The sequence below is a fragment of the Cellulosimicrobium sp. NPDC057127 genome (genome assembly GCF_042670945.1).
GTDB lineage: Bacteria > Actinomycetota > Actinomycetes > Actinomycetales > Cellulomonadaceae > Cellulosimicrobium.
In genome coordinates, this window is the sequence record NZ_JBHUUP010000003.1 from 1 (window position 1) to 56,910 (window position 56,910).

The window sequence follows — 56,910 nt, forward strand, 5'->3', positions numbered from 1 at the left end:
GCCCGGGACCGTGGAGGTCCCGGGCCGTCGTCGAAGGCTGGGCCGCGTCACACCGTGCGCGGCCGGTCGACCGGAGATCAGAGCGCGCCGGCTCCGTGCTCGGCGAGCAGACGGTCGGTCTCGTCCTGGACGTGGGTCGCGAGGTCCGCGTACGCGTCGGCGTGGGCCCGTGCGTGGTGGCCGCAGAACAGCAGCTCGCCGGTCGGCAGGACCACGCGGACGTACGCCTGTGCGCCGCAGCGGTCGCAGCGGTCGGCCGCGGTCAGGGGTTCGGTGGTGGTCGTCGTAGCAGTCACCCGACCATGAAACCATCTTGTCGGGTGCTTGCGAGCGCGAACGGCCCCCGGTTCGCTCCCCGCGTACCCCGCCGCTGCGGGGAACACGGCACGGGCCGACGTTCCCGCGGCGGGGCGGCGCCGGGCATGTGGGTCGCCTCGTCTAGGCTGTCGCCGTGACGACCACCTCCGCTGAGTCCAGCTACACCGCTCGGCACCTGTCCGTCCTCGAGGGCCTCGAGGCGGTGCGGAAGCGACCGGGCATGTACATCGGCTCGACCGACTCGCGCGGCCTCATGCACTGCCTCTGGGAGATCATCGACAACTCGGTCGACGAGGCCCTGGCGGGCAACTGCTCCCAGATCCGGATCGTGCTGCACGCGGACTCGTCGGTGACGGTCGAGGACGACGGCCGCGGCATCCCCGTCGACATCGAGCCCAAGACGGGCCTGTCCGGCGTCGAGGTCGTCTTCACGAAGCTGCACGCGGGCGGCAAGTTCGGCGGCGGGTCGTACACCGCGTCGGGCGGGCTGCACGGGGTCGGCGCCTCGGTGGTCAACGCGCTGTCGTCGCGGCTCGACGTCGAGGTGGACCGCGGCGGAAAGACGCACCGCATGACGTTCCACCGCGGCGAGCCGGGGACGTTCGCGGACCCGAAGACCGGGCCCGTGCCGGACGCGCCGTTCGAACCGTTCGTCAGCCGCTCCGAGCTCGCGGTGGTGGGCAGGACCAAGCGGGGCGTGACGGGGACCCGTGTGCGGTACTGGGCGGACCGGCAGATCTTCCCCAAGAACGCGGTCTTCTCCTACGACGAGCTGGTCACGCGCGTGCGCCAGACGACGTTCCTCGTCCCGGGCCTGCAGATCACGGTCCGCGACGAGCGTGGCCTGCCGGGCACGCCGGCCGAAGACGGCCCGCACGAGGAGACGTTCGTCCACCACGGCGGCTCCGTCGACTTCGTCGAGTTCCTCGCTCCGGACTCGCCGGTGACGGCGACGTGGCACCTCACGGGGAGCGGCACGTTCACCGAGACCGTCCCCGTCCTGGACGACCGCGGTCACATGACGCCGCAGGCCGTGCAGCGCGAGTGCGAGGTCGACGTGGCGCTGCGCTGGGGCGCGGGCTACGAGACCGAGGTGCGCAGCTTCGTCAACATCATCGCGACCCCGAAGGGCGGCTCCCACCTCGGCGGGTTCGAGCAGGGCCTGCTCAAGGTGCTGCGCAAGGCCGTCGAGACGAACGCCCGCCGCCTGAAGGTCTCCACGAAGGACGCCTCGGAGCGCATCGAGAAGGACGACGTCCTCGCGGGCCTGACGGCGGTCGTGACCGTCCGGCTCGCCGAGCCGCAGTTCGAGGGGCAGACGAAGGAGGTCCTCGGCACCGCGCCGGTGCGGGGGATCGTCACGCGCGTCGTGGAGAAGGAGCTGAACGCGCTCCTGACGTCGTCCAAGCGCGACGACAAGACGCAGGCGGCGCTGCTGCTCGACAAGGTCGTCGCGGAGATGCGGGCCCGCATCACGGCGCGCAAGCAGAAGGAGATCTCGCGCCGCAAGAACGCGCTCGAGACGTCCTCGCTGCCGGCGAAGCTCGTGGACTGCCGCAGCGACGACGTCGAGCGCAGCGAGCTCTTCATCGTCGAGGGGGACAGCGCGCTCGGCACGGCGCGCCTCGCGCGCAGCTCGGACTTCCAGGCGCTCCTGCCGATCCGCGGGAAGATCCTCAACGTGCAGAAGGCGTCGGTCAGCGACATGCTGCGCAACGCCGAGTGCACGGCGATCATCCAGGTGATCGGCGCCGGTTCCGGGCGGTCGTTCGAGCTCGAGGCCGCGCGCTACGGCAAGATCGTGCTGATGACCGACGCGGACGTCGACGGCGCGCACATCCGCACGCTGCTGCTCACGCTCTTCTACCGGTACATGAAGCCGCTCGTGGAGGCCGGTCGCGTCTTCGCCGCCGTCCCGCCGCTGCACCGCGTCGAGGTCATCGGGGCCGGGCGGCGCAAGAACGAGTACATCTACACGTACTCCGAGGCCGAGCTCGCCGCGACCCTCAAGAAGCTCGACAAGGCGGGCCGCCGGTACAAGGAGGACATCCAGCGGTACAAGGGCCTGGGGGAGATGGACGCCGACCAGCTGGCCGAGACGACCATGGACCCGCGCCACCGCACGCTGCGTCGTGTCACGGCCGAGCACGCCGAGGCGGCCGAGCGCGTGTTCGAGCTGCTCATGGGCAGCGACGTCGCGCCGCGCAAGGACTTCATCGTCCAGGGTGCGGCGGAGCTGGACCGCGTGCGCATCGACGTCTGATCGGTCCGTCCGCGGCACGACGTGGGCTGCCTCGTCCGTCCGCCAGTCGGGCGACCCTGCGCGGGGTCGCGCGCGCTCCGTACGCTGTGGCGGTGACCCTCCAGACCTTCCGCGAGGCGCCGACGCGCCCGCTCACCGCCCTGACGTCCTTCCTGCTCGCCGTCGGCCTGCTCGCGGGCTGCGGCGCCTCGGCCGACGACGCCGACGCGTCCTCCTCGCCCACCGTCGCCGAGTCCTCGGCGGGCGACGAGACGTCGGACGCCTCTGCGGACGGCGACGACCCGACGGAGGACCAGGGCTCGGACGACGCCGAGGGCCAGGACGAGGTGCCGGAGCTCTCCTACGAGGGCGAGGACGGGCGCACGGCGCTGGACCTCCTGCTCGAGGCCGACCCGTCCGCCCAGGTGAGCGGTGAGGGCGAGAACGCGTTCGTCACCGCGATCGACGGTGTCGCCGCCGACCCGGACGGCGAGTTCTGGGCGCTGTACGTGAACGGCGAGATGGCGAGCGTGGGAGCCGGCTCGCTCGAGACCGAGGACGGGGACGAGATCACGTGGAAGCTCGAGGCCTTCACCTCATGACGCACGACGCGGGGCAGCCGGGGCTCGCCCTCCTGAGGCGGTGGTGGCGTCCTGCGCTCGTCGTCGGCCTCGTGCTCCTCGCGGTCGTGTGGCGGCTGGTGCGCGCCGACCTGGGTGCGCCGCCGAACCTCGAGCTCGTCACCGCCGCGACGTTCGCGGCGACGCTCCTGCTGCGCTCGCGCTGGGCGTTCGTCGTGCCGCTCGCCGTGACGGTCGTGTCCGACGTCGTGCTGGGCAACACCACGATCGCGCTGTTCACCTGGAGCGCGTGGCTCGTCGTGGGTCTGGGGTCGCTGCTCGCGCGGGACACGTCGGGGTGGCGGCGCGTGGGTGCGGGCGCGGCGTTCGGCGTCGCGGGGTCGCTGTGGTTCTTCCTCTGGACGAACTTCGGCGTGTGGCTCCAGAGCCGTGGCACCTGGTACGCCCCGGGGGTCGACGGTCTCGTCGCGAGCTACGTCGCGGGCCTGCCGTTCCTGCGGACGATGCTGCTCGGCAACCTCGTGCTCGTGCCGCTCGTCGCGGCGGGCACGCTGCTCGTCGACCGCCTGGAGACGTCGCGCGGCCTCGCGGGCGCCACGCCCCACCCTGCCTGACCCGCCGGCCCGTAGGGTCGGTACATGCGGATCTCGGCGGAGCTCGGGGACATCACTCGCGTGACGACGGACGTCGTGGTCAATGCCGCCAACTCCAGCCTGCTGGGCGGGGGAGGGGTCGACGGCGCGATCCACGCCGCCGCCGGCAGTGGGCTCCTCGCCGCGTGCTGGGAGCTGCGGCGAACCGTGCTCCCGGACGGGCTACCCGTGGGTGACGCCGTCGCCACGGACGCGTTCGAGCTGCCGGCCCGGTGGGTCGTGCACACCGTCGGGCCGAACCGTCACCGCGGCGAGACGGACCCCGCGCTGCTCGCGTCGTGCTTCACGCGGTCCCTCGAGGTGGCGGCCGGGCTCGGGGCGACGTCCGTCGCGTTCCCCGCCGTCGGTGCGGGGGTGTTCGGCTGGGACGCGCCGACGGCCGCGACCGTCTCCGTGGGGGCGGTGCGGTCGTGGCGGCCGGACGCCGGGACGAGCGTGCAAGAGGTTCGCTTCGTCCTGTTCGGCGCACCGCTCCTCGCCGCGTTCCATGAGGCGCTCGCGGGGAGCTGAGCGCACGTCCGCCCCGCCGTGCAGCGCGAGCCCCGGGTCCAGAGTCCGGAGTCTTCGGGGCGCCGGACCGGGTGGGAGACTGTGCGTCGCACGCACCGCGCACGGAGGAGGCCACGCATGACGCGACCGCGGATCTTCGGGATGAGCTTCGCCAGCATCTACCCGCTCTACGTCGCCAAGGTCGAGCGGAAGGGCCGCTCCCGGGACGACGTCGACCGCGTCGTCTCCTGGCTCACGGGTTACGACCGGGCCGGTCTGGAGCAGGCGATCGCGGACGAGGTGGACCTCGAGACGTTCTTCGACCAGGCGCCGGCGATGCACCCGAACACGTCGCTCATCACGGGGGTGATCTGCGGCCACCGGGTCGAGGACATCGAGGACCCGCTCATGCAGAAGATCCGCTACATGGACAAGCTCGTCGACGAGGTCGCGCGCGGCAAGAAGTTGACGTCGATCCTGCGGGGCGAACCCGTCAGCTGAGCTCCTCGGCGAGCGCGACGACGATCCCGCTCGGCCCGCGCAGGTAGCAGAGCAGGTAGGCGTCCTCGTACCGCACGATCTCACCGAGCAGCTCGCCGCCGTGGCCTCGGAGCCGCTCGACGGTCTCGCGGACGTCGTCGACGGCGAACATCACCCGGTGCAGACCCAGGGTGTTCGGCGGTGCGTGCTGGAGACCGGCGTCGACCGGCACGGGCGTGACGTAGCGCGTCAGCTCGAGCCGGCCGTGGCCTCCGGGGACGCGCATCATCGCGATCTCGGACCGCATCCCCTCGAGCCCGACGACGCGCCCCGCCCACTCGCTGTCGACCGGCATCCGGCCCTCGAGCTCCATCCCGAGCTCGGTGAAGAACGCCACTGCCTCGTCGAGGTCCTCGACGACGACGGCGACGTTGTCCAGGCGCTGGATCGCCATGGTGAGTCCTCTCTCAGGCGCCGTGCTCGACGCCGCGGTCGGGTGCGGCCATGTCTCCCGTGCCCGGGGTGCCCTCGGCGAGGGCGTACCGCAGGAGCACCGTGCCCCTCGGGCTGGCCGCGGGCGGTTCGAGGAGCACCAGGTTGGACGGTACCGCGCCACCGTCGAACACGGACTTGCCGGCGCCCAGCACGATCGGGTGCACCCACAGGTCGAGGCGGTCGAAGAGTTTCTCGCGCAGGAGGGTCTGCACGAGGTCGAGGCTGCCGACGACCTTCACGTGCTCGTGCCGGTCCCGGACCTCGCGCACGGCGGCGGCGAGGTCGGGGCCGAGCTGCGTCGACCCGGCCCACGACAGGTCGGGCGTGCCGCGTGAAGCGACGTACTTGGGGACGCGGTTGAACAGCGTGGCGATGTCGTCGTCCGCGCCGCCTTCCTGGTGCGGCCAGTACGCGGCGAAGATGTCGTACGTCCTGCGCCCGAGCAGCAGCGCGTCCGTGCTCTCGTAGGCCGCGGCGACCTGCGCCCCGGCGACGTCGTCGAGCAGCGGCGCCTGCCAGCCGCCGTACGCGAACCCGTTGTCCGGGTCCTCGTCCGGACCGCCGGGCGCCTGCCCGACGAGGTCCAGGGTCGTGAACAGCTCGATCTCGATGAGTCCCATGGTGTCTCCCGCTCCTCGCCGTCTCGGTGCCGGGTAGACCGCGCGGCGCCGGGGAAGTCATCGGGGCCGGGGCCCGCCGTGCCGACGTGGCACATCCCACAACGCCCGGTTGGAACGGCGGACTCGCCCCGAGCGTCCTACGCTCGAGAACGCGGGAGTGGACGGCACCGGCCGTCGCCCCCCGCCCGGCGCGGTCGCGCGGCCGCACCGGCGGTCACGCGCCCCCGGTCGACTCGTCGCTGAGCCGGGCGCCCGTGCGTCCGGCCGTCTGGAGCTCGTGTGTCAGGTAACGCCACCGCCAGGTTCACCAACGTCGCGCTGCTGTCCGTCACCAGCCGGCTTCCCGCCGGCGTGCGGACGTCTGCCGAGGTGCAGGAGCGTCTCGCTCCCGCGCTGCGGCGGCTGCGCCTGCCGTCCACACTGCTGGAACGGGTGGCGGGCGTGCGCGAGCGCCGCGCCTGGACCGCCCAGGAGGACGTCGACGACGCGACGGTCGCCGCAGGGCAGGAGGCGCTCCGCGCCGCCGGGGTGGACCCGAGCGACGTCGGGCTCCTGATCAACACGTCGGTCACGCGCAAGCACCTCGAGCCGTCGGTCGCGGTCCGGCTGCACCACGGGCTCGGCCTGCCGTCGTCCGCCACCAACTTCGACGTCGCCAACGCGTGCCTCGGCTTCATCAACGGCATGAGTCTCGCCGCGGGCATGATCGAGTCGGGTCAGATCCGCTACGCGGTCGTCGTGGACGGCGAGGACGCCGACGTCATCCACGACCGCACGATCGAGCGGCTGCTGCGCGAGGACCGGGACCGCGACGACTTCATGCAGGAGTTCGCGTCGCTCACGCTCGGCTCCGGCTCGGCCGCCGCCGTGCTGGGCCGCGCGGACGAGCACCCGCACGCCCACCGTGTGCTCGGCGGCGTCACCCGCGCCGCCACCCGGTTCCACGACCTGTGCGTGGGCAGCACCGACGGCATGTTCACCGACGCCAAGGCGCTGCTCGAGGGTGGCCTCGAGCTGGTCGTGGACGCCTGGAAGGACGCGGTCGCCGACTGGGACTGGTCCTCCATGGACCGGTACGTCACGCACCAGGTCTCGCGCGTGCACACGAACGCGATCGTCGAGGCGGTGGGCCTGGACCGCTCCCGCGTACCCACCACCTACGAGCGGCTCGGCAACGTGGGGCCGGCGTCCGTGCCGATCACGCTCGCCGAGGAGCAGGAGTCGCTCACCTCCGGCGACCGCGTGCTGCTCATGGGCGTGGGCTCCGGCATCAACACGGCGATGCTGGAGCTGGCCTGGTGACCGGGCCCGCCCTCTCGCCCGCGACCGATCCCCTCCCGCGCCCCGCCCGCACCGTCCCGCCCGGGCTGCCCGGCCTGGACCCGCGGTACAGCCACGTGCTGCGCGACGCCCGGGGCGCGACCTGGCACTACCTCGACACGGGCCCCGAGCTCGAGCGACACGGTCTCGCGCCCGTCGGCACCGTGCTCGCCGTGCACGGCAACCCGACGTGGTCGTACCTGTGGCGGGGGCTCGTGACCGACTCCGTCGCCGCCGCCCGGGGCGGCGGTCCGGCGTGGCGCGTCGTCGCCGTCGACCAGCTCGAGATGGGGTTCTCCGCCCGCACCGGCGAGCACCGCCCCCTCGCCCGCCGCGTCGCGGACCTGGGCGCCTTCACCGACGCCCTCGGCCTCGCCGGGCCTGTCGTCACCCTCGGCCACGACTGGGGCGGCGTCGTCTCCCTCGGCTGGGCCGTCGACCACCCCGACCTCCTCGCCGGCGTCGCGCTGCTCAACACGGCGGTGCACCAGCCTGACGGCGCCGCGGTGCCCGCGCCGCTGCGCCTCGCGCTCGCCGGGCCCGTGCACCGGCTGGGCACCCGCACGACGCGTGCCTTCCTCGACACGACGCTCGCCCTGGCGCGCCCGGGCCTGCCCGACGACGTCGCAGACGCCTACCGGCTGCCTTACCGCGCCGCGCCCGACCGCGAGGGGATCGAGGGCTTCGTCGCCGACATCCCCGTGGACGCCGCGCACCCCAGCGCGCCCGAGCTCGACCGTATCGCTGCCGGCGTCGCGCGGCTCCGCGTGCCCGCCGTGCTGCTGTGGGGGCCGCACGACCCGGTGTTCTCCGACCGCTACCTCGACGACCTCGTGCGCCGGCTGCCGCACGCGCACGTGCACCGGTTCTCCGGCGCCGGCCACCTCGTCGCCGAGGACGCGGACTGGACGCCCGCTGTCCTCGGGTGGCTCGGGAGCGAGGTGCTCGCACCAGCAGGCACCGACGGCTCCGCGACGGCCGGTGCCGGCACCACCGGTGCCGATGGGACTGCAGCCTCGCCGTTCGTGCCGCTGTGGGCGGGGCTGGACGCGCGGGCGGACGACGACGCGCCCGCCGTGCTGGACATGGCGGCGACCGGTGCCGACGGGTCTGCCCGGGCCGTGAGCTGGCGGGCGCTGGCCCGTCAGGTGCAGCGGGTGGCCGCGGGGCTGCACGCGATCGGGGTGCGCAAGGGCGACCGGGTGTCGCTGCTGGTGCAGCCGGGGCCCACGCTGACCGCGCTGGTGTACGCGTGCCTGCGGATCGGGGCCGTCGTGGTGGTCGCCGACGCCGGGCTGGGGGTCCGCGGGCTCACCCGCGCCCAGCGCGGGGCGTGGCCGCGGTTCGTCGTCGCGCAGAGAAAGGGCCTGGCCGCGGCGCGCGCGCTCGGCTGGCCGGGCGTGCGGATCTCGGCCGACCCGCTCGCGCCCGCGGTCCGACGGGCGCTGGGCGTGGCGCACGAGCTCGTCGACGTCGCGCGTGCCGGGGAGGGCGCGGCGCTGCCGGCCGAGCCCGGCCCCGAGGACGAGGCCGCCGTGCTGTTCACGTCCGGGTCCACGGGCCCGGCGAAGGGCGTCGTGTACTCGCACGCGCGCCTCTCCGCGCTGCGGGACACGCTCGCGGAGCACTTCGACGTCGGCCCCGACACCGGGCTGGTCACGGGCTTCGCCCCGTTCGCGCTGCTCGGGCCCGCGCTCGGCACCCGGTCGGTGACGCCGCGCATGGACGTCTCCTCGCCGCGCACGCTCACCGCCCGGGCCGTCGCCGACGCCGTGCGCGCGTCGGACGCGCGCATCGTGTTCCTCTCGCCCGCCGCGATCCTCAACGTGGTCGCGACCGCCGGCGCGCTCGACGACGCCGACCTCGCGGCGCTCGAGCGCGTGCGCACGTTCCTCTCCACGGGCGCGCCGATCTCGGCCGACCTGCTCGGCTCGGCCGCCGAGCTCATGCCCGCGGCCACGGCGCACACCCCGTACGGGATGACGGAGTGCCTGCTGGTCACGGACGTCACGCTCGACGGCATCCGCGACGCCGCCGCGGCCCCCGACGCGGGCGTGTGCGTGGGCCGCCCCGTGCCCGGGGCGGAGGTGCTCGTCAGCGCGCTCGACGACGACGGCGCCGCGACCGGCGCGCCGTCGGCGGCGCCCGGCGTGCTCGGCGAGGTCCTCGTGCGGGCGGGGCACCTCAAGGAGCGCTACGACCGGCTGTGGCTCACCGACCAGGCCGCCGAGCGCGACACCCCGCCCGGGCGCTGGCACCGCACCGGCGACGTCGGGCACCTCGACGCGCAGGGCCGCCTGTGGATCGAGGGGCGGCTCGGGCACGTGCTCCGCACCGCCGACGGCCCGCTGGCTCCCGTGGGGCCGGAGCAGCACGTGGAGCGGGTGGCGCAGGTCCGACGGGCCGCCGTCGTCGGCGTCGGGCCCGCGGGTCTGCAGCAGGCGGTCGCGGTGGTCGAGACCGTGCCCGGCGTCCGGCGCCCCGGGCTGGCGCCCGAGGCGCTGACCGCCGCCGTGCGCGCCGCGTCGCCCGTGGCGCTCGCGGCCGTGCTCGTGGTGCCGCGCATGCCCACCGACGTGCGGCACAACTCGAAGATCGACCGGGCGCGTCTCGCCGGCTGGGCGGACGGCGTCCTCGCCGGCGGGCGGGTGGGTCGGCCGTGACCGTGCTCGTGACCGGGGCGTCGGGTCTGCTCGGAGGCGCCGTCGCCCGCGCGCTCGTCGCGCGCGGCGACGACGTCCGCACGCTTCAGCGCCGCCCCTCCGGGGTGCCGGGCGTGGAGGACGTCCAGGGGTCGGTGACCGACCCGGCGACCGTCGCGCGCGCCGTCGAGGGCGTCGACGCGGTCGTGCACCTCGCGGCCAAGGTGTCGCTCGCGGGCGAGCCCGCGGAGTTCCACGCCGTGAACGTCGAGGGCACCCGCGCGCTCCTCGACGCGGCCGAGCGCGCCGGGGTCGAGCGGTTCGTGCAGGTGTCCTCGCCGTCCGTGGCCCACCTGGGCTCGTCCCTGGTCGGGGCGGGCACGACGCCGGCCGACCCCCGGCACGCGCGCGGCGAGTACGCGCGCACCAAGGCGGCGGCCGAGCTGCTCGCCCTGGGCCGCGACCGCCGTCGCCGGCCGGACGGGTCGGGGGAGACGGGACCGAGCGTCGTCGCCGTGCGCCCGCACATCGTGTGGGGGCCGGGCGACACCCAGCTCGTCGAGCGGGTGCTCGAGCGCGCCGCGGGCGGCCGCCTACCCCTGCTGGGGCACGGCGCAGCGCTCATCGACACGCTCTACGTGGACAACGCCGCCGACGGGATCCTCGCCGCGCTCGACCGCGCCCACGACGTGCACGGCCGCGCGTACGTGCTGACCAACGGCGAGCCGCGCACCGTCGCCGACCTGCTCACGGGCATCTGCCGCGCGGGCGGCGTCGAGCCGCCGCGGTGGCGCGTCCCGGCCGGGGTCGCGCGGGCCGCGGGCAGCCTGGTCGAGGCCGTCTGGCGCGTGCACCCGGGCGCCGACGAGCCGCCGATGACGCGCTTCCTCGCCGAGCAGCTGTCGACCGCGCACTGGTTCGACCAGCGGGCCACGCGCCGCGACCTGCGCTGGCGCCCCGCCGTGGGCGTCGACGAAGGGTTGCGGCGCCTGGCCGCGCACTACGGCGGCACGGCCGCCTGAGCCGGTCCGTGGCACCCGTGATCGGCACGTGACCGGTACGGAGATCCCGTACCGGGCACACGCCCACGAGGAGCTCACACCGAGTAGTACTTGGCCTCGGGGTGATGGAGGACGAACGCGTCGGTCGACTGCTCGGGGTGGAGCTGGAGCTCCGCGGAGAGCTCGACCCCGACGCGCTCGGGGCGCAGGAGCTCGACGACCTTCGTGCGGTCCTCCATGTCGGGGCACGCGGGGTAGCCGAGCGAGAACCGCGCGCCGCGGTACTCGAGCTTGAACATGCCCTCCGCGGAGTCCGGGTCCTCGTCGGCGAAGCCAAGCTCGGCGCGCACGCGCGCGTGCCACATCTCGGCGAGCGCCTCGGTGAGCTGCACCGAGAGCCCGTGGAGCTCCATGTACTCGCGGTAGTGGTTCCCCGCGAACAACGTCGCGGTGTGCTGGTCGACGCTCGCGCCCATGGTCACGAGCTGGACGGGCAGCACGTCGTACCGGCCGGTCTCCTCGACCCACGACCTCGGCCTGACGAAGTCGGCAAGGCACAGGTGCCGGTCGCGGCGCTGGCGCGGGAACGTGAAGCGCAGCCGCTCGGTCCCGGGCTCGCCGCCCGACCCGCCGTCGGGCGCCCCGATGCCGGCGAGCCCGGCGCCGTGGTGCGCGACGACGACGTCGTCGCCCTCCGACCACACGGGGAAGTATCCGTACACGACCGACGGGTCCACGACGCCCTCGGTGCGGATCCGGTCGAGCCACGCGTTGAGCCGCGGCCGCCCCTCGGTCTCGACGAGCTCCTCGTACGACGCCCCCTCGTCACCGCGCCCGGGCTTCAGCCCCCACTGGCCCATGAACGTCGCGCGCTCGTCGAGGAACGCCGCGTACTCGGCGAGCTGCAGGCCCTTGACGAGCCGCGTGCCCCAGAAGGGCGGCGTCGGCACAGGGTTGTCGGCGGCGACGTCGGACCGCGCGGGCAGGTCCTCGGGCGCGGTCTCCGTCACGGTGACCACCGCATGCCGGCGCTTCTTCAGCGCGGGCAGCCCGACGGCGTCGGGCGACTCGCCGCGTGCGACGCGCACGAGCGGCTCCATGAGCCGCAGCCCCTCGAACGCGTCGCGCGCGTACCGGACGACGCCCGGGAATTGCCCGGCCAGGTCGTCCTCGACGTACGTCCGGGTCAGCGCCGCGCCACCAAGAAGCACGGGCCAGCGGCCCGCGAGCCCTCGCGAGGCCAGCTCGGCGAGGTTCTCCTTCATGACGACCGTGGACTTCACGAGCAGGCCCGACATCCCGATGACGTCGGCGTCGTGCTCCTGCGCCGCCTCGATCATCGCCGACACCGGCTGCTTGATGCCGATGTTCACGACCGTGTAGCCGTTGTTCGTGAGGATGATGTCGACGAGGTTCTTGCCGATGTCGTGCACGTCGCCGCGCACGGTCGCGAGCACGATCGTGCCCTTGCTCCCGCTCTCGCCCTCGACCTTCTCCATGTGCGGCTCGAGGTGCGCGACGGCCGTCTTCATCACCTCGGCCGACTGGAGCACGAACGGGAGCTGCATCTCGCCGCGGCCGAACAGGTCGCCCACGACCTTCATGCCCTCGAGGAGGTGGTCGTTGACGATGTCGAGGGCCTTCATCCCGTCGGCGAGCGCGGCGTCGAGGTCGTCCTCGAGGCCCTTGCGCGCGCCGTCGACGATGCGTCGCTCGAGGCGCTCGCCGACCGGCAGCGCGGCGAGCTCCGCCGCCCGCGCGTCCTTGAGCGCGGCGGAGTCCACGCCCTCGAAGAGGTCGAGCAGGTGAGAGAGCGGGTCGTGCACGAGGTTGCCAGCGTCGTCGTACCCGCGCCGGTCCCGCACGAGGTCGAGCGCGGCCTCCCGCTGCTCGTCGGGGATCTGCGCGAGCGGCAGGATCTTCGCCGCGTGCACGATCGCCGAGTCCAGCCCGGCCTCGACCGCCTCGTGGAGGAACACCGAGTTGAGCACGGTCCGCGCCGCGGGGTTGAGCCCGAACGACACGTTGGACACCCCGAGCGTGGTGTGGATGCCGGGGTAGCGGTGCGTGATCTCGCGGATCGCCTCGATCGTCTCGATGGCGTCGCGCCGCGTCTCCTCCTGGCCCGTGGCGATGGGGAACGTCAGCGCGTCCACGATGATGTCGTCGACGCGCATGCCCCAGTCGCGCGTGAGCGTCTCGACGAGGCGGGTCGCGATCGCGACCTTCGTCTCCGCGGTGCGCGCCTGTCCCTCCTCGTCGATCGTCAGCGCGACGACCGCCGCGCCGTGCTCGACGACGTGCGGCATGATCCGCGCGAAGCGCGACGTCGGGCCGTCGCCGTCCTCGAAGTTCACCGAGTTCACCACGGCGCGCCCACCGACCAGCTGGAGCCCCGCCGCGATGACCTCGGGCTCGGTCGAGTCGATGACGAGCGGCAGCGTCGACGCGCTCGCGAGCCGCGAGACGACCTCGCGCACGTCCGCGACGCCGTCGCGGCCCACGTAGTCGACGCACACGTCGAGCAGGTGCGCGCCGTCGCGCGTCTGGGCGCGCGCGATCTCGACGCACTCGTCCCAGTTCTCCGCGAGCATCGCCTCGCGGAACGCCTTCGACCCGTTGGCGTTCGTCCGCTCGCCGATCGCGAGGAACGACGTGTCCTGGCGCAGGTCCGTGTGGGAGTACAGGCTCGCGACGCCGTTCTCGCGCTGCGGGTGGCGCTCCGCCACGGGGCGCGCGCGCACCGCCTCCACGACGCGCCGCAGGTGCTCGGGCGTCGTGCCGCAGCAGCCGCCCACGAGCCCGAGCCCGAACTCGGTGACGAACTGCGTGTGCGCGGCCGCGAGCTCGTCCGGCGTGAGCGGGTACGTCGCACCGTCCGGCCCCAGCACCGGCAGCCCCGCGTTGGGCATGCACGTCACGGGGATCTCCGCGTGGCGCGACAGGTGGCGCAGGTGCTCGCTCATCTCGGCGGGGCCGGTCGCGCAGTTGAGCCCGATCGCGTCGACGCCCAGCGCCTGCAGGGTCGTGAGCGCCGCGCCGATCTCGGAACCCATGAGCATCGTCCCGGTGGTCTCCACGGTCACCTGCGCGATCACCGGGACGGAGCGCCCCACCGTGCGCATCGCCGCGCGCGACCCGTTGACCGCCGCCTTCGTCTGGAGCAGGTCCTGGCTCGTCTCCACGAGGAGCGCGTCCGCGCCGCCGTCGAGCAGCCCGGCGGCCTGCTCGGCGAACGTGTCGCGCAGGTGGGCGTACGTCGTGTGGCCGAGGCTCGGCAGCTTCGTGCCGGGGCCCATCGAGCCGAGCACCCAGCGCGGGTGGTCGGGCGTCGCGAACGCGTCGGCCCGCTCGCGCGCGATGCGCGCGCCCGCGGCGGCGAGCTCGCGGATCCGGTCGTCGATCCCGTAGTCGGACAGGTTCGACCAGTTCGCGCCGAACGTGTTCGTCTCGATCGCGTCGACGCCGACCTCGAGGTAGGCGTCGTGCACGGAGCCGATGATGTCCGGGCGCGACACGTTGAGGATCTCGTTGCAGCCCTCCAGCCCCTCGTAGTCGTCGAGCGACGGGTCCTGGGCCTGAATCATCGTGCCCATCGCGCCGTCGGCGACGACCACGCGCGTGCGCAGCGCATGGGCGAAGGCCTCGGAGCGGACGTCGGCGGGGGAGGGGGCCATGTGGGGAAGGGTAGGACGTGCACCGCGCGTCGCGGTGCACCGTCTCTCGCAGTGGTCCCGGCACCGCAGCACCTGCGCGTCCGTGCGGTACCGGACGAAATGCGCGTGCCCGACGCCGGAGCGTCGCCTAGCGTTGTCTCCATGCCTTCGTCCCCTCCGGCCGACCCGGCCGCCCCCGCACCCGTCACCACGCTCGCCCCGATCGCCGAGCGTGCCGCCGCACCGGCGACGCTGCCGTCCGTGACCGCGGGCGACCTCACGTGGCGACCGGCCACGGCGGACGACGCCCACGCGCTGCTCACGCTGAAGAACGAGATCGCCGAGGCGGACGCCGAGCCCTACCGCGAGACCATCGCCGAGGTGCAGGACCTGTTCACCGCGAGCTGGCGCGACCTCGCGACCGACTCGCTCGTCGGCGCCGACGCGGACGGCACGCTGCGCGCGTGGGCCCTCGTCGACACCGCGCCCGGGGACGTCCGCACCGTCCGCACCTTCCTCCTCGGCGGCGTGCACCCGACGCACCGCGGGCGCGGTATCGGGCGCGAGCTGCTCGCCTGGGAGATCGCGCGCGGGCGCCAGCTCCTCGCCGCGAGCGGCAAGGAGATCCCCGCGCGCATCACGCTCTACGCCGAGGACACCGACCCCGAGGCCAAGACGCACCTGTACGAGCGGTTCGGCTTCGTGGCCCGTCGCTTCTACTCCGACCTGCGGCGCGACCTCGCCGAGCCCGTCCCCGAGGTCTCGCTCGAGGGGTCGCTGCGCGTCGTGCCCTGGTCCGCCGAGCTCGACGAGGCGACCCGGCTCGCGCACAACGACGCGTTCCGCGACCACTGGGGCAGCGAACCCCGCTCCGCCGAGTCGTGGACGCACGGACGCAGCGAGTTCGCCCCCCAGTGGTCGTTCCTCGTCGTGGACGACGCCCCGGACGCCGACACGCTGCTCGCCGACCCGCACACCGACCCGTCGACCGCAGCCGCGCTGCGTGCGGGCGAGCCGCTCGTGGTCGGCTACCAGCTGGCCGGGCGCTACGACGAGGACTTCCCCGTGCGGGGGTACACGTTCGGGTACACCGAGCTCCTCGGCGTGCGGCGCTCGTACCGCGGGCACCGCGTCGCGGTCGCGGCGCTCGCCGCCGGGATGCGCGCGTTCGCCGCCGACGGCATGCAGTACGCCGTCCTGGACGTCGACACGGAGAACCCCTCGGGCGCGCACGGGCTCTACGCGAGCCTGGGCTACACGAAGGTGTCGGGCTCGCGCATGTACTCGATCGAGCTCTGAGGGCGTCGTCCCCGTGGCATGCGCCCGGGGGCGACAGCGGGGGTGCACCCGGGAGGGTGCGGGGCCCTGCCCGGCCGAGCTGCCGTGCCCGGCCCGTAGAATCGTCCCGGCCCCCGCGCGGGCCGGTCCCGCCCGGGCGCCCGCCCGAGGCCGAGCCGACCGGCCGCCGTCGGGCACCTGAAGCCACCCGAGAGGACCCTCCCGTGATCACCGCCCACGGCGTCGAGCTGCGCGTCGGCGCCCGCGTCCTGCTGCACGAGGCCACGTTCCAGATCGCCTCGGGCGACCGGATCGGCCTCGTCGGGCGCAACGGCGCCGGCAAGACGACCCTGACGAAGACGCTCGCGGGGGAGACCCAGCCCACGGCGGGGAAGATCACGCGCGGCGGCGACATCGGCTACCTCCCGCAGGACCCGCGCACGGGAGACCTCGACGTCGTCGCGCTGGACCGCGTGCTCTCGGCGCGCGATCTCGACAAGATCGTGCGCCAGATGCGCGAGACCGAGGGCGCGATGGCGAGCGCGGACGCCGAGACGCACGAGGCCGCGATGGAGCGCTACCCGAAGCTCGAGGCGCGCTTCCTCGCCGCGGGCGGATACGCCGCCGAGAGCGAGGCGCACCGCATCACGAGCAACCTCGGCCTCGACGACCGCGTGCTCTCGCAGCCGCTCAACACGCTGTCCGGCGGGCAGCGCCGACGCGTCGAGCTCGCGCGCATCCTGTTCTCCGGCGTCGAGACCCTGCTCCTCGACGAGCCGACGAACCACCTCGACGCGGACTCGATCCTCTGGCTCCGGGACTACCTCAAGTCCTACTCGGGCGGCTTCGTGGTGATCTCCCACGACGTCGAGCTGCTGCGCGCCACGGTCAACAAGGTCTTCCACCTCGACGCGAACCGCGGCGAGCTCGACCAGTACAACCTCGGCTGGGACGCGTACCTGGCGCAGCGCGAGTCCGACGAGCGCCGCCGCCGGCGCGAGCGGCAGAACGCCGAGAAGAAGGCCAGCGTGCTGCAGGCCCAGGGCGAGAAGATGCGCGCGAAGGCCAGCAAGGCCGTCGCCGCGCAGAACATGATGCGTCGCGCCGAGAAGCTCATGGCGGGCATCGAGGGGGAGCGGCAGAGCGACAAGGTCGCGAAGCTGCGGTTCCCGAAGCCCGCCCCGTGCGGGCGCACGCCGCTCACCGCGTCGGGGCTGTCGAAGGCCTACGGGTCGCAGGAGGTCTTCGCGGGCGTCGACCTCGCGATCGACCGCGGCAGCCGTGTCGTCGTCCTGGGCCTCAACGGTGCGGGCAAGACGACGCTGCTGCGCATCCTCGGCGGCGTCGAGCAGCCCGACACGGGCGAGGTGCACCCCGGGCACGGGCTGAAGATCGGCTACTACGCCCAGGAGCACGACACGCTCGACATGGACGTCACCGTCGTGGAGAACCTGCGCCACGCCGCCCCGGACCTCACCGACACCGAGGTCCGCTCGACGCTCGGGTCGTTCCTGTTCTCCGGCGACGACGCGGACAAGCCGACCAACGTGCTGTCCGGCGGCGAGAAGACGCGCCTCGCCCTGGCGACGCTCGTCGTGTCGTCGGCGAACGTGCTCCTGCTGGACGAGCCGACGAACAACCTCGACCCCGCGTCGCGCGCGGAGATCCTCGGCGCGCTCAAGACGTACGAGGGCGCCGTCGTCATGGTCACCCACGACGACGGCGCGGTCGAGGCGCTCGAGCCCGAGCGCGTGCTCCTCCTCCCGGACGGCGACGAGGACCTGTGGAGCGACGACTACGCCGAGCTGGTGTCGCTCGCCTGAGGACGCCCGAGCTGGGCGTCGATCAGCGCGTCCTCCTCGTCCTCCGCGGTCGCGCGCCGCGCACGGGGCTCGCGGCGCGGCCGGACGACCTCCGGCTCGTGGGCGGCCAGCAGGTCCCCGGCCGTGAGCGTGCCGTCCTCACCGCGGGCGTCGCGCCGGTCCCGGCGCACGAGCAGCCAGAAGCCGGCGAGCGCGCCGAGCGCGAACACGCACCACTGGAACGCGTACGACAGGTGGGAGCCGGGGTCGGTGTCCGGTTTCGGCCGGGCCTGGAGCCGCTGCGCGGGCGCGGGGTCCTCCGTCCGCAGCTGGCCGTACGCGCCGACCGTGCGCCCGTCGGCCCAGTCGGCGCCGTCCGACCCGGCGGCGAGCACCTGGTCCGTCGAGATCGCCTGGACCTGACCGTCCGGCGCGCCGCGCGACGACGACGGCTCGTCGGCCCGCAGCGTGACCGTCGCCTGCACGACGCCCTCGGGCGCGGCCGGCACCTCGCCCGCCGTGACCGCGTCGGTGCCGAGCGGCACGAAGCCCCGGTCCACCACGACGACGAGGCCGTCCGGGGCCGTGGCCGTGGGCTCGGTGACGAACGGCACGAGGACGTGGAAGCCGGGGCTGCCGCCGACGGGCCGGTTGCGCAGCAGCACGGTCGCGTCCGTGGCGTACCGGCCCTCGAGCGTGACCGGGCGCCACACGTCGCCGGCCTCGAGGTCCGCACCGGGGCGCGGGAGCACGTCGGCGAGCGGGACCGGCGCCGCGGAGTAGTTCGCCTCGATGCGCTGGATCTCGGCCTCGCGGTCCACGTAGCGGTTCCACTGCCAGCGGCCGGCCACGAGGCACAGCGCGACGAGCACCACGACACCGACCGCGAGCGTGGCCCACTGGCGCGGCGTGCGCGGCTGGTGGGCGTCCGCGGTGGCGCGCTGCGTCGTCGGGACCCGCGGCGCGCCGTCGTGCGCTACGGGCGCGGGCGCACGCGTCACGGCGCCGCCCGGCGCTCGAGCTCGTCGACGGGGACCGTCGTGCGCCAGAACGAGCGCGCCCCGAGGAACGTCTCGAGGTGGTCGCGATGGGCGTCGCACGCGAGCCACACCTTGCGGCGCTCGGGCGTGTGGATCTTGGGGTTGTTCCACAGCAGGCCCCACGCCGCGGGCTCGCGGCAGCCCTTCGCGCTGCACACGAGCTCGTCGTCGCCGACGGGGTCGGCGATCCCCAGCACGTCCGTCACCGGTCCTCCTCGGGTGGGTCCCCGGGCCCGATGCCGTGGGCACCGGGAGCACCGCCGGGCGGCAGCTGCAGGTGCTCGACCGGGGACGTGTCGTAGTGGGCCTGGTCCCGTCCCGCGTTCGCGAACAGCACGGCGCTGTAGGGCAGGACGACGGCCGCCGCGGCGAGCACCACGGTGAGCCAGGGCAGCCGGTCCGCGACCGCGATCGCGGCGAGGAAGCACACGACGCGCACGCCCATCTGGACGAGGTACCGGCGCGTGCGGCGCGCCTGGTCGTCCGCCAGCGGCTCGGGCGCGGCGGTGATGCTCGGGACGGGGTCGGCCGCCCGTCCGCCCGCGCGTCGTCTGCTCACCTCAGCAGTCTACGTTTTGTGCGGACCCCACAAACGCCCCGCCGGAGGTGTGACGGTCCGAGCGCGCACCGCGCCGCGTGCAGACGGTAGGTTCGGCACGACCCCCCACCCGTCCTTCCCGAGGAGCCCTCGTGTCCGAAGCCACCGCAGCCGCCCCGCGCACCGTCGTCGTCACCGGCGCCGCCCGGGGGATCGGGCGGGCCGTCGCCGAGCGCTTCGTGGCGAACGGCGACCGCGTCGCCACGGTCTACCGCGGCGGGGACCTGCCCGACGGCGTCCTCGGCGCCGTGGCCGACATCACCGACTCCGCCGCCGTCGACGCCGCCTTCACCGAGATCGAGGACGCGCTCGGTCCCGTCGAGGTGCTCGTGGCGAACGCCGGCGTGACGCGCGACCAGCTGCTCCTGCGCATGACGGACGAGGACTTCGAGTCCGTGATCGACGTCAACCTGACGGGCACGTTCCGGTGCGTGCGCCGTGTGACGAAGGGCATGATCCGCCAGCGCCGCGGACGCATCGTGCTCGTCTCGTCCGTGATCGGCCTGTACGGCGGCGCGGGCCAGGTGAACTACGGCGCGTCCAAGGCCGGGCTGGTCGGCATGGCGCGCTCGATCACGCGCGAGCTGGGCTCGCGCGGCATCACCGCGAACGTGGTCGCCCCCGGGTTCATCGACACGGCCATGACGGCGGAGCTCCCCCAGGAGCGACAGGACGCGTACAAGGCGCAGATCCCCGCCGGGCGGTTCGCGCGGCCCGAGGAGGTCGCCGGGGTGGTGGAGTTCCTCGCGTCCGACGCCGCGGCGTACGTCTCCGGCGCCGTGATCCCGGTCGACGGCGGTCTCGGCATGGGCCACTGAGCGACTGCCGACCGACCTCGGACGGTCCCGCGGCCCGGCCGCCCGCCTCTCTCCCCGCACGTTCTTCAGTACGCTCGCCCCAGCGCGCCCGCCGACCGGGCGCACGACGGAAGGAAACCGATGGGTCTGCTCGACGGCAAGAAGCTCCTGGTGACGGGAGTCCTCACCGACTCCTCGATCGCGTTCCACGCGGCGCGGCTCGCCCAGGAGGAGGGGGCCGAGGTCGTGCTGTCCTCGTTCGGGCGCCAGATGAAGCTCACGCAGGCGTTCGCCAAGCGTCTGCCCGTCGAGGCGCCGGTGGTCCAGCTCGACGTGACCGACGACCAGGACCTCGCGAACCTGGCGGACACCGTCCGCGAGCACGTCGACACGCTCGACGGCGTCGTGCACTCCATCGGCTTCGCCCCGCAGTCGGTCATGGGCGGCAACTTCCTGACGGCCTCGTGGGAGGACGTCGCCACGGCGCTCCAGGTCTCCACGTTCTCCTACAAGTCGCTGGCCACCGCGGCGAAGCCGCTGATGACGAACGGCGGCGCGGTCGTCGGGCTCACGTTCGACGCGCAGTTCGCCTGGCCGGTGTACGACTGGATGGGCGTCGCGAAGGCGGGCCTCGAGTCGGCCAACCGCTACCTCGCGCGCGACCTCGGCCCCGACGGCATCCGGGCCAACCTGGTCTCCGCCGGCCCGATCCGCACGACCGCCGCGAAGTCGATCCCCGGCTTCGAGACGATGGAGGACGCCTGGCCGCGGCGCGCCCCGCTCGGCTGGGACCAGACGACGGCGGAGCCGGCCGCGCGCGCCGTCGTCGCGCTGCTCTCGGACTGGTTCCCGGCGACCACGGGTGAGATCGTGCACGTCGACGGCGGCGTGCACGCCATGGGTCAGTGACGGCCGTGACACCGGGTGGGGACGGCGCCGTGCACCGGCTCGTCCTGCTGCGCCACGCGAAGGCGGAGCGGGCGGGGGCCGTCGACGACGTCCTGCGCCCGCTCAAGCTCGACGGCCGGCGCCAGGCCGGCCGCGTCGGTGCGGCGCTGCGCGACGGCGGGCTCGTGCCGGACCGCGTGCTGTGCTCGTCCGCGCTGCGCACGCGGCAGACGTGGGAGCTGCTGGCGGCGCACCTCGGTGACGCCGAGCCGGAGGTGACGATCAGCGACGCGCTCTACGCGGCGGACGTCGACGACGTGCTCGGCCTCCTGCGCACGACCGACGCGCGCGTGCGCACGCTGCTGGTCATCGGGCACGAGCCCACGATGGCGTCGGCGGCGTCCTTTCTCGCGGACCCGGCTTCCGACGGCGGTGCGCTCGCCCAGGTGCGGGTCGGGGTGCCGACCGCGACCTACAGCGTGCTCGAGTCCACGGCCGCCTGGGCCGAGTGGGGCGCACAGGTCGCGCAGCTGACCTACGTGGGACGCCCTCCGGCCTGACGGCGCTCGGCGTCCGCACGGTCCACGACGTCGAGCACCGCGTCGAGCCGTGGGCCGTCGACCGAGTACGGCGCCTGCTCGCGCACGAGCGGCTTGGCGGCGAACGCGATCCCGACGCCGGCGGCGCCGATCATGTCGAGGTCGTTCGCGCCGTCGCCCACGGCGATCGTGTCCTCGCGGGGGACGCCGAGGCGCGCGGCGAGCTCGAGCAGCGTCGTCGCCTTGGCGGCGCGGTCGACCACCGGGCCGAGGGTGCGACCGGTCAGTCGTCCGTCCGCGACCTCGAGGCGGTTGGCGCGGTACAGCGTGATGCCGAGCTCGGCGGCGAGCGGCGCGACGACCTCCTCGAACCCGCCGGACACGAGGCCGACCTCCCACCCGCGGCGCCGCGCCTCGGCGACGAGCTCGGGCGCGCCCGCGGTGAACGTCGCGCGGCGGCGGACGTCGGCGAACGCCTCGACCGGGACACCGGCCAGCGTCGCGACGCGCTCGCGCAGCGACGCGGCGAAGTCGATCTCGCCCCGCATCGCCCGCTCCGTCACGGCCGCCACCTCATCGCGCGTGCCGGCGTGGTCGGCGAGGAGCTCGATGACCTCCTGGGCGATGAGCGTCGAGTCGACGTCCATGACGAGCAGGCGTGCGGGCCGCGACCCGTCCGGCCGCCCGGCGTCGGTCCCGGTGCCGTGGGCGACGTCGGCGGACGGCGTGCTCACTCGACGACCGTGCCCTTCGGCACGACGGTGATGCCGCTCTCGGTGACCGTGAAGCCGCGGGCGCGGTCCCGCTCGGGGTCGAGGCCGATGCGTGCCTGCTCCTGGATGACGACGTTCTTGTCGATGATCGCGCGGTGCACCTGCGCGTGGCGGTGCACCTGCACGCCGTCCATGAGCACGGAGTCGGAGACGGACGACCACGAGTGGAGGTAGACCCCGGGGGAGAGGACGGAACCGACCGCCGTGGCTCCCGAGATGATGACGCCGGGGGAGACGATCGAGTCCGCCGCGTGGCCGAGGCGCCCGCGCCCGGCGTGCACGAACTTCGCCGGCGGCAGGCCTGTGTAGCCGGTGTGCAGGGGCCACTCCTCGTTGTAGAGGTTGAACACGGGCGTGACCGCGATGAGGTCCTTGTTCGCGTCGTAGTACGAGTCGATGGTGCCGACGTCGCGCCAGTAGTCGCGGTCGCGGTCCGTCGAGCCGGGCACGTCGTTGCGGATGAAGTCGTAGACGGCGGCGGTGCCCTTCTCGACGAAGGCGGGGACGATGTCGCCGCCCATGTCGTGGCGGGAGCCGGCGTCCGCCGCGTCGGCCGTCACGGCGTCGACGAGGGCGTCGGCGTCCATGACGTAGTTGCCCATGGAGGCGAGGATCTCCTTCGGCGAGTCCGGCAGGCCGACGGGGTCCGTGGGCTTCTCGCGGAACGCCGCGATCCGCGTGGGGTCCTTCGGGTCGGTCTCGATGACGCCGAACTGGTCGGCCATCGAGATCGGCTGGCGGATGCCGGCGACCGTCAGCCGGGCTCCCGACTCGACGTGCGCGTCGACCATCTGGGAGAAGTCCATGCGGTACACGTGGTCGGCGCCGACGACGACCACGATGTCGGGGCGCTCGTCGTCGATGATGTTGAGGCACTGGTAGATCGCGTCGGCGCTGCCGAGGTACCAGTGCTTGCCGACCCGCTGCTGCGCGGGGACCGGCGCCACGTAGTTGCCCAGCAGGGCCGACATGCGCCACGTCTTCGTGATGTGCCGGTCCAGGCTGTGCGACTTGTACTGCGTGAGCACGACGATCTTCAGGTAGTGCGAGTTCACGAGGTTCGACAGCGCGAAGTCCACGAGCCGGTAGATGCCGCCGAACGGCACGGCCGGCTTCGCCCGAGACTCCGTGAGCGGCATGAGGCGCTTGCCCTCGCCCCCGGCGAGGACGATGGCGAGGACTCGGGGTGCGGCGGCCATGCCCGCACCGTAGTCCCTCGGGTGGGGGCCCCGCAGCACGACCCGCATCCTGGTGGGCTAGCGTGTGGCGCGTGAGAGTCGACCTGCTGACCCGCGAGTACCCGCCGCACGTCTACGGCGGGGCCGGCGTGCACGTCGCCGAGCTGTCCGCCGTCCTGCGCCGGCACGTCGACGTGCGCGTGCGCTGCTTCGACGGGCCGCGCGACGGCGACGGCGTCACCGGGTACACGGTGCCCGGAGCCCTGTCCGGGGCGAACGCGGCGCTCGGCACGTTCGGCGTCGACCTCGAGATGGCCGACGACGTCGCCGGGGCCGACCTCGTCCACTCCCACACCTGGTACGCCAACCTGGGCGGCCACCTCGCGGGGCTCCTGCACGGTGTGCCGCACGTGCTGTCCGCGCACTCGCTCGAGCCGCTGCGCCCCTGGAAGGCGGAGCAGCTCGGTGGCGGGTACGCCTTGTCGTCGTGGGCCGAGCGCACCGCGTACGAGGGGGCGGCGGGCGTGATCGCCGTGTCCGCCGGGATGCGCGAGGACATCCTGCGCGTGTACCCGCAGGTCGACCCCGCGCGGGTCCACGTCGTGCACAACGGGATCGACCTCGACGGCTGGCGGCGCCCCGAGGCCGGGCCCGACGCCGCGGTCGCCGACCGGGTGGTGCGCGGGCTCGGGATCGACCCCGAGCGCCCCGCGGTCGTGTTCGTCGGGCGCATCACGCGCCAGAAGGGCCTGCCCTACCTCCTGCGTGCGGCACGGTCCCTGCCGCCGGAGGTCCAGCTCGTCCTGTGCGCGGGCGCCCCGGACACGCCCGAGATCGCGGCCGAGGTCAGCGGTGCCGTGGAGGTCCTCCAGTCCGAGCGGACGGGCGTGGTGTGGATCGAGCAGATGCTCCCGCGGGCCGAGCTCGTCGCGGTGCTCTCCGCCTGCACCGTGTTCGTGTGCCCGTCGGTCTACGAGCCGCTCGGCATCGTCAACCTCGAGGCGATGGCCGTCGGGCTGCCCGTGGTCGGTACGGCGACCGGCGGGATCCCGGAGGTCGTGGACGACGGCGTGACCGGGCTGCTCGTGCCCATCGAGCAGGCCGACGACGGCACGGGCACGCCGCTCGACCCGGACCGGTTCGTCGCCGACCTCGCCGAGGCGCTCGCGCGGGTGGTCGCCGACCCGGCGCACGCGGCGCAGATGGGCGCGGCAGCGCGACGCCGCGTCGAGGAGCACTTCGCGTGGGACGCGATCGGCGAGCGCACCCTCGAGGTGTACCGGACGGTGCTCGAGACGGCGTAGCGGTCAGCGCCCCGGGGCGCCCGCGGCGTCGTCCGTCCAGAGCGTGGCGGCGCCGACCGCGCGGCGCGACGCGCGGTCGACCTCGCGCAGCGCCGTGGAGCGCTGGTCGGCCTGCCACAGGTTCACCGCGCCGCCGTCGTCCACGGTGGCCAGCTCGACGATGGTGCGCAGGCGGACCGCCTGCTCCAGCACGCGCACGGCACGGGCGTCGAGGTCGCGCGGCAGCTGCCACCCCGGGGCGCCGCCGGAGCGCAGGCCGGCGATCGCCTCGGCCGCGTCCTCGCGCCAGCGTGCGACGTCGAGCGTGTCCAGCGCCTGCGTCGCCACGAGCAGCGCGGTCCGCAGCTCGCGCTCGGCCTCCGCCAGCGTCCCGGCCGCGCCCAGCACACGCGTCGCCCACGGCGCGACCGCGGTCACGTGCCACGTGACGAGGTGGCCCGGCTCGAGCTCGCTGCCGAACTCGGTGACCTCGGGCACGAGCGCCCACGATCCCGCGGGGGTGGTGACGAGCACGCACTCCCCGACGTCGGTCGCCGCCGCGGCCGCCTCGGGCGGCACGCCCGTCACGTCGCCGGGCACCGGGGCGAGCGCGACGACGGCGCTCGTGGCACCCGACCACGCGCCCACCAGGTCGCTCAGCCGCACGTCGCCCAGCGCGCCGGAGACCACGTGGGGCTCGTCGTCGCGCTCGACGGCACGGACGGCGCGGGCGAGGACCTCGTCGCCGGCCTGCGACGAGCGCAGCCACAGCGCGAGGAGGGCGCTGCGCGGCAGCGCTCCGGGCGCTGACGCGGAGCCCGCTCCGGGGCCGTCGGACGAATGGGAAACCACGTCGGCCAACCTATAGGGTCGGGGACCATGAGCGCGGTTCTCGACCTGAAGGGCGTCAGCGTCCGACGCGGCGGCAAGGCCATCCTCGACGCGGTGGACTGGCGGGTGAACGAGGGGGAGCGCTGGGTCGTCCTGGGTCGTAACGGCGCCGGCAAGACGACGCTCCTGCAGGTCGCCTCCGCGCGCATGCACCCCACGTCCGGGACCGCCGACGTGCTGGGGGAGCGTCTCGGCCGCGTGGACGTGTTCGAGCTGCGCCCGCGCATCGGCCTCGCGTCGGCCGCGCTCGCGGAGTCCATCCCGGGTGACGAGACCGTGCGCGACGTCGTGCTCACCGCCGCGTACGGGGTGACGGGCCGCTGGCGCGAGAGCTACGAGGACTTCGACACCGAGCGCGCCGACGATCTGCTTCGCGCGTTCGGGATGGACGCGCTCGCCGAGCGGCGGTTCGGCACGCTGTCGGAGGGCGAGCGCAAGCGCACCCAGATCGCGCGCGCGCTCATGACCGACCCGGAGGTCCTCCTGCTCGACGAGCCGGCCGCGGGGCTGGACCTCGGGGGCCGCGAGGAGCTCGTGGGTGCGCTCGGCGAGCTCGCGGGCGACCGCCGCTCGCCCGTGCTCGTGCTCGTCACGCACCACGTCGAGGAGATCCCGCCCGGGTTCACGCACCTCATGCTCCTGCGCGACGGCGCGGTCCACCGCGCCGGCCCGATCCGCGAGGTGCTAACTGCCGAGAACCTCAGCGACGCGTTCGGCCTCCCGCTGATCGTCGCGCACGGCGGCGGTCGCTGGATGGCGCGCGCCGCCCGCCCCTGACGGCGGCGTCCTGATCCCCTGACGGCGAGCCGAGGCGCGCGTCCGGCTGTCGCCAGCGCGTGCGTGACGGCCGGTTCATCCGGTAAAGTCATCGTAAAGGCCGCACGTCGAACGGGGGTCGCGATGGACTGGCTGTTGTGGGTCGGGGCAGGGCTGCTCCTCGCACTGATCGAGATCATCTCCCTGGACCTCGTCCTCGTGATGTTCGCCGGCGGAGCCCTGGCCGCGGCCGGTGTGAGCGCCGCGGGCGGACCGCTGTGGCTGCAGATTCTGACGTTCGCCGTCGTGAGCGTCGTCCTGCTCGTGACCCTGCGGCCGTGGCTCCTGCGGCACCTGCGCGACCGGGTTCCGCTCGCCGAGACCAACGTCGCCGCGCACGTGGGACGAGCCGCGCTCGCCGTCGACCGCGTCACGGAGCTCGGCGGACGCGTGAAGCTCGCCGGCGAGGTCTGGACCGCACGCACCGAGCCGGGCACCGCCGAGATCCCGAGCGGCGCCGAGGTGCGGGTCGTGCGCATCGACGGCGCGACCGCCGTCGTGGCACCGTCGCCCGCGACGCACCCGAACGGTGCGTGACCTGCTCGCGGCGCCGACCGCGCACCGTGACCCGACGCCCCTCGCCGGACCGCGGCGGGACCGACGACCTGGAGGTAGCCGATGAACGACCTCAGCCCTGGAACGATCCTCGCGTACGCCGTCCTCGCGCTCGTCCTGATCGTCGTGGTCGTGGCGCTCGTCAAGGCGGTGCGGATCGTCCCGCAGGCCGTGGCGCTCATCGTCGAGCGGCTCGGGCGATACTCCCGCACGCTCGAGCCGGGCCTGCACCTGCTCGTCCCGTTCATCGACCGTGTCCGGGCGTCGGTCGACCTGCGCGAGCAGGTCGTGTCGTTCCCGCCCCAGCCGGTGATCACGTCGGACAACCTCGTCGTCAGCATCGACACGGTCATCTACTTCCAGGTCACCGACCCGAAGTCCGCGGTGTACGAGATCGCGAACTACATCACGGCGATCGAGCAGCTCACGGTCACGACGCTGCGCAACGTCATCGGGTCCATGGACCTCGAGCAGACGCTCACGAGCCGCGACCAGATCAACGGCCAGCTGCGCGGCGTGCTCGACGAGGCGACGGGGCGCTGGGGGATCCGCGTCAACCGCGTCGAGCTCAAGTCGATCGACCCGCCGCCGAGCGTCCAGGGCTCGATGGAGCAGCAGATGCGCGCCGAGCGCGACCGACGCGCGGCCATCCTCACCGCTGAGGGTGTCAAGCAGTCCCAGGTGCTCACCGCCGAGGGCGAGAAGCAGGCCGCGATCCTGCGCGCCGAGGGTGACGCGCAGTCCCAGATCCTGCGCGCCGAGGGCGAGGCGCGCGCGATCCTCCAGGTCTTCGACGCGATCCACGAGGGCGACGCGGACCCCAAGCTCCTCGCGTACCAGTACCTGCAGATGCTCCCGCAGATCGCCAACGGGACCGCGAGCAAGCTGTGGGTCGTGCCGACGGAGTTCACGGCCGCGCTCGGTTCCATCGCGCAGGGCTTCGGCGCTCCCGGCGGTGCCGGTACGGCGGCCACGGACGGCGACGGGTCGTCGGCCCCGGACGAGGCCGCCGTCGCCGCCCGGCGCGAGCGCGACCGCGAGCGCGTGGAGTTCGGCACGCCGTCGCTCACCGACCCGGCGGAGGCGCTCGCGGAGGCGCGACGGCAGGCGGAGGCCGCGACGGCCGACGCGACGAGCTCGGGCACGCGCTCGGGCCTGCCGTTCGACCCGCAGACCGAGCAGGGCCAGTACCCCGGTGGTGCAGGGGAGCGGCCGGCCGCACCGGCCACGGGCGCGACCCCGCGTCCACTCGGGGGACAGCCGGCGTCCCCGCCGCCCGCGCCGTCGACGCGGCCGTCGGCGACCGAGGACGAGCCGCCGGCCGGTACCGGTCGCTGAGCACCGCCGTCCGCACGGCCCCGCGCCCGCCCGGCGCGGGGCCGACGTGCGCGTCAGCCGGGAGCGGAAAGCGCTGGGCGGCGGGCATCCGCTGACCTAGCCTGACCTGGTCCGAGCTCCTCCTCACGGCATCGCGGGTCCGACGCCCCCGGCGCCCCCGGCCCCCCGCGACAGGACCGCCCGTGCTGACCACCCTCCTGCGCACGTCGTTGCGCCCCTACCGGACGCCGATCGTCGCCGTCCTCGCGCTGCAGCTCGTGCAGACGATCGCGACGCTGTACCTGCCGAGCCTGAACGCGGACATCATCGACCTCGGGGTCACCCGCGGCGACACCGGGTACATCCTGCGCACCGGCGGCGTCATGCTCGTGATCAGCCTCGTGCAGGTGGTGTGCGCGGTCGTCGCGGTCTACGTCGGCGCCCGGGTCGCGATGTCGCTCGGGCGGGACGTGCGCGCGTCGCTCTTCACGAGCGTGCAGCGGTTCTCGGCCCAGGAGATGGGTCGCTTCGGGGCGCCGTCGCTCATCACGCGCACCACCAACGACGTGCAGCAGGTGCAGATGGTCGTGCTGCTGGCCTTCACCATCATGGTGATGGCGCCGATCATGCTCGCCGGCGGGGTCCTCATGGCACTGCGGGAGAACGTCGAGCTCTCGGCGCTCCTGCTGGTCGTGGTGCCCGTGCTCGGTCTGTGCGTGGGGCTGATCGTCGCGCGCATGGTGCCGTACTTCCGGGCGATGCAGAAGCGCATCGACGCGATCAACGCCGTGCTGCGCGAGCAGATCGCCGGAATCCGGGTGGTGCGGGCGTTCGTCCGGGAGCGGCACGAGGAGCGTCGGTTCGCCGTCGCGAACGACGCGCTGTTCGACACGTCGCTGCGCGCGGGGCGGCTCATGGCGCTCATGTTCCCCACCGTCATGCTCGTGATGAACGCGTCCAGCGTGGCGGTGCTGTGGTTCGGCGGCCGGCAGATCGCCGCGGGCGACATGGAGATCGGGTCGCTGACCGCCTACCTGTCGTACCTCATGTACATCCTCATGGCCGTGATGATGTCGACGATGATGTTCGTCATGGTGCCGCGCGCGGCCGTCTCGGCGGAGCGCATCACCGAGGTGCTGGACGCGCGGCCGTCGGTGGTCGAGCCGGAGCGCCCGGTCCCGCTGCGCGAGCGCGCGGGACGCGTGGAGCTCGACGGCGTCGAGTTCCGCTACCCGGGGGCGGAGGAGCCCGTGCTGCACGACGTCTCGTTCGTGGCCGAGCCGGGCAGGACGACGGCGGTCGTCGGCTCGACCGGCTCGGGCAAGACGACGCTGGTCAACCTCGTGCCGCGGCTGTTCGACGTCACCGGCGGCAGCGTGCGCATCGACGGCACGGACGTGCGGGACCTGGCGCGCGAGGACCTGGTGTCGATGCTCGGCCTGGTGCCGCAGAAGGCGTACCTGTTCTCCGGGACCGTCGCCGACAACCTGCGCTACGGCAAGGCCGACGCGACCGACGACGAGCTGTGGTCGGCGCTCGAGGTGGCGCAGGCGCGTGACTTCGTCGAGGCGCTCGACGACGGTCTCGCCTCCCCGGTCGCGCAGGGCGGGACCAACTTCTCGGGCGGGCAGCGCCAACGGCTCGCGATCGCGCGAGCGGTGGTGCGCGACCCGGCGGTCTACCTGTTCGACGACTCGTTCTCCGCCCTCGACTACGCCACGGACGCACGGCTGCGCGCCGCGCTCGCGCCACGCACCCGCCGGTCCACGGTGATCGTGGTGGCGCAGCGCGTCGCCACCGTCCGGGACGCGGACCAGATCCTCGTCCTCGACCACGGCCGCGTCGTGGGGCGGGGCACGCACGCCGAGCTGCTCGCGACGAACGAGACGTACCAGGAGATCGTCTGGTCCCAGCTCTCCGCGGAGGAGGCGGCATGAGCCGCGACGTGTCCTCGACGCGGATCCAGGGTCGGCCCCGGGCCGGCGGGGGGCCCGGGCCGGCCGGAGGCATGGGGGTGCCCGGCGAGAAGGCGATGGACTTCCGCGGCACGCTGCGCCGCTTCGTGGGCGCGCTGCGTCCCGAGCGCGTGCCCGTGGCCGCGGTCCTCGTGCTCGGGGTGGCGTCCGTCGCGCTCGCCGTGGCCGGGCCCAAGCTCCTGGGGACCGCGACGAACGTCATCTTCGCGGGCGTCGTCGGCTCGCAGCTGCCGGCGGGCGTGACGCAGGAGCAGGCCGTGCAAGGGCTGCGCGACGCCGGGCAGGGCCAGCTCGCGGACCTCGTCTCGGGCATGGTGGGCCTCGTCCCGGGTCAGGAGGTCGACTTCGCCGCGCTCGCGACCGTGCTGACGTGGGTGCTGGCCGTGTACCTGGGCTCGTTCCTGTTCGGCTGGCTCCAGGCGCGCATCACGGCGGGCGTCGTCCAGCGCACGGTGCGCCGCCTGCGCGCGGACGTCCAGACGAAGCTCGGCCGTCTGCCGCTGTCCTACGTCGACCGCCACCCGCGCGGCGAGATCCTCTCGCGGGTGACGAACGACATCGACAACATCTCGCAGACACTGACCCAGACGCTGTCGCAGCTCGTGACGTCGGTGCTGACCGTCGTCGGCGTGCTCGCCATGATGTTCTGGATCTCGCCCCTCCTGGCGCTCGTCGCTCTCGTGACGGTCCCTCTGTCCGTCGTCGTCACGGCACAGATCGCGAAGCGCTCCCAGCCACAGTTCATCCGCCAGTGGGCGGCGACGGGGCGCCTGAACGCGCACGTCGAGGAGATGTACACCGGGCACACGCTCGTCACCGTCTACGGCCACCAGCGCACGGCGATCGAGGACTTCGAGCGGGAGAACGCGGCGCTGTACGACGCGAGCTTCCGCGCGCAGTTCATCTCCGGCACGATCCAGCCGGCGATGGGCTTCGTGGCGAACCTCAACTACGTCGTGGTGGCTGTCGTCGGCGGGCTGCGCGTGGCGTCCGGCGCGCTCACGCTCGGGGACGTCCAGGCGTTCATCCAGTACTCGCGCCAGTTCACGCAGCCCATCACGCAGATCGCGGCGATGATGAACCTCCTCCAGTCGGGCGTCGCGTCCGCCGAGCGCGTGTACGACCTGCTGGACGCACCCGAGCAGACGCCGGACCCGGTGCCGGCCGCGACGGTGGCGCCGGTGCGCGGGCGGGTCGCGTTCGAGGACGTGTCGTTCTCGTACGACCCGGACGCCCCGCTCATCGAGCACCTGGACCTGGTCGTCGAGCCCGGGCAGACGATCGCGATCGTCGGGCCGACGGGCGCGGGCAAGACGACGCTCGTCAACCTGCTGATGCGGTTCTACGACGTCGACTCCGGGCGCATCACGCTCGACGGCGTGGACACGCGGGACATGACGCGCGACGAACTGCGGTCGGCGGTCGGCATGGTGCTGCAGGACGCGTGGCTGTTCACGGGCACGATCGAGGAGAACCTGCGCTATGGCGTGCGGGACGGGCGCGAGGTCGACGACGAGGCGTTCCTCGCGGCGACGCGCGCGACCCACGTGGACCCGTTCGTCCGCACCCTCCCCGACGGCTATGCGACCGTGATCGACGACGAGGGGTCGAGCGTGAGCGCGGGGGAGAAGCAGCTCCTGACGATCGCGCGGGCCTTCCTCGCCGACCCGGCGATCCTCGTGCTGGACGAGGCGACGAGCTCGGTCGACACCCGGACCGAGGTGCTCGTGCAGCAGGCGATGAACGCGCTGCGGGCCGGGCGCACGTCGTTCGTCATCGCGCACCGTCTCTCGACGATCCGCGACGCCGACACGATCCTCGTCATGGAGCGCGGGGCGATCGTCGAGCAGGGGTCGCACGACGAGCTGCTCGCCGCGGGCGGTGCGTACGCGCGCCTCTACGAGAGCCAGTTCGCGGCGCCCGCGGCCGACGCCGGCGGTTCCGCGTCCGACGTCGGCGACACCGCGGGCGGTGCCGACGCGCCGGCGGCCGTGCGCACCTGAGCCCGCGTCTCACGCCCGGGTCGCGGGCTCCTGGACGTGGCCGCGCGCCGTCCAGCGGCGGTTGACCCACTTGGCGATCTCGACGAGGAGGAACACGACGACGGCGAGGCCGAGCGTCTTGAGCCACTCGTCGACGGCGAGCGGCGCGGAGTCGAACCAGGCGTGCATGAAGGGTGCGTAGACGAAGATCGACTGCAGGACGACGATCGACGCCGCCGAGACCCAGATGACGCGGTTCCCGCGCAGGACGTCCGGCGTGAGGCTCGAGCGGTCGAGGAAGCGGCAGTTGAACAGGTAGGCGAGCTGGCCGAGGGCCAGCATCGTGACCGCCGTCGTCTGCGCCTGCGCCAGCGGCGTGCCCTGGGCGCGCTCGACGTAGAACACCGCCATCGCCGCACCGCCGATGACGACCGAGGCGACGAGGATCCGGCGCACGTAGGCGGCGTCGAGGATGGAGGCGTCGGCGTCCCGCGGGGCGCGCCGCATGACGTCCGGCTCGGCCTTCTCGTACGCGAGGGCCAGCGACAGGGTCACCGCGGTGATCATGTTGATCCACAGCACCTGCACGGGCTGGAGCGGCAGCGTCAGGCCGAAGAGGACGGCGACGAGCACGACGAGCGACTGCGCGCCGTTGGTCGGCAGGAGGAACAGCACGGACTTGCGGATGTTGTCGTAGATCCGCCGCCCCTCCTCGACGGCCCGCTCGATCGTCGCGAAGTTGTCGTCCGCGAGGACGACCTCGGCCGCCTCCTTGGTGGCCTCGGTGCCCTTGATGCCCATGGCGACGCCGACGTTCGCCTGCGTGAGCGCGGGCGCGTCGTTGACGCCGTCGCCCGTCATCGCCACGACCTCGCCGTGCGACTGCAGGGCCGAGACGATGCGGATCTTGTGCTCGGGGCTCGTGCGCGCGTACACGTCGACGTCGCGCACGACCTCGCGCAGCTGCTCGTCGTCCATCTGCTCGAGCTCGGCGCCGGTGAGGACCGCCGGGGCGTCGCCCTGCTCGGCGGGGGCGTCGACGATCCCCATCTCGCGCCCGATGGCGAGCGCGGTGCCCGCGTGGTCGCCGGTGATCATCTTCACGCGGATGCCGGCGTCGCGGCACTCGGCGATCGCGTCGATCGCCTCGGGCCGCGGCGGGTCCACGATCCCGACGACGCCGCACAGCTCGAGGCCGTCCGCGACGTCGTCGAGGTCGATCGTCGTCGTGCCGTCGTCGGCGCCGGCACGGGCCGCGGCGAGCACGCGCAGCCCCTGGTCGCTCAGCGCGTCGATCTGCTCCTCCCAGAACGCGCGGTCGAGGGGCGCGGAGCCGCCGTCGGGCCCGACCTGCGAGCCGCAGCGGTCGAGCACGCGGTCCGGCGCGCCCTTGAGGTGCACGTGCAGGGCGCCGTCCGCGTCGCGGTCGAGCGTCGCCATGAACTTGTTCTCCGACTCGAACGGGACGACGTCGACCCGCTCCCACGCGGACGTCTCCACACCGGCCTTCATGCCGAGCGTGCGCAGCGCGCCCTCCGTGGGCTCGCCGACGAGGCGCCAGCCGTCGGGGTCCTCGTCGTCGCGCACGACCCGGGCGTCGTTGCACAGCGTCATCACGGTGGCGACGGCCGCGAGGTCGGGCTCGTCGGCGAGGTCGACGCGGGGACGGTCGCCCCCGTCCGCACCCCCGGCGTCGTCCGCGCCCTCGGCCCGCTCCGCGTCGTCGTCGGGGGAGCGCGTGACGTCCCCCTCGGGCGCGTACCCCGCACCGGCGACGGCGAACGTCGCGCCGGCCGTGCGCACGGAGCGCGCCGTCATCTCGTTCTTGGTGAGCGTGCCCGTCTTGTCGGAGCAGATCGTCGTCACCGCGCCGAGCGTCTCGACGGCGGGCAGCTTGCGCGTGATCGCGCGGCGGCGCGCCATCTGCTGCACCCCGAGCGCGAGCGTGATCGTCACGAGCGCGGGCAGGCCCTCGGGCACCGCAGCGACCGCGAAGCCGATCGAGGCCGACACGAGCTCGGACAGCGAGAAGCCGTGGACGAACCAGCCGATGAGCACCATGACGACGGCCATCGCGAGGATGAGCACCGCGAGGAGCTTGCCGAACCGGTCGAGCTGGCGCGTGAGCGGCGTCTCGAGGCTGCGGACCTCCGAGATCATCGTCTGGATGCGGCCGATCTCGGTCCGGTCAGCGGTCGCGGTGACGACGCCGACGCCCTGCCCGGCCGCGACGAGCGTGCCGGAGAACAGCATGCTCGAGCGGTCGCCGACCCCGGCGTCGGCGTCCACCGCGTCGACCGCCTTGGACGCGGCGACGGACTCGCCCGTGAGCGCCGACTCCTCGACGCGCAGGTTCGTCGCGCGCAGCAGGCGCAGGTCCGCCGGGACCCGGTCGCCCGAGCTCACGCGCACGACGTCGCCCGGCACGAGGTCGTCGGCGTCGACGTTCGCCCACGCGCCGTCGCGGCGCACCTGGGCCTCGATCGAGAGCATGTCGCGGATCGCGTTGAGCGCGCTCTCGGCGCGTCCCTCCTGGATGAAGCCGATCGCGGCGTTGATCACGGCGACGGCGAGGATGACGGTGAAGTCGATCCAGTCGCCGAGGATCGCCTTGAGCACCGCCGAGACGAGCAGGATGTAGATGAGGATGTCGTCGAAGTGGACGAGGATCCGCTTCCACAGCGGGTCCCGCTTCGTCGGCGCGAGGCGGTTGGGCCCGACCTCCTCGAGCCGCTCCGCGGCGTCGGACCGGGCCAGGCCGTCGCTCGTCGAGCCGACGGCGTCGAGCACGTCCTCGGGCGGGCGTGCCCAGGGCGCGTCGAGCGCGGACCGTCCCGACGAGGAGTCGGCGGTGGCGGTCGACGCCTCCGAGGACGGTCGGGTGGTCGGTGCGGAGGGCGGTTCGGCGTCCGGCGCAGGTCCCATGCGTCCATTCGACCGTGCCCGGGCACTTCGCGCGAGAGGACGAAGGGCCCGAGCACGTCCCGTGCGCTGGGAGAATCGTCCCCGTGAGCGGACCCGACCTCCCCGGAGTGCACGTCGTGCGCGTGACCGACCCCGCCGACGAGCGGCTCGCCGACTACACCCGGCTGACCGACGTGGCCCTGCGCGCCAAGCACGAGCCCGAGAAGGGCCTGTACATCGCCGAGAGCTCGACCGTCATCCGGCGCGCGCTCGCCGCCGGGCACCGGCCGCGCTCGTTCCTCATGGCCGAGCGCTGGCTCGCCGACCTCGCCCCCGAGATCACGGCGCTCCCGGTCGACGACGCCCCCGGCGGCACCGGCGAGGCCGTCCCGGTCTTCGTCGGCGAGCCCGACGTGCTCGAGGCGATCACCGGGTTCCACCTGCACCGCGGGGCGCTCGCGGCCATGCACCGCCCGCCGCTGCCTAGCGTGCACGACCTCGTGACCGGTGCACGCGACGGCGCGGGCGCACGCCGCGTCGCGGTGCTCGAGGACGTCGTGGACCACACGAACGTCGGCGCGATCTTCCGCTCCGCGGCAGCGCTCGGCGTCGACGCCGTGCTGGTCTCGCCGCGCTGCGCGGACCCGCTCTACCGCCGGTCGGTGCGCGTGAGCATGGGCACGGTGTTCCAGGTGCCGTGGACGCGGCTGGAGTCGTGGCCGGGCGGGCTCGCGGCGCTGCGCGAGGACGGCTTCACCGTCGCGGCGCTCGCGCTGTCCGACGATGCGGTGAGCCTCGACGACCTCGTCGCCGCGGCGCCGCAGCGGCTCGCGCTCGTGCTGGGCACCGAGGGCGACGGGCTCTCGCGCGGGGCGGTCGAGGCGGCGGACCGGGTCGTGACGATCCCGATGGCCGGGGGAGTGGACTCGCTCAACGTCGCCGCGGCGTCGGCCGTCGCGTTCTGGGCGACGCGCGTGCCGTGACCTGTGCCGGTCGCGCCGCGGTCAGGTCGTGGGCGCTCCGGCGTCCTCGAGCCGGCCGACCTCGCGCACGACGACCTCGACGAGCGACGGGTCGCCGAGCGGCCGGAAGTGGCCGGACAGCGGCAGCTCGACGTTCGTGGCGCCCTCGAGGCGCCCGGTCTCGGGGATGTGCGGGTCGAACCGCGGGTAGACCGCGGTGATGCGGGCGTCGACGGCGCGCTCGGCGGCGAGCGCGAGCAGCGCCGCGTTCGTGGGGGCGAAGGATCGGAGCGTCCGGCCCAGCAGGTACTGCGCGTAGCGCGACCCGCGGAACGGCGTCGCGACGGCGACCATCCCCGCGACGTGCGCTCCGGCCGGCGAGAGCATGACCGTCTTACCGATCAGGCCGCCCTTGCTGTGCGCCACGAGCACCGCGCCGTCCAGCCCCGAGCGGGCGAGGAATCGCGCGGCGAGCTCAGCGCCCTGCGCGACGGGGCGGCGGTTGTACCCGAGCCCGGGCACGACGTGCACGGGGTGCCCGGCGTCGGCCAGGGCGCGCGCGGCCGGCGCGAGGAACTGCCACGTCTCGTATACCCCGGGCAGCAGGACGACGGGCGCGCGCCCGCCGGGCCCCGTCGGGACGGGACGACGGGGGTGCACGGCGTGCTGGACCTGGCGGGCCGCGGCGTACGCGTAGTCGGTCGCCCGTTCCCGCAGGTGCAGCGCCGCCCAAACGTCCCGGAGGGACCTCATCGCAGCGCACGCGCGGCGTCGAGGACGGCGCGGACGACCGCGCCGGGGTCGGTGTCCATCGCGTGGTGGCGACCGCGCACCTCGCGGACCTGACCGTGCGGCGCCGCCGCGGCCAGCTCGCGGGCCCAGGCACGCGGCGCGACGGGGTCGTGCTCGCCGCGCAGCACGAGGACGGGCCCCGGGACGCGCGGCAGGACCTCCTCGAGGTGGTGGTCCAGCATGCGGCCGACCTGGTGGGCGTAGTAGGGCACGGTGCAGCGCAGCACGTAGTCGACGGCGAGCGTCGCGAGGGCGCGGGGCCGCTCGCCGTACGCGTCCCGCGCGAGCCGCAGCGCCTGGCGCGCCGCGGTGCGCGCCTGCCGGTCCGCCGTCGGGCCGACGAGCACCCCCGCGGGCGCGGCGTCCGGGTGGTCGGCCATCGCCTGGCCCACGACCTGGGCGCCCATGGAGTGCCCCACGAGGACGACGCGCGGCGGCGCGGTCGCGACCGGCACGGCGCCGAGGACGCGCTCGCGCACGTAGGCGGCGACGACCGCCGCGTGCTCCTCGACGGGGACGTCACGGCGCGCGCGGGGTGCAGCGCCGAACCCCGGCAGGTCGAGCGCGTGCACGACCGTCGCCGGGGCGGGGGCTCTCCGGAGCAGCTCGTCGCGCACCGGGTCGAAGGCGCGGGACGACGAGCCGACGCCGTGCACGAGGACCACGGCCAGCCCGGGCGTCGCGGCGCCGTGGACGTGGGCGACGGCGGTCAGGCCGTCGTGGGCGAACCGCACGTCACCGGCACGACGACGGAGCGGGCCCCGCAGGACCCGCTCCGTCGTCGTGCCGACCCGCGTGCGGCGGGCGCGGCGGCGTGCAGTGCGCGTGGCTCAGCTCACGTCGCCGCGCCACGCGCCGGTCTCGACGCCGCGCGACTCGATGAACTCCTTGAACCGGGCGAGGTCGCCCTTGACGCGGCGCTCGTCGAGCTGCAGCGCGTCACCTGCCTTCTCCACGACGCCCTCCGGCGACCAGTCGAGCTGGACCGTCACCCGCGTCTCGGCGTCGCTGAGCCGGTGGAACGTCACGACGCCCGCGTGGTCCGGGCCGGAGGTGCTGTTCCACGCCACCCGCTCGTCCGGGTGCTGCTCGGTGATCTCGGCGTCGAACTCGCGCTCGACCCCGCCGATCTTGGTCCGCCAGTGCGTGTGCGTCGCGTCGAGCTGACGGATCTCCTCCACGCCCTCCATGAAGCGGGGGAACTCCTCGAACTGCGTCCACTGGTCGTAGGCCGTGCGGACCGGGACGGTGACGTCGACGGACTGGGTGACCGTGCTCATCGGTGATACCTCCTGTGCTGTGGCGGGCGGTACCGCTCCACTCTGACCCGGGACGTGCCTGCTCGCGACCGCAGGACGGACGGCACGGCGGCGCCGCCGTCTCCCGACCTCACTCGATGTGGCTCGACGGGTCCCCGGACGCGGGGCTGGCGCTGGTGCGGGCGCCGAGCGGCTCCGTCGTGCCGTCGTCGTCCTCGTGCATCTGCCTGCGGTCCACGACGCCGAGCTCGTCGAGGAGGAACAGGAACGCACGCGCGTAGGGGTTGTCGTCGACGCGCTCGCGCACCTCCACCCAGTCGACCTGCTCGCGCATCGCGCGCGCGACCGGCAGCAGGCGCGAGAAGTCGCAGTAGTGCTCGCCGACGACGCGCAGCTTCGACGTCATGATCTCCGTCGCCGACAGCACGGGCATGCGGACCGCCAGGACCTCGATCTCGTCCGTGCGGGCCAGCAGGTCGTCGTCGATCGGCTCGCCGACCATCCGGTAGAGCACGTCGACGAGCTCGCCCCCGTGGTACGCCTTGAACAGCCAGTTCTCGGTCGGCTCCGTGATCTCGAGCCCGGCGGCGCCCAGCACCTCCCGCGCCCGGTCGACGTCGACCTCGCGGATCGCGAAGTCGGCGTCGTGGCTCGGTTCCGGGGCGCCGCGCGCCCACGCCGCGTACCCGCCGACGAGCGCGTGCGGGATGCCGGCCTCGGCGAGCGCCGCCGCCGTGAGCCGCAGTCCGTCGTGCAGGGCTTCCCTGTCGTCCACCATGCCCAGGGTCTACACCACGCGGCGCGCGCTGGCACGTCACGTCCTCGGTCCGGGTGGTGGACGTGCGACGACGCACGCCGGTGCCGACAATCGTGACGATGCGCCTCGCGACGTTCAACATCCTGCACGGGCGGTCGACCGTCGACGACCGGGTCGACGTCGACCGCTTCGCCGACGCGGTCCGGTCGCTCGACGCCGACGTGCTCGCGCTCCAGGAGGTCGACCGCGACCAGCCGCGGTCGCACCGCGCCGACCTCACGGCCGTCGCCGCCGAGGCGGCGGGCGCCGCCGACCACCGGTTCGTCGCGACGCTCGTGGGGGAGCCGGGCGTGTGGTCCGCGCCCACGGGCGAGCACCAGCCGGGCCAGGCGGCGTACGGTATCGCGATCGTCAGCCGGTACCCGGTGCTCGGGTGGCGCACGGTGATCATGCCGCCCCCGCGCACCCGCATCCCCGTGCGGTTCCCGGGCAGCCGCCTGCCCACGCTGGTGCGCGACGAGCCGCGGGCCGCGCTCGTCGCCACCGTGCAGGCCCCGGCGGGCCGGGCGACGGTGGTGTGCGCGCACCTGACGTTCGTCCCGGGACGCAACCTCACGCAGCTCGTGCGGCTCACGCGGTCGCTCGCCGCCGACACCCCGCACGGCGAGCCGGTGATGCTCCTCGGCGACCTCAACGTCGACGCCCCGCAGGCCGCGCGCGCCAGCGGCTGGCACCCGCTCGCCACCGCGCACACCTTCCCGGTCGAGTCACCGGCGCGCCAGCTCGACCACGTCCTCGCGCACGGCCCTGTGCGCGCGACCGGCCCGGCGCACGCCGTGGACACCGGCCTGTCCGACCACCGGGCGCTCGTCGTGCAGGTCGCCCTCGGGGGGGAGCACCACGCGTCGCCGACCCGGTCCCACGCCGCGGACGAGGACCGGGCGCCGGCCGCGCCCAGCCGTGACGCGGAGTGACGTCGGTCGCACCTGCGGGGACTGGTCAGCGCCGCGCGCCATAGATTAGCCTCACCTTCGTGAGCCAGACCTTAGTGACAGCCGAGCCGGTCGCGACGGTGCGCCCCGCGGCGCTCGCGGGCCGCGACCTGCGTCTGTCGTACGAGGCCCGCACCGTCGTCCACGGCGCCGAGCTCGAGCTCGCGCCCGGGGCCGTCACGGCCCTCGTCGGGCCGAACGGGTCCGGCAAGTCGACCCTCCTGCGCTCGCTCGCGCGCCTGCACCGTCCCGACGCGGGCTCGGTCGCGCTCGACGACGCGCCGGACGCCCTGGCGCTGCACCCCCGGGACTTCGCGCGCCGCGTCACGCTGCTGTCGCAGAGCCGCCCGACGCCGAGCGGCGTGAGCGTGCGCGACGTCGTCGCCTACGGGCGCCACCCGTACCGCGGCCGCTTCCGCTCGAACGACCCGGACGGCGCACAGGCGATCGCGCACGCGATGGACGTCACCGGCGTGACCGCGATGGCCGACCGCGGCGTCGACGAGCTGTCGGGCGGCGAGCTCCAGCGCGTGTGGCTCGCGACGTGCCTCGCGCAGGACACGCGCGTCCTGCTCCTCGACGAGCCGACGACGTACCTCGACCTGCGGTACCAGGTGGAGCTGCTCGACCTCGTCCGCGACCTCGCGGGCGAGCACGGCGTGGCCGTCGGCGTCGTGCTGCACGACCTCAACCAGGCCGCAGCCGTCGCCGACCACGTCGTGCTCCTGCACGACGGCGTCGTGCGCGCCTCCGGCCGCGCCGCGGACGTGCTCACGCCCGGGCTGCTGTCCGAGGTGTACGGCATCCGCGTCGACGTCTACACCCACCCGCTGACGGGCCGCACGTGCTGCGAGCCGCTCGGCCGGCACGGGACGCGCCCGGCCGCGTCCGCGGGTGCACGGCCCTCGGGGGCGGACGCCCTCGCCTGACCTCCGGCGCGGTCCGCCGCGCCGTCCACGACCCGCACGGCGGGCAGCACGCCCGGCACCGGCGCTCCACGCGTCGCGCACCGACGGCGTGCGCACCCCACGAGAAGAAGGACACACCGATGCGCTCCACCCGACACCGCGCGCTCGCCGCGGGCACCCTGGCCCTCGCCACGACGCTGGCGCTCGCCGCGTGCGGCACCACGGAGGACCCGGCCGACGCCGCGTCCGACGGCCGCGACACCGCCGAGAGCGCCGCGTCGACGGGTCCCGTGACGTACACCGACGAGCGCGGCGAGCACACGCTGGACGCCCCGGCGACGGACGTCGTCTCGCTCGAGTGGGGCCTCACGGAGAACCTCGTCGCGCTGGGCGTCGAGCCCGTCGGCCAGGCCGACGTCGAGGGCTACAACACGTGGAACACCGTCGCGCCGATCGACGAGGGCACGCCCGACGTCGGCACGCGCGGCGAGCCGAGCCTCGACGCGATCTCGGCGCTCGAGCCCGACCTCGTCGTCACGACGACGGACCTGCCGGACAACGTCATCACCCAGATCGAGGAGATCGCGCCCGTGCTCGCGCTGCGCGGCTCCGACGGCGAGGACCCGATCGGCTACATGCGCTCGACCGTGGAGACGCTCGCCGAGGTGACCGGCACGCAGGAGGAGGCCGAGGTCGCGCTCGAGGAGTTCGACACGACGGTCGACGACGCGACGGCCGCGATCGACGAGGCGGGGCTCGCGGGCGCCGAGTTCACCATGGCGGACGGCTGGATCGCGAACGGCACCGTGTCGATCCGCATGTACACGCCCGGCTCGTTCTTCGGGGCGCTCGGCGAGGAGATCGGCCTCGTGAACGCCTGGACCGAGGGCGGGGACCCCGACTACGGGCTCGCGCAGACCGACGTCGAGGGGCTCACCCAGCTCGGCGACGTCCAGTTCGTCTACGCGGCCAACGAGGCCGACGGCGACCCGTTCGCGGACGGCCTCGCGGGCAACGCGGTGTGGGAGCAGCTGCCCTTCGTCGCCGCCGGCGACGTGCACCGCATCCCCGACGGGATCTGGATGTTCGGCGGCCCGCTGTCGGGCGAGGCGTACGTCGACGCGCTCGTCGACGCGCTCGCCTGACCGCACGCCGGACGACCGGGACACCGAGGACGAGGGCACGACGGCAGCCATGACCACGACGACCCCCGCCCGGCCGACCTCGACGGCGGCGCCGGCCGCGCGCACGTCGCGCCTCGGCATCACGGCGGCGTTCGTCGCGGCCGGGCTGCTCGCCCTCCTGCTCGCCGCGGTGCACCTCGCGCAGGGCACCGCGGCGGTCGGTCCGGCGGACCTGCTGCGCCTGGCGACCGGCGCAGGCGCGGACGAGACGGTCGCCGTGCTCGTCGCGTCCCGCGTGCCGCGGCTGCTCGCCGGCCTGCTGATCGGCGTCGCGCTGGGCGTCGCGGGCGCCGTCCTGCAGTCCGTCGCCCGCAACCCGCTCGCGTCGCCCGACACGCTCGCCGTCAACGCCGGCGCCTACGTCACGGTCGTCGCCGTCGCGGCGTTCGGGCTGAGCGTGCCGTTCTACCTCCAGGGCGGGCTCGCGTTCCTCGGCGGGCTCGCCGCCGCGGGGTTCGTCCTCGTCCTCTCGCGCGGCGGCGCGGACGGCCCCACGCGCCTCGTCCTCGCGGGCTCGGCCATCATGCTGGCCCTGCACTCGCTCACCGTCGTGCTGCTCGTGCTGTTCGAGCAGGAGACGGTCGGCCTGTTCGCGTGGGGCAGCGGTTCCATCGTGCAGTCGGGCACGCGCACCGTGACGCTCGCGGCCCCCGTCGTCGTGGTCGGGGTGCTGGCCGCGCTCGCGCTCACGCGCCGGCTCGACCTGCTCGGGCTCGGGGACGACGCCGCGAGCGTCCTCGGCGTCGACGTGCGCCGCACGCGCGTCGTCGCCGTCCTCGTGGCCGTGCTGCTCGCCGCGATCGCCGTGACCGTCGCGGGGCCCGTCGGGTTCGTCGGCCTCGCGGCACCGGTGCTCGCGCGCCTCGTCGCACGCACGGTGCCCGGTCTCGGTCGCCACGCCCTGCTGCTGCCGTTCGCGGCGCTCGTCGGCGTCGTCGTGGTGCTCGGGGCCGACGTGCTCCTGCGCCTCCTGCTGCCCGGCACGACGTCCATCGCCGTGCCCACGGGCGTCGTCACCACCGTCCTCGGCGCCGGCCTGCTCGTGTGGCTCGCGCGCCGGCTGCGCGACGCCGGGCCGGGTGCCGGGGGCGGGCGCGGCGCCCTGGGGCGGCTGCGCTCCCGCACCACCTTCCTCGTGGTCGTCGGCGCGCTGAGCGTGCTCGTCGTCGCGGCGACGGTGGCGGCCCTGCTGCTGGGCGACCGTCTCGTGCTGCTCGGCGACGTCGCGAACTGGTGGAGCGGCGCGGCGGGACGTCAGGTCTCGTTCGTCCTGGACCAGCGCCTGCCGCGCGTGCTCGCCGCCCTGCTCGCCGGTGCCGCGCTCGCGCTCGCCGGCACCGTCGTGCAGGCGGTGTGCCGCAACCCGCTCGCCGAGCCGAGCCTGCTCGGCGTGACGTCCGGGGCGGGCCTGGGCGCGGTGACCATGATCCTGCTCGTGCCGGGCGTCGGGATCTGGCCGATGTCCGCGGCCGCAGCCCTCGGCGCCTTCGCCGTCTTCGGGCTCGTGTACGGGCTGTCGTACCGGGGCGGGCTGAGCTCGGACCGGCTCGTGCTCATCGGCATCGGTGCGCAGGCGGGCGTCACGGCGCTCATCACGCTCGTGGTCGTGGTCGTGGCGCCCTGGGACGTCAACCTCGCGCTCACGTGGCTGTCGGGGTCGACGTACGGTCGTTCGCTCTCCCAGGTGGTCCCGGTGGCGGTCGTGCTGCTCCTCGTCACGCCCCTCGCGGTCGCCCTGCGCCGCGACCTCGACGTGCTCGCGCTCGACGAGGACACGCCCCGCGTCCTCGGCGTCGCGCTCGACCGCACGCGCCTGCTCCTGCTCGCGGCGGCCGCGCTGCTCACCGCCGCGGCCGTGTGCGCCGTCGGCGTCATGGCGTTCGTGGGCCTCGTCGCGCCGCACGCCGCCCGTGCCCTCGTCGGGGCGCGGCACGGGCGCGTCGTGCCCGTCGCGATGCTCCTCGGCGCGCTGCTCGTGTCCGTCGCGGACACCCTCGGCCGGTTCGTCATCGCTCCCGCCCAGATCCCGGCCGGCCTCGGCACGGCCCTCCTGGGTGCGCCGTACTTCGTGTACCTGCTCTGGCGCAGCCGTGGGCGCGGAGCGTGACCGGGATCACCGCACCCGGACGGAGGTCGGGCGCCGCGGAGGTTGACCCGACCCGTGCCGGGCAGGTTAGCCTCACCTGTGTGAGCCAGACCGTCGCCGCCCCCCGGGCCGCCCGCCGCGCCCCCGCGCGGCCCGCCGCCCGGACGAGCAAGCCGTGGTGCTTCTTCGACGTCGAGGTGGCGCGCGTCGAGCAGATCACGCCGAGCTACCGCCGCTTCACGTTCACCGGCCCCGAGCTCGAGCACTTCGCGGACCCGGGCCGCGACGTGCGGATCAAGTTCGTCCTGCCGGCGCCCGACGGCGGCTACGAGCACCTCGTGCGCGACGCCGACGAGTGGTACGCCGCGTGGCGGGCCCAGCCGGAGCAGCGGCGCAACCCGCTGCGCACGTACACGACCGTCGCGGTGCGCCCCGAGGTGCGCGAGGTCGACGTCGACGTCGTGCTGCACGGTGACGGCGGCCCCGCCTCGCGGTGGGCGATCTCCGCCGAGCCCGGCACGCGGCTCGTCCTGCTCGGCCCCGACGCGCGCTGCGACGGGCCCGTCGGCGGCATCGAGTTCCGCCCGCCGGCGCGCGAGCACGCGCTGCTGCTCGCGGGCGACGAGACCGCGCTGCCCGCGATCGCCGCGATCTGCGAGGACCTGCCCGAGGCCGCGTGGGGCGAGGTGTACGTCGAGGTGCCGCACGCGGCGGACGCGCGCGAGCTCGTCGCCCCGCCCGGTGTGCGCGTGACGTGGCTCGGTCGCGACGCGGCGGACCCGTCGCCGGCTGCCGGGGGCTGCGCGCACGGCGCGCTGCTCGTGCCGGCGGTCAAGGAGGCGGCCGCGCGCATGCTCGCCGCGGGCGTCCTCGCGACCGACCCGCCCACGCAGTGCGCGACGGCGGAGGACTTCGAGGACGTCGACGTGGACGCGTCGATCCTGTGGGAGGTGCCCGGCCTGCTCGAGGAGGACACCGTCCTGTACGCGTGGCTCGCGGGCGAGGCGGGCTGCATCAAGACGCTGCGCCGCCACCTCGTCGCCGAGCTCGGCGTCGACCGCCGCGCCGTCGCCTTCATGGGCTACTGGCGCGAGGGCCGCGCCGAGAGCTGAGGGCGACTCGGCCGGTCCGGGCCGTCGTCGGCGTTCAGCCGACCGGCACGGCCAGGTCGTCGACCACCTCGACGCCCGGCAGGCGGGCGAGCAGCGCGCCCGGCAAGAGGAGCTTCGAGCGGCGCACGCCGCTGCCGATCAGGGCGGGCTCGCCGTCCTGCACGACCCGTGCGTCGACGAGGACGCGCCACGCGGCGGGCAGCCCGACGGGGGTGATGCCGCCGTACTCCATGCCGGACTCGGCCGTCGCGCGGTCCGTCGGCAGGAACGACGCCTTGCGCACGTCGAGCAGCTTGCGGATGCGGGTGTTGACGTCCGCGCGCGTGTGCGCCCGGACCACCGCGGCGGCGATGCGCTCGTCGCCCGCGCGCGTGCCGCCGACGACGACGCAGTTCGCCGACGCCTCGACCGGCAGGGAGAACGCCTCGTTGAGCGTCGCGGTGTCGGCGAGACCCGGGTCGATCTCGGTGACCGCCACGGCGCCGGCCACGTCCGGGTCCGCGTCCGCCCAGCGACGCAGCGCGTCCGCCGTCGTCGGTGCGACGAGGTCGAGGTGGTCGAGCGCGGGCTCCCACCGCAGCGAGCCGAGCGTGGGCAGGGTGGTCCGTGCGTCCATGGGGTCCTTCCGCGGTGGCGCGACGTCGGGGACGTGCCGACTGTACTCGTCTCGCCGTCCCGCAGAAGGGGAGGAGTGCGACGCCGGTGTCAGCCCTCGGCCTGGTAGGTCACGGTGAGGGTCGCGCGCGCGAGCGTGTGGAAGAGCGCGTTGAACGCGACCGCCGTCGGGGTGGCGTCCGGGCCGAGCCCGGCCGTGTCGGCGAGCGAGTCGACGTCGAGCGCGTGGACGGCGAAGACGTAACGGTGCGGTCGGTCGCCGGGCGGCGGGGCGGCGCCCGTGTAGCCGAGGCCGCCGCCGTCGTTGCGGACGTGGAACGCGCGCTCGGGCAGGCCCGACCCGTCGGGGGCGCCGGCGCCGGCCGGGAGCTTCGTCTCGGAGACGGGGACGTCGGCCAGCGTCCAGTGCCAGAAGCCCGCGGGCGTCGGGGCGTCGGGGTCGAAGCAGCTCACGACGAACGAGCGCGTGCCGTCCGGGAAGCCGGACCAGACGAGCGCGGGGGACGTGTTCCCGCCGGAGGCGACGTGCGCGTCCGGCATCGTCCCGCCGTCGGTCACGTCGGTGCTCTCGAGCGTGAAGAGCGGTACCTGCGGCAGGAGGGAGTACGGGTCGGGGGCAGGGGGACGGGAGTCGAGCTGCACGTGGGTGGCCATGCCCCCCATCGTGCGGGCCGTGCCGGGCGCCCGCATCCGCGCCTGCGGCGCGTGCCGACGCTGCCGACCGGCCGAGTCTCCGGTGGCGATCGAGTGCTCTGAGAGCTCGGACCTTCGAGCGCAGGTCGAGGGTTCGAGGGGTGCGAGCGGGACGGATCGGGCGAACCACCACGGCCCGCCCGGCCGGAGTTGACACGCTCCGAGACGTGGCCGAACACTGGAGGTGTTCGAACAGGCGTTCGAACACGACGTGGCCATGGGCAGGGCGCCGTCGTGGGCACAGCACCACCTGGAGGCGAGCATGAGCGTCCTCGCCGACCCGGCCGAGCGGTCCGACCGTGCGGCGAGGGCCCGTGCCGCACTGCTCCGGGCGGAGGAGCGGACCGGGGTCCGTCGGCACGACGCGCGACCGCCGCTCGCGACCCCGTCCCTCACCTCACCGCACCCTGCCGCACCGTCCTTCGTCGCCACGGCACCTGCCGTCGTGCCCACCGGTGCACCGTCCGGCCCCCGGCCCGCTCCCCGGTCTGCGGTCCCGGTCCGGCGCACCCCGCGCGCCACCGGGCCCGACGAGCGGTCCTGGCCCGTGCACGAGGCGCTCGCGCCCCTCCTGCCCACCGGGGCGCTCGAGTGCGGGACCGTCCTCGCCGTGCGCGGCTCGACGAGCCTGCTGCTCGGGCTCGTCGCGGAGGCGTCGGCGGCCGGGGCGTGGACGACGGCGGTCGGCTTCCCCGAGGTCGGTCTGCTGGCCGCCGCGGACGCGGGCGTCGACCTCGGCCGGCTCGCCCTCGTGCCGCGGCCGGGACCGGACGCGGCCGTCGCCGTCGCGGCACTCGTCGACGGCATGGACGTCGTGGTCGTCGGGCCCGCGGCGGCCCTCACGGACGCCGACCGCCGTCGTGTCGTCGCCCGGGCCCGTGAGCGGGGGACCGTCCTCGTCGCCGCGACCACGTGGCCGGGCGCGCACGTCGCGCTCAGCGTCACGGGCGGGACGTGGTCGGGCGCCGACCACGGGGCCGGGTGGCTGCGCCGCCGCACCCTGCGCGTCGAGCGCGCCGGCCGCGCGGGCGCCTCGCGCCCGGTCCGCCTCGAGGTCGAACTGCCGGTGAGCCGCGCGGGCTGGCCGGCCTACCTCGTCGAGCAGGAGGCCGAGCGGGACGCCCGGCGGGAGCTCGTGCGGAGCGGGGGCGGCCGCCCGGGCGACGGCGCGCCCGCAGCCGCGGAGCAGACCGGGCTGAGGCTCGTCGGATGAGCGGGCACCCGACCCGCACCGCCGCGCTGTGGGTACCGGACTGGCCCGTCCTCGCCGCGATGGCGGTCCGCGAGATCCCGCCCCACGTGCCCGCCGCGACGCACGACGGGCGCCGCGTCGTCGCCGTCTCCGCCCCCGCCCGGGCGGCAGGCGTGCGCCGCGGCATGCGCCGCCGCCGGGCGCGGGAGTGCTGCCCCGAGCTCGAGATGCTCGACGTCGACGACGCGCGCGACGCCCGCGAGTTCGAGCCCGTCGCGCTCGCCGCCGAGACCGTCGTCGCGGGCCTGGAGATCACCCGTCCCGGCCTGCTGCTCCTGCCCGCGGGCGGCGCGAGCCGCTACCACGGCTCCGACACGGCGCTCGCGGAGGCCCTCGTCGCCCGGGTCGTCGAGCGCACGGGCCACGAGGCGCAGGTGGGGGTCGCGGACGGCATCCTCGCCGCGGTGCTCGCGGCGCGGTCGTCGGCCGTGGTGGCGCCCGGTGCGTCGGCCGCCTTCCTCGCCCGGCGGCCCGCGGGCGACCTCGTGCACGTCGCGACCCGCCCCGACGTCGCCGTCGCCGTGACCGACCTCGTGCAGCTCCTCGACCGGCTCGGCGTCCGCACGCTCGGGGCGCTCGCGGCGCTGCCCGCGGCCACCGTCGAGGGGCGCTTCGGCGAGACCGGGGCGTGGGCGCACCGCCTCGCACGCGGCGAGGACCTGCGCCCGCCGGCGCGGCGGCGCGTCGAGCCGGACGTCGCCGTCGCGACCGAGCTCGACCCGCCCGCCGAGCGCGTCGACGTCGCGACCTTCGCCGCGCGCCGGCTCGCGGAGGACCTGCACGACCAGCTCGTCACGCGCTCGCTCGTCGCCGGCCGGATGCGGATCACCGCGCGCACCACCGAGGGCGGCGCGCTCGAGCGCACGTGGCGCCTCGACGGCCCCGCGGGCGTGCTGAGCCCCGCGCGCATCACCGACCGGGTGCGCTGGCAGCTCGAGGGCTGGCTCACGACGGCGTCGGTGCGGGCCTCCGGGCGCGGGGCCGCCGGCAGCGCCGCCGTGCCCGACGGCGCCCCGCTCGCCCACCTCGCCCTCACCGCCGAGGAGGTCGTGCCCGCGGGCGCCGAGCAGCCGCGCCTGTGGGGCGCGTCGAGCGGCGAGGACCAGCGCGCCCACCGGGCCCTCGGCCGCGTCCAGGGCCTCCTCGGCGGCGACGCCGTGCTGCACGTGCGCGTCCAGGGCGGGCGCGACGCCGCCGACCGCGTCTACGTCGTGCCGTTCGGGGAGGACGTCGCGACGCCGCGCGACCCCTCCCGGCCCTGGCCCGGGGCCCGTCCCGGCCCGGCGCCCGCCGTCGTGCCCGGGGCGCCCCCGGACGTCGTCGTGCTCGACGCCGCCGGCCGGCCCGTCGTCGTCGACGTCCGCCTCGCCATGAGCGGCGAACCCGCGGTCGTGCGGTGGCTCCCGGACCCGCTCGGCACCCGGGGCCGTGCCCAGGGCGACGACGCGCCCCCGCCGGACGCCGCCGTCGTCGACTGGGCCGGGCCGTGGCCGCTCGCCGAGCGCTGGTGGGGACCCGCGCCCCGGCGGTGCGTGCACCTGCAGGTGCTGCTCGACGACGGGCGCGGGCTCCTCCTCGCGAGCGCCCAGGGGCGCTGGACCGTGGAAGGGGTGTACGACTGATGCCGCGCACCCCCCGGTACGCCGAGCTCCACACGCACTCCGCGTTCAGCTTCCTCGACGGCGCCTCCCACCCCGAGGAGCTCGCCGCTGAGGGCGCGCGCCTCGGCCTGTCCGCCCTCGCGCTCACCGACCACGACGGCCTGTACGGCGTCGTCCGCTTCGCCCAGGCAGCCGCCAAGGTGGGGCTGCCCACGGTGTTCGGCGCGGAGCTGCACCTGCCCGTCCTGGCCGGCCCGGGGGACCGGGCGCCGTCCGGCAGCCCCGTGCTCGACCCGCCGACGGGCGTGCCCGACCCGCGCGCGACCCACCTGCTCGTCCTCGCCCGCGGCCCGCAGGGGTACCGGAACCTGTCGAGCGCGATCGCCACCGCGCACCTCGCGACGGGGACCAAGGGCGCCGCCGACTACCGGCTCGAGCGTCTCGGCGAGCAGGCGGACGGCCAGTGGCTCGTCCTCACTGGGTGCCGCAAGGGCGCCGTGCGCCGCGCCCTCGCCACCGAGGGCCGCGCCGCCGCCCGCCGCGAGCTCGACCGGCTCGTCGCCGTCTTCGGCGCCGGCAACGTCGCCGTCGAGATCACCGCCGACGACGACCCCCGCACCGCCGACCTGCACGCCGCGCTCGCCGACCTCGCCGCCGACGCGCGGCTCCCGCTCGTCGCGACGACCGCCGCCCACTACGCCCGCCCGGCCGACGCCGACCTCGCCGGGGCGCTCGCGGCCGTCCGGGCGCGCTCCTCGCTCGACGACATGGACGGCTGGCTGCCGGGCGCGCCGACGGCGCACCTGCGCTCGGCGAGCGAGATGCTGGCCCGTCACCACCGGTTCCCCGAGGCCGTGGCGACGGCCGCCGCCCTCGGGGACGAGTGCGCGTTCGACCTGAAGCTCGTCGCGCCCCGGCTGCCGCCCTACCCGGTGCCGGACGGGCACACCGAGACCACGTGGCTGCGCGAGCTCGTGCGGCGCGGGGCCGAGGACCGGTACGGCTCGCGTCCGGGACAGGGCGGCGACGAGCGCGTCCCGGGCGCGTGGGCGCAGATCGACCACGAGCTGAGGGTCATCGAGGAGCTCGGCTTCCCCGGGTACTTCCTCGTCGTGTACGACCTGGTGGAGTTCTGCCGGGTCAACGGCATCCTCGCGCAGGGGCGCGGGTCCGCCGCCAACTCGGCCGTCTGCTACGCGCTCGGCATCACCGCCGTCGACGCCGTGCGCCACGGCCTGCTCTTCGAGCGCTTCCTTGCGCCCGAGCGCGACGGTCCGCCGGACATCGACGTCGACATCGAGTCCGAGCGGCGCGAGGAGGTCATCCAGCACGTCTACGCCCGGTTCGGGCGCACGCACGCCGCCCAGGTCGCGAACGTCATCTCCTACCGCCCGAAGTCCGCGGTGCGCGACGCCGCCCGGGCGCTCGGGTACGACGTCGGCCAGGCGGACGCGTGGAGCAAGTCCATCGAGCAGTGGGGCTCCCTGCGCGGCCCGGACCCGTCGTCGCCGGCGGCCGACCGCAAGGCCAAGGAGAAGGCCATCGCGACGAAGACCGCCGTCAAGGACGCGCGCGTCACGGCGCTGTGGGGCCCGTCGCCGCGCGTCGTCGACCCTCTCGCCGAGGAGCAGGGCGACGCGCGCACCGAGGGAGGGAGGGGGGACGGCGCCGGGTCGTGGGGGGCCTGGCAGGCCGGAGCGAGGGACGAGCGGAGGCGGGTAGACCCGGCGCCGTCTCCCCGGACTCCCGTGGCCGACCACGGTCGCGGTGGTGACCCTGTGGTCGACGAGGTGCTGCGCGCGCACGACTCGCACGACGTCGTGCCCGCGCACCGCCCGCCGTCGGCCGCGGAGGACGGCGAGATCCCCGGCGAGGTGCTCGACCTCGCCGACCGGATGCTGCGCCTGCCGCGGCACCTCGGGATCCACTCGGGCGGCATGGTCATGTGCGACCGGCCGGTGATCGAGGTGTGCCCGGTGGAGTGGGCGCGCATGGAGGGCCGCACGGTCCTGCAGTGGGACAAGGAGGACTGCGCGGACGCGGGGCTCGTGAAGTTCGACCTGCTCGGTCTCGGGATGCTCACGGCGCTGCGCATCGGCTTCGGCCTCGTCGAGCGGCACGAGGGGTCGCACCTCGAGCTGCACACGCTGCCGGAGGACGACCCGGCGGTGTACGACCTGCTGTGCGCGGCCGACACCGTGGGGGTGTTCCAGGTGGAGTCGCGCGCACAGATGGCGACGCTGCCGCGCCTGCGCCCGCGCCGGTTCTACGACATCGTCATCGAGGTCGCGCTCATCCGGCCCGGGCCGATCCAGGGCGGGTCGGTGCACCCGTACATCAACCGGGCGCGGGGGCGGGAGAAGGTCACGTACCTGCACCCGCTGCTGGAGAAGTCGCTCGGCAAGACGCTCGGTGTGCCGCTGTTCCAGGAGCAGCTCATGCAGATGGCGATCGACGTCGCGGACTTCACGCCCGCGGAGTCCGACCAGCTGCGCCGTGCGATGGGCTCCAAGCGGTCGGTCGAGCGCATGGAGGCGCTGCGCGAGCGGCTCATGGCGGGCATGCGGAGGAACGGGGTCGACGACCCGGTGGTCCGTGAGGAGATCTACGACAAGCTCAAGGCGTTCGCCGACTTCGGGTTCCCCGAGTCGCACGCGTACTCGTTCGCGTTCCTCGTCTACGCGAGCTCGTGGCTCAAGGTGCACCACCCGGCCGCGTTCTACGCCGGGCTGCTCGCGGCGCAGCCCATGGGGTTCTACTCGCCGCAGTCCCTCGTGGCCGACGCCCGGCGCCGCGGCGTCACGGTGCTGCGCCCGGACGTCAACGCGTCCGACGTCGAGGCGACGGTCGAGCGGCTGCCCGACCACGGCCCTCGGCGGTCCCCGCCCCCTCCCGCTCGTGCCGAGCCTCCGCGGATCGACACCGCGTTCGGGCCGGAGCCGGACCTCGGGCTCGCGGTGCGGCTCGGGCTCGCGAGCGTGCGCGGGCTCGGCAAGCACGCCGCGGAGCGCATCGTCGCGGCGCGCGACGGCGGCGCGTCGTCGGGCGGCGAGGCGTCGGGCGGCGAGGCGTCCCGGCCGTTCCGGGACCTGCGCGACCTCGTGCGGCGCGTGGACCTCACGACCGCGCAGCTCGAGGGACTCGCGACCGCGGGCGCGACGGAGTCGCTCGGCGTGACGCGGCGCGAGGCGCTGTGGGCCGCGGGCGCGCTGTCCCAGGAGGGGCCGGACACGCTCCCGGGGGTCAGCGTCGGTGTCGAGGCCCCGACGCTGCCCGGCATGTCGGACGTCGAGACCGCCGTCGCGGACGTGTGGGCCACGGGCGTGTCCGCCGACTCCTACCCGACCCAGTACGTGCGCGACGGGCTCGACGCCGCCGGCGTGCTCACCGTCGCGGACGCGGTCCGTACCGCCGAGGAGATCGAGCGCGCGCAGAGCGGTCGTGACCGGACGGGGGAGCGGGCCGGGACGTTGCCGGGGTCGCGCGTCGCCGTCGGGGGCGTCGTGACCCACCGGCAGCGGCCGGGCACCGCCGGCGGCGTGACGTTCCTGTCCCTGGAGGACGAGACGGGCATCCTCAACGTCGTGTGCTCGCCCGGCCTGTGGCGGCGGTTCCGCAAGGTCGCGCGCACGTCCGCGGGCCTCGTCGTCCGGGGCCGGCTGGAGCGGGCCGACGGCGCGACGAACCTCGTCGCGGAGCACCTCGCTCCGTTGTCGCTCCAGGTCGCGACGACCTCGCGCGACTTCCGGTGACTCAGGCCTCGCGCGGGTCGAGGCGCACCTCGACGCACACCTCGAACGTGTCGCGGGCACGACGCAGCAGGTACCGGACGGTCGACGACTCCTGCTCGTTCGCCCACTCGTCGCGGTAGCTCCAGCGCACGCGCGCCCACACGAGCGCGTCGCCCACCTCCTCGACGTCCTCCAGGTGCGCCGCCGCGGCGACGAGCCCGCGCTCGCGGTAGCCGCGCGCCGCGCGCCGGGCGCTGTCACGGACCGCGTCCGGGTCGGGCACCACCTCGGACGTCGTCGCGTCCACGGCGAGAGCGGGGAACGCGTAGCTCTCGGCGATGGCGTCGAGGTCGCCCGTGCTCACGGCGACCCCGAAGGTCGCGAGGAAGGCCTGCACGTCGTCGCTGTCGTAGGACTCCATGCCCCCGTTCTACCGTGCCGCGTCCTCCCGTGCCGCCCGTCACCAGGCGTGGGCGAGGAGCGCGGCGAAGAGCTCGTCCGCGTCCGCGTCGAGCCCGCGGGCGGCGAACCACGAGGCCATCGTCCGGCAGTCGCGCAAGAGCAGCTCGGTGCCGAACGGGTTGGCGACGAGGTCCACGACCTGCGGCAGGTCGATGATCACGAGGCGGTCGTCGTCGGCGAGCACGTTGTACGGGGACAGGTCTCCGTGCGCGTAGCCGAGCCGCGCCATCACGGCCATGGCGTCGCGCACCTGGTCCCACCAGGACGCGAGGAGCTCCGCGTCGGGGCGGGCGCGGGCGAGCCGCGGCGCGGCGACGGGGGTGTCGTCGCCGCCCGAGCCGACGAACTCCATGAGGATCTCGGTCCCGTCGATCTGCACGGGGTAGGGCACGGGGACCCCGGCGGACCACAGCTCGACCAGCGCGGCGAACTCGGCCGCGGCCCACTGCCCGGCCGCGACCTGGCGGCCGTAGGAGGACTTGCGGTCGAGCGCGCGCCGGTCGCGCGTGCGACGCGTGCGGCGGTCCTCGGTGTACAGGGTGTCGCGCCGGAACGCGCGGTGGTCGACGTCCCGGTAGCGCTTCGCGGCGAGCAGCACCCGCTGCGCGGGGTCGCCGGGGACGGCGCGCTCGACGAGGAACACGTCCGCCTCCTTGCCGGTCTTCAGGACGCCGAGCTCGGTGTCCACGGCGGCGTCGGCGGTGACGACCCAGCCAGGTCGTGGCTCGGGTCCGCGCTGGCCCTTCTCGACGGCGGACCAGGTCGACCAGCGCTGGTCGTCGCCGAGCGCGGCGTCGAGCACCCCGCGCTCGGCGGCGTCGTCGTCGGCGTCGTGGCGGCGCAGTCGGCGAGGCGGGGGAGTGCGTGCGTCGCGCGCCCAGGTCGTCGGCAGGTGGGGGTACAGGTCGTGCAGGTCGTGCTCGGGCACGGTGGTGGCTCCTTGGGGCGGGGAGCGCACGGTGCCGGCCGGGCTGTGCCCGGCGGTCCGGCCGGTCAGCGGCTGGCGGCGCTCCCGAGGGTGGGTACACGGGCATGGCTCGTGCAGCTCATGGCCTTCCTCCTCTCCCTCGTGCCCGACGCGCGGGCGGCTCGGCTCAGACCGTCCCACCGGGACGCGCGGCCGGGCAACGGATTTACGGCTCAGAAGGCGACGGCGACGGCGGCGCCGACCGTCTCGAGCACCCGGTCCCAGGTGCCGTGCGTGTCGAAGCCCATCTGGTCGAGGGCCGACCAGATGAACCCGACGACGGCGTACGTCCCGACGGCGGTCGCGAGGATCCACTCGCGCACGGAGCCGGTCGAGCCGAGGAGCGGTAGCGCGAAGCTGCCGCTGGGGCGCCACACGTCGTCGACGACGAGGGAGCGGCGCACCCACCGGGGCGAGCGGACCTTGACCGGCCACAGCAAAGGCGCGCCGTTGGTCGTGAGCACGTCGCCGAGGATGTGCACGGTGACGCCGATGCCCACGGCGACGGGGAGCCAGTTCCACTCCTCGGGCGCGAACAGCGCGACGAGCACCGCCACGGTCAGCGACGTCAGCCAGGGCGCGAGCTTCCCGCGCCGCGTGAGCTTGAGCGCCTGGAGCGCGAGCGCGACGAGCAGGACGGCGAGCACGCCCGCGCCCACGTACACCGTGCCGAACGACGCCGTCTCGACCGTGACCAGCCCGGCGGCCCACGCGAGCGCGGTGAACACCGCGATGCCGAGGAACGAGTGCGTGCCCTGGCGGTGCCCACCCGCGATCGTCTCGACCGCGTCGGACACCCACTCGCTCACCGGCGGCAGCGAGTGGGCGAACGTGCCGTTGTGGTGGTCGGCGTCGGGCAGCAGCGCCGCGCCCGCGCACACGACGGCGCCGGTCATGACGCCCACGGACGACACGGTGTGCCAGCCGAGGGCGAACGGTGCGGTCGACGTCACGGCGATCCACGCGGCGGCTCCCGTCGCCGCGTGGTTGGCACCCATCATGGTTCGGCGGTCTCCTCGTCTTCGGACGGCCGCACGCGGGTGCGACGGTCGGATGTTCTGTCCGGAACGTCCGAACCCTACCGGTGTGCGCCGACATGCGGACGCACGGCACCGCAACGGAATAGTGTGCCAAGCGCCAAGACGTTGCCCATGGGCGCCGGGCGCGGCCGCGACGCGCGCCGTAGCCTCGACCGATGCGTCCTCGCGCCGCCTCCGCCGTCGGGCTCGCGACCCTGCTCGGGTCGTCGGGCGCGCTGCACCTCGCCCGGCCGCAGGTCCTCGAACCGTTGATCCCGCGCGCGCTCGGTCCGGCGAGGGCCTGGGTCGTCGGCAGCGGGGTGGCGGAGCTCGCGTGCGCGGCCGCGCTCGTGCTGCCGCGCACCCGCCGGCTCGGCGGAGCGGCGAGCGCTGCCCTGCTCGTCGGGGTGTTCCCCGGCAACGTGAAGATGGCCCTCGACTCCCGCCCCGGCGCCCGGGCCTGGGCCCGCCGACCCGCGGTCGCCTGGGGTCGCCTGCCGCTCCAGGTGCCGCTCGTCGCGTGGGCGCTGTCCGTGGCGCGGGAGATACCCGGGCCGGGTCCCGCGCGTGACGGCGCCCCCCGCCGCAGGCGAGGGGCGCCGACGTGCCGGTAACGGTCAGGCTGCGGGCTTGAGCAGCACCTTCGTCCAGCCGTCCTCGCGCGCGTCGAAGCGCGCGTACGCGTCCGGCGCCTCCTCGAGCCCGAGCTCGTGGGAGACGAGGAACGACGGGCGCGCCCGGCCCGCGACGATGAGGTCGCGCAGCTGGCGGTTGTAGCGCATGACCGGCGCCTGGCCGGTGCCCACGTGCTGGCCCTTGGTGAAGAACGTGCCGTAGTCCCAGCCGATCCGGCCCTGCTTCGCGCCCTCGTCGTTCGCGCCCGGGTCCTGCGGCACGTACACGCCGACGACGCCGATGCCGCCCGTCGCGCGCACGACCTGAACGAGGTTGTCGAGCACGAGCTCGGGGTGCTCCTCGCCGGACGGGTCGTGCGCCTGGTAGCCGACGGCCTCGACGCCGCTGTCGACTCCGCGGCCGAGCGTGGCGTCCATGATCTGCTCGACGGGGTCCCCGGCGGAGAAGTCGATCCCCTGCGCGCCGATCTCCTCGGCGAGACGCAGCCGGTCGGGCTCCTTGTCGACGACGAGCACGCGCGCCGCACCGCGGAGCATCGCGCTGTGCGCGGCCATGAGCCCGACGGGTCCGCCGCCGAAGACGGCGACGTCGTCGCCGGGGGAGACGCCGGCGAGCTCGGTGCCGTGCCAGCCCGTGGGGAAGATGTCGGACAGCATCGTGAAGTCGTTCTCGTGGTCCGTGCCCTCGGGCAGCTCGAGGAGGTTGAAGTCCGCGTAGGGCACGCGCAGGACCTCGGCCTGACCGCCGTCGTACGGGCCCATGTTGGCG

50 protein-coding genes (1 of these 50 only partly in view) are annotated in these 56,910 nt (G+C 74.7%); 29 read left to right on the forward strand and 21 right to left on the reverse strand.

The window, feature by feature from the left end; translation table 11 throughout:
* Positions 1–77 precede the first annotated feature (77 nt).
* Positions 78–296: a hypothetical protein gene (locus ACFTZA_RS03400; RefSeq protein ID WP_378190789.1), complete on the reverse strand. Its 219-nt coding sequence runs from the start codon at positions 294–296 to the stop codon at positions 78–80.
* A gap of 155 nt (positions 297–451) precedes the next feature.
* On the opposite strand from ACFTZA_RS03400, the gene ACFTZA_RS03405 reads away from it, so the two are divergent.
* The 5 genes from ACFTZA_RS03405 (at position 452) to ACFTZA_RS03425 (ending at position 4,784) form a co-directional block, all read left to right on the forward strand.
* On the forward strand, positions 452–2,581 hold the full coding sequence (locus ACFTZA_RS03405; RefSeq protein WP_378190791.1) for a type IIA DNA topoisomerase subunit B: 2,130 nt from the start codon (positions 452–454) through the stop codon (positions 2,579–2,581).
* 92 nt (positions 2,582–2,673) lie between these two features.
* Positions 2,674–3,162: a DUF4430 domain-containing protein gene (locus ACFTZA_RS03410; protein ID WP_378190794.1), complete on the forward strand. Its 489-nt coding sequence runs from the start codon at positions 2,674–2,676 to the stop codon at positions 3,160–3,162.
* Entirely contained in the window at positions 3,159–3,755 is a 597-nt protein-coding gene (locus ACFTZA_RS03415) for a DUF6580 family putative transport protein (protein ID WP_378190797.1), read from the forward strand. The genes ACFTZA_RS03410 and ACFTZA_RS03415 overlap by 4 nt, the downstream gene beginning before the upstream one ends.
* Positions 3,756–3,779: 24 nt before the next feature.
* Positions 3,780–4,304, forward strand: a complete 525-nt coding sequence (locus ACFTZA_RS03420) for an O-acetyl-ADP-ribose deacetylase (RefSeq protein ID WP_378190800.1) — start codon at positions 3,780–3,782, stop codon at positions 4,302–4,304.
* 117 nt (positions 4,305–4,421) lie between these two features.
* Positions 4,422–4,784 (forward strand): DUF2200 domain-containing protein, encoded by a 363-nt coding sequence (locus ACFTZA_RS03425; protein WP_378190802.1) that lies wholly within the window; start codon positions 4,422–4,424, stop codon positions 4,782–4,784.
* Here the strand turns inward: ACFTZA_RS03425 and ACFTZA_RS03430 are convergent.
* Both ACFTZA_RS03430 and ACFTZA_RS03435 read right to left on the reverse strand, forming a co-directional pair.
* Positions 4,777–5,217: a VOC family protein gene (locus ACFTZA_RS03430; RefSeq protein WP_378190804.1), complete on the reverse strand. Its 441-nt coding sequence runs from the start codon at positions 5,215–5,217 to the stop codon at positions 4,777–4,779. The two genes, ACFTZA_RS03425 and ACFTZA_RS03430, sit on opposite strands and share 8 nt — an antisense overlap.
* Positions 5,218–5,230: 13 nt before the next feature.
* Positions 5,231–5,878, reverse strand: a complete 648-nt coding sequence (locus tag ACFTZA_RS03435) for a dihydrofolate reductase family protein (RefSeq protein ID WP_378190806.1) — start codon at positions 5,876–5,878, stop codon at positions 5,231–5,233.
* 279 nt (positions 5,879–6,157) lie between these two features.
* Between ACFTZA_RS03435 and ACFTZA_RS03440 the strand changes: the two genes are divergently transcribed.
* From ACFTZA_RS03440 to ACFTZA_RS03450, 3 genes are read left to right on the forward strand one after another with little or no spacing between them, the layout of a single operon-like run.
* Positions 6,158–7,180 (forward strand): 3-oxoacyl-ACP synthase III, encoded by a 1,023-nt coding sequence (locus ACFTZA_RS03440; RefSeq protein WP_378190807.1) that lies wholly within the window; start codon positions 6,158–6,160, stop codon positions 7,178–7,180.
* Entirely contained in the window at positions 7,177–9,861 is a 2,685-nt protein-coding gene (locus ACFTZA_RS03445; RefSeq protein WP_378190809.1) for an alpha/beta fold hydrolase, read from the forward strand. Before ACFTZA_RS03440 ends, ACFTZA_RS03445 begins: the two co-directional genes overlap by 4 nt.
* On the forward strand, positions 9,858–10,862 hold the full coding sequence (locus tag ACFTZA_RS03450) for an NAD-dependent epimerase/dehydratase family protein (protein ID WP_378190811.1): 1,005 nt from the start codon (positions 9,858–9,860) through the stop codon (positions 10,860–10,862). Before ACFTZA_RS03445 ends, ACFTZA_RS03450 begins: the two co-directional genes overlap by 4 nt.
* A gap of 74 nt (positions 10,863–10,936) precedes the next feature.
* Here ACFTZA_RS03450 and metH read toward each other — a convergent pair whose 3' ends face one another.
* Entirely contained in the window at positions 10,937–14,518 is a 3,582-nt protein-coding gene (gene metH / locus ACFTZA_RS03455) for a methionine synthase (RefSeq protein WP_378190813.1), read from the reverse strand.
* Between the two features lie 141 nt (positions 14,519–14,659).
* Here metH and ACFTZA_RS03460 point away from each other — a divergent pair, with 141 nt between their 5' ends.
* Together ACFTZA_RS03460 and ACFTZA_RS03465 are read left to right on the forward strand one after the other, a co-directional pair.
* Positions 14,660–15,796, forward strand: a complete 1,137-nt coding sequence (locus ACFTZA_RS03460) for a GNAT family N-acetyltransferase (protein WP_378190814.1) — start codon at positions 14,660–14,662, stop codon at positions 15,794–15,796.
* A gap of 203 nt (positions 15,797–15,999) precedes the next feature.
* Positions 16,000–17,598 carry an ABC-F family ATP-binding cassette domain-containing protein gene (locus ACFTZA_RS03465; RefSeq protein WP_378190816.1) on the forward strand — a complete coding sequence of 533 codons (1,599 nt, stop codon included), beginning with the start codon at positions 16,000–16,002 and terminating at the stop codon, positions 17,596–17,598.
* On the opposite strand, the gene ACFTZA_RS03470 is transcribed toward ACFTZA_RS03465, so the two are convergent.
* The 3 genes from ACFTZA_RS03470 to ACFTZA_RS03480 are packed head-to-tail and all read right to left on the reverse strand — an operon-like array spanning position 17,571 to position 19,176.
* Complete coding sequence (locus tag ACFTZA_RS03470) at positions 17,571–18,578, reverse strand: SURF1 family protein (protein ID WP_378190818.1); 1,008 nt, start codon at positions 18,576–18,578, stop codon at positions 17,571–17,573. The genes ACFTZA_RS03465 and ACFTZA_RS03470 overlap by 28 nt on opposite strands.
* On the reverse strand, positions 18,575–18,823 hold the full coding sequence (locus ACFTZA_RS03475) for a hypothetical protein (protein WP_378190820.1): 249 nt from the start codon (positions 18,821–18,823) through the stop codon (positions 18,575–18,577). The genes ACFTZA_RS03470 and ACFTZA_RS03475 overlap by 4 nt, the downstream gene beginning before the upstream one ends.
* On the reverse strand, positions 18,820–19,176 hold the full coding sequence (locus ACFTZA_RS03480) for a DUF3099 domain-containing protein (protein ID WP_378190822.1): 357 nt from the start codon (positions 19,174–19,176) through the stop codon (positions 18,820–18,822). Before ACFTZA_RS03480 ends, ACFTZA_RS03475 begins: the two co-directional genes overlap by 4 nt.
* 131 nt (positions 19,177–19,307) lie before the next feature.
* Here ACFTZA_RS03480 and ACFTZA_RS03485 point away from each other — a divergent pair, with 131 nt between their 5' ends.
* The 3 genes from ACFTZA_RS03485 to ACFTZA_RS03495 all read left to right on the forward strand — a co-directional run bounded on the left by ACFTZA_RS03485 (position 19,308) and on the right by ACFTZA_RS03495 (position 21,460).
* Positions 19,308–20,033 (forward strand): beta-ketoacyl-ACP reductase, encoded by a 726-nt coding sequence (locus ACFTZA_RS03485; protein ID WP_378190824.1) that lies wholly within the window; start codon positions 19,308–19,310, stop codon positions 20,031–20,033.
* 120 nt (positions 20,034–20,153) lie between these two features.
* A complete protein-coding gene (gene fabI, locus ACFTZA_RS03490; RefSeq protein WP_378190826.1) occupies positions 20,154–20,921 on the forward strand; it encodes an enoyl-ACP reductase FabI in 768 nt (255 codons plus the stop codon).
* A complete protein-coding gene (locus ACFTZA_RS03495; RefSeq protein WP_378190828.1) occupies positions 20,918–21,460 on the forward strand; it encodes a SixA phosphatase family protein in 543 nt (180 codons plus the stop codon). Before fabI ends, ACFTZA_RS03495 begins: the two co-directional genes overlap by 4 nt.
* Here the strand turns inward: ACFTZA_RS03495 and serB are convergent.
* Positions 21,436–22,086 carry a phosphoserine phosphatase SerB gene (gene serB / locus ACFTZA_RS03500; protein WP_378191419.1) on the reverse strand — a complete coding sequence of 217 codons (651 nt, stop codon included), beginning with the start codon at positions 22,084–22,086 and terminating at the stop codon, positions 21,436–21,438. The two genes, ACFTZA_RS03495 and serB, sit on opposite strands and share 25 nt — an antisense overlap.
* 83 nt (positions 22,087–22,169) lie before the next feature.
* Entirely contained in the window at positions 22,170–23,411 is a 1,242-nt protein-coding gene (gene glgC / locus ACFTZA_RS03505; RefSeq protein WP_378190830.1) for a glucose-1-phosphate adenylyltransferase, read from the reverse strand.
* A 71-nt stretch (positions 23,412–23,482) separates the two neighbouring features.
* Between glgC and glgA the strand changes: the two genes are divergently transcribed.
* Entirely contained in the window at positions 23,483–24,694 is a 1,212-nt protein-coding gene (gene glgA / locus ACFTZA_RS03510) for a glycogen synthase (RefSeq protein ID WP_378190832.1), read from the forward strand.
* Positions 24,695–24,697: 3 nt separating this feature from the next.
* Here the strand turns inward: glgA and ACFTZA_RS03515 are convergent, their stop codons facing one another.
* Complete coding sequence (locus ACFTZA_RS03515) at positions 24,698–25,525, reverse strand: hypothetical protein (RefSeq protein WP_378190834.1); 828 nt, start codon at positions 25,523–25,525, stop codon at positions 24,698–24,700.
* Between the two features lie 27 nt (positions 25,526–25,552).
* Here ACFTZA_RS03515 and ACFTZA_RS03520 point away from each other — a divergent pair, with 27 nt between their 5' ends.
* The 5 genes from ACFTZA_RS03520 (at position 25,553) to ACFTZA_RS03540 (ending at position 32,231) form a co-directional block, all read left to right on the forward strand.
* The gene (locus tag ACFTZA_RS03520) at positions 25,553–26,341 is read left to right on the forward strand and encodes an ABC transporter ATP-binding protein (RefSeq protein WP_378190837.1); all 789 of its coding nucleotides are present in this window, start codon (positions 25,553–25,555) and stop codon (positions 26,339–26,341) included.
* A 123-nt stretch (positions 26,342–26,464) separates the two neighbouring features.
* Positions 26,465–26,917 carry an NfeD family protein gene (locus ACFTZA_RS03525; protein ID WP_378190839.1) on the forward strand — a complete coding sequence of 151 codons (453 nt, stop codon included), beginning with the start codon at positions 26,465–26,467 and terminating at the stop codon, positions 26,915–26,917.
* An 81-nt stretch (positions 26,918–26,998) separates the two neighbouring features.
* Positions 26,999–28,273, forward strand: coding sequence for an SPFH domain-containing protein (locus tag ACFTZA_RS03530; RefSeq protein ID WP_378190841.1), 1,275 nt, complete (start codon positions 26,999–27,001; stop codon positions 28,271–28,273).
* 182 nt (positions 28,274–28,455) lie between these two features.
* Positions 28,456–30,189, forward strand: coding sequence for an ABC transporter ATP-binding protein (locus ACFTZA_RS03535; RefSeq protein ID WP_378190843.1), 1,734 nt, complete (start codon positions 28,456–28,458; stop codon positions 30,187–30,189).
* Positions 30,186–32,231 carry an ABC transporter ATP-binding protein gene (locus ACFTZA_RS03540; protein WP_378190844.1) on the forward strand — a complete coding sequence of 682 codons (2,046 nt, stop codon included), beginning with the start codon at positions 30,186–30,188 and terminating at the stop codon, positions 32,229–32,231. Before ACFTZA_RS03535 ends, ACFTZA_RS03540 begins: the two co-directional genes overlap by 4 nt.
* Before the next feature lie 9 nt (positions 32,232–32,240).
* On the opposite strand, the gene ACFTZA_RS03545 is transcribed toward ACFTZA_RS03540, so the two are convergent.
* Entirely contained in the window at positions 32,241–35,135 is a 2,895-nt protein-coding gene (locus tag ACFTZA_RS03545; RefSeq protein ID WP_378190847.1) for a cation-translocating P-type ATPase, read from the reverse strand.
* Between the two features lie 83 nt (positions 35,136–35,218).
* Here ACFTZA_RS03545 and ACFTZA_RS03550 point away from each other — a divergent pair, with 83 nt between their 5' ends.
* Positions 35,219–36,097: a TrmH family RNA methyltransferase gene (locus tag ACFTZA_RS03550; protein ID WP_378190849.1), complete on the forward strand. Its 879-nt coding sequence runs from the start codon at positions 35,219–35,221 to the stop codon at positions 36,095–36,097.
* 21 nt (positions 36,098–36,118) lie between these two features.
* Here the strand turns inward: ACFTZA_RS03550 and ACFTZA_RS03555 are convergent, their stop codons facing one another.
* From ACFTZA_RS03555 to ACFTZA_RS03570, 4 genes are all read right to left on the reverse strand, one after another.
* The gene (locus ACFTZA_RS03555) at positions 36,119–36,829 is read right to left on the reverse strand and encodes an esterase/lipase family protein (RefSeq protein ID WP_378190851.1); all 711 of its coding nucleotides are present in this window, start codon (positions 36,827–36,829) and stop codon (positions 36,119–36,121) included.
* Positions 36,826–37,602: an alpha/beta fold hydrolase gene (locus ACFTZA_RS03560; RefSeq protein WP_378190853.1), complete on the reverse strand. Its 777-nt coding sequence runs from the start codon at positions 37,600–37,602 to the stop codon at positions 36,826–36,828. The genes ACFTZA_RS03555 and ACFTZA_RS03560 overlap by 4 nt, the downstream gene beginning before the upstream one ends.
* Before the next feature lie 96 nt (positions 37,603–37,698).
* Positions 37,699–38,148, reverse strand: a complete 450-nt coding sequence (locus ACFTZA_RS03565) for an SRPBCC family protein (protein ID WP_378190855.1) — start codon at positions 38,146–38,148, stop codon at positions 37,699–37,701.
* Positions 38,149–38,257: 109 nt separating this feature from the next.
* Positions 38,258–38,905, reverse strand: coding sequence for a hypothetical protein (locus ACFTZA_RS03570; RefSeq protein ID WP_378190857.1), 648 nt, complete (start codon positions 38,903–38,905; stop codon positions 38,258–38,260).
* A 98-nt stretch (positions 38,906–39,003) separates the two neighbouring features.
* Between ACFTZA_RS03570 and ACFTZA_RS03575 the strand changes: the two genes are divergently transcribed.
* The 5 genes from ACFTZA_RS03575 (at position 39,004) to ACFTZA_RS03595 (ending at position 45,166) form a co-directional block, all read left to right on the forward strand.
* On the forward strand, positions 39,004–39,858 hold the full coding sequence (locus tag ACFTZA_RS03575) for an endonuclease/exonuclease/phosphatase family protein (RefSeq protein WP_378190859.1): 855 nt from the start codon (positions 39,004–39,006) through the stop codon (positions 39,856–39,858).
* A 59-nt stretch (positions 39,859–39,917) separates the two neighbouring features.
* Positions 39,918–40,805, forward strand: coding sequence for an ABC transporter ATP-binding protein (locus tag ACFTZA_RS03580; protein ID WP_378190860.1), 888 nt, complete (start codon positions 39,918–39,920; stop codon positions 40,803–40,805).
* Positions 40,806–40,924: 119 nt separating this feature from the next.
* Entirely contained in the window at positions 40,925–41,929 is a 1,005-nt protein-coding gene (locus ACFTZA_RS03585) for an ABC transporter substrate-binding protein (protein ID WP_378190862.1), read from the forward strand.
* Positions 41,930–41,978: 49 nt separating this feature from the next.
* Positions 41,979–44,075 (forward strand): iron ABC transporter permease, encoded by a 2,097-nt coding sequence (locus ACFTZA_RS03590; RefSeq protein ID WP_378190863.1) that lies wholly within the window; start codon positions 41,979–41,981, stop codon positions 44,073–44,075.
* An 80-nt stretch (positions 44,076–44,155) separates the two neighbouring features.
* Positions 44,156–45,166, forward strand: coding sequence for a siderophore-interacting protein (locus tag ACFTZA_RS03595; RefSeq protein ID WP_378190866.1), 1,011 nt, complete (start codon positions 44,156–44,158; stop codon positions 45,164–45,166).
* 34 nt (positions 45,167–45,200) lie between these two features.
* On the opposite strand, the gene ACFTZA_RS03600 is transcribed toward ACFTZA_RS03595, so the two are convergent.
* The gene (locus tag ACFTZA_RS03600) at positions 45,201–45,782 is read right to left on the reverse strand and encodes a YbaK/EbsC family protein (protein WP_378190868.1); all 582 of its coding nucleotides are present in this window, start codon (positions 45,780–45,782) and stop codon (positions 45,201–45,203) included.
* Between the two features lie 89 nt (positions 45,783–45,871).
* A complete protein-coding gene (locus ACFTZA_RS03605; RefSeq protein ID WP_378190870.1) occupies positions 45,872–46,435 on the reverse strand; it encodes a YbhB/YbcL family Raf kinase inhibitor-like protein in 564 nt (187 codons plus the stop codon).
* A gap of 301 nt (positions 46,436–46,736) precedes the next feature.
* Here ACFTZA_RS03605 and ACFTZA_RS03610 point away from each other — a divergent pair, with 301 nt between their 5' ends.
* From ACFTZA_RS03610 to ACFTZA_RS03620, 3 genes are read left to right on the forward strand one after another with little or no spacing between them, the layout of a single operon-like run.
* Entirely contained in the window at positions 46,737–47,687 is a 951-nt protein-coding gene (locus tag ACFTZA_RS03610) for a hypothetical protein (RefSeq protein ID WP_378190872.1), read from the forward strand.
* Positions 47,684–49,348, forward strand: a complete 1,665-nt coding sequence (locus ACFTZA_RS03615; protein ID WP_378190874.1) for a DNA polymerase Y family protein — start codon at positions 47,684–47,686, stop codon at positions 49,346–49,348. Before ACFTZA_RS03610 ends, ACFTZA_RS03615 begins: the two co-directional genes overlap by 4 nt.
* A complete protein-coding gene (locus ACFTZA_RS03620) occupies positions 49,348–53,079 on the forward strand; it encodes an error-prone DNA polymerase (RefSeq protein ID WP_378190876.1) in 3,732 nt (1,243 codons plus the stop codon). Before ACFTZA_RS03615 ends, ACFTZA_RS03620 begins: the two co-directional genes overlap by 1 nt.
* A 1-nt stretch (position 53,080) precedes the next feature.
* Here the strand turns inward: ACFTZA_RS03620 and ACFTZA_RS03625 are convergent, their stop codons facing one another.
* The 3 genes from ACFTZA_RS03625 to ACFTZA_RS03635 all read right to left on the reverse strand — a co-directional run bounded on the left by ACFTZA_RS03625 (position 53,081) and on the right by ACFTZA_RS03635 (position 55,488).
* Positions 53,081–53,479, reverse strand: a complete 399-nt coding sequence (locus tag ACFTZA_RS03625; protein ID WP_378190878.1) for a hypothetical protein — start codon at positions 53,477–53,479, stop codon at positions 53,081–53,083.
* Positions 53,480–53,518: 39 nt separating this feature from the next.
* On the reverse strand, positions 53,519–54,322 hold the full coding sequence (locus tag ACFTZA_RS03630) for a serine protein kinase RIO (RefSeq protein ID WP_378191422.1): 804 nt from the start codon (positions 54,320–54,322) through the stop codon (positions 53,519–53,521).
* A gap of 338 nt (positions 54,323–54,660) precedes the next feature.
* Entirely contained in the window at positions 54,661–55,488 is an 828-nt protein-coding gene (locus tag ACFTZA_RS03635; RefSeq protein ID WP_378190879.1) for a metal-dependent hydrolase, read from the reverse strand.
* A gap of 194 nt (positions 55,489–55,682) precedes the next feature.
* Here ACFTZA_RS03635 and ACFTZA_RS03640 point away from each other — a divergent pair, with 194 nt between their 5' ends.
* A complete protein-coding gene (locus ACFTZA_RS03640; protein WP_378190881.1) occupies positions 55,683–56,120 on the forward strand; it encodes a hypothetical protein in 438 nt (145 codons plus the stop codon).
* Positions 56,121–56,123: 3 nt separating this feature from the next.
* On the opposite strand, the gene ACFTZA_RS03645 is transcribed toward ACFTZA_RS03640, so the two are convergent.
* Positions 56,124–56,910: the 3' portion of a glutathione-independent formaldehyde dehydrogenase gene (locus ACFTZA_RS03645; RefSeq protein WP_378190883.1), read on the reverse strand. The gene runs 356 nt beyond the window's last position; only the last 787 of its 1,143 coding nucleotides appear in the window; the start codon falls outside the window, past its right edge; its stop codon occupies positions 56,124–56,126.

Coding starts and splice junctions, on each gene's coding strand:
- ACFTZA_RS03415 (WP_378190797.1), top strand. CDS start 3,159: ATGACGCACGACGCGGGGCAGCCGGGGCTCGCCCTCCTGAGGCGGTGG.
- ACFTZA_RS03420 (WP_378190800.1), top strand. CDS start 3,780: ATGCGGATCTCGGCGGAGCTCGGGGACATCACTCGCGTGACGACGGAC.
- ACFTZA_RS03425 (WP_378190802.1), top strand. CDS start 4,422: ATGACGCGACCGCGGATCTTCGGGATGAGCTTCGCCAGCATCTACCCG.
- ACFTZA_RS03430 (WP_378190804.1), bottom strand. CDS start 5,217: ATGGCGATCCAGCGCCTGGACAACGTCGCCGTCGTCGTCGAGGACCTC.
- ACFTZA_RS03435 (WP_378190806.1), bottom strand. CDS start 5,878: ATGGGACTCATCGAGATCGAGCTGTTCACGACCCTGGACCTCGTCGGG.
- metH (WP_378190813.1), bottom strand. CDS start 14,518: ATGGCCCCCTCCCCCGCCGACGTCCGCTCCGAGGCCTTCGCCCATGCG.
- ACFTZA_RS03460 (WP_378190814.1), top strand. CDS start 14,660: ATGCCTTCGTCCCCTCCGGCCGACCCGGCCGCCCCCGCACCCGTCACC.
- fabI (WP_378190826.1), top strand. CDS start 20,154: ATGGGTCTGCTCGACGGCAAGAAGCTCCTGGTGACGGGAGTCCTCACC.
- serB (WP_378191419.1), bottom strand. CDS start 22,086: ATGGACGTCGACTCGACGCTCATCGCCCAGGAGGTCATCGAGCTCCTC.
- glgC (WP_378190830.1), bottom strand. CDS start 23,411: ATGGCCGCCGCACCCCGAGTCCTCGCCATCGTCCTCGCCGGGGGCGAG.
- ACFTZA_RS03520 (WP_378190837.1), top strand. CDS start 25,553: ATGAGCGCGGTTCTCGACCTGAAGGGCGTCAGCGTCCGACGCGGCGGC.
- ACFTZA_RS03525 (WP_378190839.1), top strand. CDS start 26,465: ATGGACTGGCTGTTGTGGGTCGGGGCAGGGCTGCTCCTCGCACTGATC.
- ACFTZA_RS03530 (WP_378190841.1), top strand. CDS start 26,999: ATGAACGACCTCAGCCCTGGAACGATCCTCGCGTACGCCGTCCTCGCG.
- ACFTZA_RS03540 (WP_378190844.1), top strand. CDS start 30,186: ATGAGCCGCGACGTGTCCTCGACGCGGATCCAGGGTCGGCCCCGGGCC.
- ACFTZA_RS03545 (WP_378190847.1), bottom strand. CDS start 35,135: ATGGGACCTGCGCCGGACGCCGAACCGCCCTCCGCACCGACCACCCGA.
- ACFTZA_RS03555 (WP_378190851.1), bottom strand. CDS start 36,829: ATGAGGTCCCTCCGGGACGTTTGGGCGGCGCTGCACCTGCGGGAACGG.
- ACFTZA_RS03565 (WP_378190855.1), bottom strand. CDS start 38,148: ATGAGCACGGTCACCCAGTCCGTCGACGTCACCGTCCCGGTCCGCACG.
- ACFTZA_RS03570 (WP_378190857.1), bottom strand. CDS start 38,905: ATGGTGGACGACAGGGAAGCCCTGCACGACGGACTGCGGCTCACGGCG.
- ACFTZA_RS03575 (WP_378190859.1), top strand. CDS start 39,004: ATGCGCCTCGCGACGTTCAACATCCTGCACGGGCGGTCGACCGTCGAC.
- ACFTZA_RS03585 (WP_378190862.1), top strand. CDS start 40,925: ATGCGCTCCACCCGACACCGCGCGCTCGCCGCGGGCACCCTGGCCCTC.
- ACFTZA_RS03590 (WP_378190863.1), top strand. CDS start 41,979: ATGACCACGACGACCCCCGCCCGGCCGACCTCGACGGCGGCGCCGGCC.
- ACFTZA_RS03600 (WP_378190868.1), bottom strand. CDS start 45,782: ATGGACGCACGGACCACCCTGCCCACGCTCGGCTCGCTGCGGTGGGAG.
- ACFTZA_RS03605 (WP_378190870.1), bottom strand. CDS start 46,435: ATGGCCACCCACGTGCAGCTCGACTCCCGTCCCCCTGCCCCCGACCCG.
- ACFTZA_RS03610 (WP_378190872.1), top strand. CDS start 46,737: ATGAGCGTCCTCGCCGACCCGGCCGAGCGGTCCGACCGTGCGGCGAGG.
- ACFTZA_RS03615 (WP_378190874.1), top strand. CDS start 47,684: ATGAGCGGGCACCCGACCCGCACCGCCGCGCTGTGGGTACCGGACTGG.
- ACFTZA_RS03620 (WP_378190876.1), top strand. CDS start 49,348: ATGCCGCGCACCCCCCGGTACGCCGAGCTCCACACGCACTCCGCGTTC.
- ACFTZA_RS03625 (WP_378190878.1), bottom strand. CDS start 53,479: ATGGAGTCCTACGACAGCGACGACGTGCAGGCCTTCCTCGCGACCTTC.
- ACFTZA_RS03635 (WP_378190879.1), bottom strand. CDS start 55,488: ATGATGGGTGCCAACCACGCGGCGACGGGAGCCGCCGCGTGGATCGCC.
- ACFTZA_RS03640 (WP_378190881.1), top strand. CDS start 55,683: ATGCGTCCTCGCGCCGCCTCCGCCGTCGGGCTCGCGACCCTGCTCGGG.